General features: G+C 36.0%; 58 protein-coding genes and 1 tRNA gene (2 of these 59 cut by a window edge). 4 read left to right on the top strand and 55 right to left on the bottom strand.

Annotated features, from left to right (window positions below):
* The 9 genes from BMX83_RS00555 to rpsB all read right to left on the bottom strand — a co-directional run.
* Positions 1–1,126 carry the 5' portion of a PolC-type DNA polymerase III gene (locus BMX83_RS00555; protein WP_091631836.1) on the bottom strand. 3,206 nt of this gene lie to the left of the window's left edge, so only the first 1,126 of its 4,332 coding nucleotides appear in the window; its start codon is at positions 1,124–1,126; its stop codon lies off the left edge, out of view.
* Positions 1,127–1,217: 91 nt separating this feature from the next.
* The gene (locus BMX83_RS00550) at positions 1,218–2,936 is read right to left on the bottom strand and encodes a proline--tRNA ligase (protein ID WP_091631834.1); all 1,719 of its coding nucleotides are present in this window, start codon (positions 2,934–2,936) and stop codon (positions 1,218–1,220) included.
* A 25-nt stretch (positions 2,937–2,961) separates the two neighbouring features.
* Entirely contained in the window at positions 2,962–4,227 is a 1,266-nt protein-coding gene (gene rseP / locus BMX83_RS00545) for an RIP metalloprotease RseP (RefSeq protein WP_177170445.1), read from the bottom strand.
* A 22-nt stretch (positions 4,228–4,249) separates the two neighbouring features.
* Entirely contained in the window at positions 4,250–5,029 is a 780-nt protein-coding gene (locus BMX83_RS00540; RefSeq protein ID WP_091631828.1) for a phosphatidate cytidylyltransferase, read from the bottom strand.
* A gap of 24 nt (positions 5,030–5,053) precedes the next feature.
* Positions 5,054–5,806, bottom strand: a complete 753-nt coding sequence (locus BMX83_RS00535; RefSeq protein ID WP_245746598.1) for an undecaprenyl pyrophosphate synthase — start codon at positions 5,804–5,806, stop codon at positions 5,054–5,056.
* Between the two features lie 365 nt (positions 5,807–6,171).
* Positions 6,172–6,729: a ribosome recycling factor gene (frr, locus tag BMX83_RS00530; protein WP_091631826.1), complete on the bottom strand. Its 558-nt coding sequence runs from the start codon at positions 6,727–6,729 to the stop codon at positions 6,172–6,174.
* Entirely contained in the window at positions 6,726–7,454 is a 729-nt protein-coding gene (gene pyrH, locus BMX83_RS00525) for a UMP kinase (protein ID WP_091632085.1), read from the bottom strand. The genes frr and pyrH overlap by 4 nt, the downstream gene beginning before the upstream one ends.
* A gap of 138 nt (positions 7,455–7,592) precedes the next feature.
* The gene (gene tsf, locus BMX83_RS00520; RefSeq protein WP_091631823.1) at positions 7,593–8,474 is read right to left on the bottom strand and encodes a translation elongation factor Ts; all 882 of its coding nucleotides are present in this window, start codon (positions 8,472–8,474) and stop codon (positions 7,593–7,595) included.
* Positions 8,475–8,524: 50 nt separating this feature from the next.
* Positions 8,525–9,283: a 30S ribosomal protein S2 gene (gene rpsB / locus BMX83_RS00515; protein ID WP_091631820.1), complete on the bottom strand. Its 759-nt coding sequence runs from the start codon at positions 9,281–9,283 to the stop codon at positions 8,525–8,527.
* A gap of 412 nt (positions 9,284–9,695) precedes the next feature.
* Between rpsB and BMX83_RS00510 the strand changes: the two genes are divergently transcribed.
* On the top strand, positions 9,696–10,283 hold the full coding sequence (locus tag BMX83_RS00510) for a lysophospholipid acyltransferase family protein (RefSeq protein WP_091631818.1): 588 nt from the start codon (positions 9,696–9,698) through the stop codon (positions 10,281–10,283).
* Positions 10,284–10,655: 372 nt separating this feature from the next.
* On the opposite strand, the gene BMX83_RS00505 is transcribed toward BMX83_RS00510, so the two are convergent.
* From BMX83_RS00505 to BMX83_RS00485, 5 genes are all read right to left on the bottom strand, one after another.
* Positions 10,656–12,449, bottom strand: a complete 1,794-nt coding sequence (locus tag BMX83_RS00505) for an ABC transporter ATP-binding protein (RefSeq protein ID WP_177170437.1) — start codon at positions 12,447–12,449, stop codon at positions 10,656–10,658.
* On the bottom strand, positions 12,449–14,200 hold the full coding sequence (locus BMX83_RS00500) for an ABC transporter ATP-binding protein (protein WP_091631815.1): 1,752 nt from the start codon (positions 14,198–14,200) through the stop codon (positions 12,449–12,451). The genes BMX83_RS00505 and BMX83_RS00500 overlap by 1 nt, the downstream gene beginning before the upstream one ends.
* Positions 14,201–14,310: 110 nt before the next feature.
* Positions 14,311–14,556: a YneF family protein gene (locus BMX83_RS00495; RefSeq protein WP_091631813.1), complete on the bottom strand. Its 246-nt coding sequence runs from the start codon at positions 14,554–14,556 to the stop codon at positions 14,311–14,313.
* 228 nt (positions 14,557–14,784) lie between these two features.
* Positions 14,785–16,785, bottom strand: a complete 2,001-nt coding sequence (tkt, locus tag BMX83_RS00490; protein ID WP_091631810.1) for a transketolase — start codon at positions 16,783–16,785, stop codon at positions 14,785–14,787.
* A gap of 103 nt (positions 16,786–16,888) precedes the next feature.
* A complete protein-coding gene (locus BMX83_RS00485; protein WP_091631807.1) occupies positions 16,889–17,131 on the bottom strand; it encodes a DUF896 family protein in 243 nt (80 codons plus the stop codon).
* 266 nt (positions 17,132–17,397) lie between these two features.
* Between BMX83_RS00485 and lexA the strand changes: the two genes are divergently transcribed.
* Positions 17,398–18,033 (top strand): transcriptional repressor LexA, encoded by a 636-nt coding sequence (gene lexA / locus BMX83_RS00480; protein WP_091631804.1) that lies wholly within the window; start codon positions 17,398–17,400, stop codon positions 18,031–18,033.
* Between the two features lie 301 nt (positions 18,034–18,334).
* Here the strand turns inward: lexA and BMX83_RS00475 are convergent, their stop codons facing one another.
* From BMX83_RS00475 to yihA, 9 genes are all read right to left on the bottom strand, one after another.
* Positions 18,335–18,847 (bottom strand): adenine phosphoribosyltransferase, encoded by a 513-nt coding sequence (locus BMX83_RS00475; RefSeq protein WP_091631801.1) that lies wholly within the window; start codon positions 18,845–18,847, stop codon positions 18,335–18,337.
* Positions 18,848–18,860: 13 nt separating this feature from the next.
* Entirely contained in the window at positions 18,861–21,179 is a 2,319-nt protein-coding gene (gene recJ, locus BMX83_RS00470; protein ID WP_091631799.1) for a single-stranded-DNA-specific exonuclease RecJ, read from the bottom strand.
* A gap of 107 nt (positions 21,180–21,286) precedes the next feature.
* On the bottom strand, positions 21,287–22,150 hold the full coding sequence (locus tag BMX83_RS00465; RefSeq protein ID WP_091631796.1) for a DegV family protein: 864 nt from the start codon (positions 22,148–22,150) through the stop codon (positions 21,287–21,289).
* Positions 22,151–22,179: 29 nt separating this feature from the next.
* Positions 22,180–22,545 (bottom strand): LapA family protein, encoded by a 366-nt coding sequence (locus BMX83_RS00460; protein ID WP_091631794.1) that lies wholly within the window; start codon positions 22,543–22,545, stop codon positions 22,180–22,182.
* A 75-nt stretch (positions 22,546–22,620) separates the two neighbouring features.
* Positions 22,621–23,412, bottom strand: a complete 792-nt coding sequence (locus BMX83_RS00455) for an SDR family NAD(P)-dependent oxidoreductase (RefSeq protein WP_091631791.1) — start codon at positions 23,410–23,412, stop codon at positions 22,621–22,623.
* A gap of 4 nt (positions 23,413–23,416) precedes the next feature.
* On the bottom strand, positions 23,417–24,352 hold the full coding sequence (gene rnz / locus BMX83_RS00450) for a ribonuclease Z (protein ID WP_091631788.1): 936 nt from the start codon (positions 24,350–24,352) through the stop codon (positions 23,417–23,419).
* 21 nt (positions 24,353–24,373) lie between these two features.
* The gene (gene obgE, locus BMX83_RS00445) at positions 24,374–25,675 is read right to left on the bottom strand and encodes a GTPase ObgE (protein ID WP_281242012.1); all 1,302 of its coding nucleotides are present in this window, start codon (positions 25,673–25,675) and stop codon (positions 24,374–24,376) included.
* A gap of 171 nt (positions 25,676–25,846) precedes the next feature.
* Positions 25,847–26,917 (bottom strand): glutamyl-tRNA reductase, encoded by a 1,071-nt coding sequence (locus BMX83_RS00440; RefSeq protein ID WP_091631786.1) that lies wholly within the window; start codon positions 26,915–26,917, stop codon positions 25,847–25,849.
* Complete coding sequence (gene yihA / locus BMX83_RS00435) at positions 26,914–27,528, bottom strand: ribosome biogenesis GTP-binding protein YihA/YsxC (RefSeq protein WP_091631783.1); 615 nt, start codon at positions 27,526–27,528, stop codon at positions 26,914–26,916. The genes BMX83_RS00440 and yihA overlap by 4 nt, the downstream gene beginning before the upstream one ends.
* Before the next feature lie 284 nt (positions 27,529–27,812).
* On the opposite strand from yihA, the gene BMX83_RS00430 reads away from it, so the two are divergent.
* Positions 27,813–28,706 (top strand): fructose bisphosphate aldolase, encoded by an 894-nt coding sequence (locus tag BMX83_RS00430; RefSeq protein WP_091631781.1) that lies wholly within the window; start codon positions 27,813–27,815, stop codon positions 28,704–28,706.
* 123 nt (positions 28,707–28,829) lie between these two features.
* Positions 28,830–30,170 carry a dihydrolipoyl dehydrogenase family protein gene (locus BMX83_RS00425; protein WP_091631778.1) on the top strand — a complete coding sequence of 447 codons (1,341 nt, stop codon included), beginning with the start codon at positions 28,830–28,832 and terminating at the stop codon, positions 30,168–30,170.
* Between the two features lie 110 nt (positions 30,171–30,280).
* On the opposite strand, the gene clpX is transcribed toward BMX83_RS00425, so the two are convergent.
* The 32 genes from clpX to BMX83_RS00265 all read right to left on the bottom strand — a co-directional run.
* A complete protein-coding gene (gene clpX / locus BMX83_RS00420; protein ID WP_091631775.1) occupies positions 30,281–31,534 on the bottom strand; it encodes an ATP-dependent Clp protease ATP-binding subunit ClpX in 1,254 nt (417 codons plus the stop codon).
* Positions 31,535–31,620: 86 nt separating this feature from the next.
* A complete protein-coding gene (tig, locus tag BMX83_RS00415) occupies positions 31,621–32,931 on the bottom strand; it encodes a trigger factor (protein ID WP_091631772.1) in 1,311 nt (436 codons plus the stop codon).
* 143 nt (positions 32,932–33,074) lie between these two features.
* Positions 33,075–34,040, bottom strand: a complete 966-nt coding sequence (locus BMX83_RS00410) for a hypothetical protein (RefSeq protein WP_091631769.1) — start codon at positions 34,038–34,040, stop codon at positions 33,075–33,077.
* Between the two features lie 84 nt (positions 34,041–34,124).
* Complete coding sequence (locus tag BMX83_RS00405) at positions 34,125–34,931, bottom strand: acetyl-CoA carboxylase carboxyltransferase subunit alpha (RefSeq protein WP_091631767.1); 807 nt, start codon at positions 34,929–34,931, stop codon at positions 34,125–34,127.
* On the bottom strand, positions 34,903–35,772 hold the full coding sequence (accD, locus tag BMX83_RS00400) for an acetyl-CoA carboxylase, carboxyltransferase subunit beta (RefSeq protein WP_091631764.1): 870 nt from the start codon (positions 35,770–35,772) through the stop codon (positions 34,903–34,905). The genes BMX83_RS00405 and accD overlap by 29 nt, the downstream gene beginning before the upstream one ends.
* The gene (accC, locus tag BMX83_RS00395) at positions 35,769–37,145 is read right to left on the bottom strand and encodes an acetyl-CoA carboxylase biotin carboxylase subunit (protein WP_091631762.1); all 1,377 of its coding nucleotides are present in this window, start codon (positions 37,143–37,145) and stop codon (positions 35,769–35,771) included. Before accC ends, accD begins: the two co-directional genes overlap by 4 nt.
* Positions 37,146–37,184: 39 nt before the next feature.
* Positions 37,185–37,607, bottom strand: a complete 423-nt coding sequence (gene fabZ, locus BMX83_RS00390; RefSeq protein WP_177170444.1) for a 3-hydroxyacyl-ACP dehydratase FabZ — start codon at positions 37,605–37,607, stop codon at positions 37,185–37,187.
* A gap of 21 nt (positions 37,608–37,628) precedes the next feature.
* Positions 37,629–38,120, bottom strand: coding sequence for an acetyl-CoA carboxylase biotin carboxyl carrier protein (gene accB, locus BMX83_RS00385; protein ID WP_091631757.1), 492 nt, complete (start codon positions 38,118–38,120; stop codon positions 37,629–37,631).
* Positions 38,117–39,361, bottom strand: a complete 1,245-nt coding sequence (gene fabF, locus BMX83_RS00380) for a beta-ketoacyl-ACP synthase II (protein ID WP_091631754.1) — start codon at positions 39,359–39,361, stop codon at positions 38,117–38,119. The genes accB and fabF overlap by 4 nt, the downstream gene beginning before the upstream one ends.
* A 16-nt stretch (positions 39,362–39,377) precedes the next feature.
* The gene (gene fabG / locus BMX83_RS00375) at positions 39,378–40,112 is read right to left on the bottom strand and encodes a 3-oxoacyl-[acyl-carrier-protein] reductase (RefSeq protein ID WP_091631751.1); all 735 of its coding nucleotides are present in this window, start codon (positions 40,110–40,112) and stop codon (positions 39,378–39,380) included.
* Between the two features lie 11 nt (positions 40,113–40,123).
* Complete coding sequence (fabD, locus tag BMX83_RS00370; protein WP_218141898.1) at positions 40,124–41,056, bottom strand: ACP S-malonyltransferase; 933 nt, start codon at positions 41,054–41,056, stop codon at positions 40,124–40,126.
* 72 nt (positions 41,057–41,128) lie between these two features.
* Positions 41,129–42,082, bottom strand: coding sequence for an enoyl-[acyl-carrier-protein] reductase FabK (fabK, locus tag BMX83_RS00365; protein ID WP_091631749.1), 954 nt, complete (start codon positions 42,080–42,082; stop codon positions 41,129–41,131).
* A gap of 28 nt (positions 42,083–42,110) precedes the next feature.
* Positions 42,111–42,335: an acyl carrier protein gene (locus BMX83_RS00360; RefSeq protein WP_091631746.1), complete on the bottom strand. Its 225-nt coding sequence runs from the start codon at positions 42,333–42,335 to the stop codon at positions 42,111–42,113.
* Between the two features lie 31 nt (positions 42,336–42,366).
* Positions 42,367–43,350 carry a beta-ketoacyl-ACP synthase III gene (locus BMX83_RS00355; RefSeq protein ID WP_091631745.1) on the bottom strand — a complete coding sequence of 328 codons (984 nt, stop codon included), beginning with the start codon at positions 43,348–43,350 and terminating at the stop codon, positions 42,367–42,369.
* Positions 43,350–43,805, bottom strand: a complete 456-nt coding sequence (gene fabT, locus BMX83_RS00350) for a fatty acid biosynthesis transcriptional regulator FabT (protein WP_425425815.1) — start codon at positions 43,803–43,805, stop codon at positions 43,350–43,352. The genes BMX83_RS00355 and fabT overlap by 1 nt, the downstream gene beginning before the upstream one ends.
* A 138-nt stretch (positions 43,806–43,943) precedes the next feature.
* Entirely contained in the window at positions 43,944–44,303 is a 360-nt protein-coding gene (locus tag BMX83_RS00345; protein ID WP_177170436.1) for a DUF2187 family protein, read from the bottom strand.
* A 124-nt stretch (positions 44,304–44,427) separates the two neighbouring features.
* Complete coding sequence (locus BMX83_RS00340; RefSeq protein ID WP_177170435.1) at positions 44,428–44,862, bottom strand: MarR family winged helix-turn-helix transcriptional regulator; 435 nt, start codon at positions 44,860–44,862, stop codon at positions 44,428–44,430.
* 87 nt (positions 44,863–44,949) lie between these two features.
* Complete coding sequence (locus BMX83_RS00335) at positions 44,950–45,498, bottom strand: CDP-alcohol phosphatidyltransferase family protein (RefSeq protein ID WP_091631740.1); 549 nt, start codon at positions 45,496–45,498, stop codon at positions 44,950–44,952.
* A gap of 74 nt (positions 45,499–45,572) precedes the next feature.
* Complete coding sequence (locus BMX83_RS11085) at positions 45,573–45,701, bottom strand: hypothetical protein (RefSeq protein WP_272980500.1); 129 nt, start codon at positions 45,699–45,701, stop codon at positions 45,573–45,575.
* A 19-nt stretch (positions 45,702–45,720) separates the two neighbouring features.
* The gene (locus BMX83_RS00325; RefSeq protein WP_091631737.1) at positions 45,721–46,203 is read right to left on the bottom strand and encodes a hypothetical protein; all 483 of its coding nucleotides are present in this window, start codon (positions 46,201–46,203) and stop codon (positions 45,721–45,723) included.
* 72 nt (positions 46,204–46,275) lie between these two features.
* Positions 46,276–47,094 (bottom strand): ZIP family metal transporter, encoded by an 819-nt coding sequence (locus BMX83_RS00320; RefSeq protein ID WP_218141900.1) that lies wholly within the window; start codon positions 47,092–47,094, stop codon positions 46,276–46,278.
* Between the two features lie 239 nt (positions 47,095–47,333).
* Positions 47,334–47,407 (bottom strand) — tRNA-Arg (locus BMX83_RS00315).
* Between the two features lie 128 nt (positions 47,408–47,535).
* Positions 47,536–48,111: a cob(I)yrinic acid a,c-diamide adenosyltransferase gene (locus BMX83_RS00310; RefSeq protein ID WP_143059460.1), complete on the bottom strand. Its 576-nt coding sequence runs from the start codon at positions 48,109–48,111 to the stop codon at positions 47,536–47,538.
* A 125-nt stretch (positions 48,112–48,236) separates the two neighbouring features.
* Positions 48,237–49,577, bottom strand: a complete 1,341-nt coding sequence (gene glnA, locus BMX83_RS00305; RefSeq protein ID WP_091631729.1) for a type I glutamate--ammonia ligase — start codon at positions 49,575–49,577, stop codon at positions 48,237–48,239.
* A gap of 190 nt (positions 49,578–49,767) precedes the next feature.
* The gene (locus tag BMX83_RS00300; protein WP_091631726.1) at positions 49,768–50,046 is read right to left on the bottom strand and encodes an HU family DNA-binding protein; all 279 of its coding nucleotides are present in this window, start codon (positions 50,044–50,046) and stop codon (positions 49,768–49,770) included.
* Between the two features lie 237 nt (positions 50,047–50,283).
* Positions 50,284–51,597, bottom strand: a complete 1,314-nt coding sequence (der, locus tag BMX83_RS00295) for a ribosome biogenesis GTPase Der (RefSeq protein ID WP_091631724.1) — start codon at positions 51,595–51,597, stop codon at positions 50,284–50,286.
* Between the two features lie 111 nt (positions 51,598–51,708).
* Positions 51,709–53,106, bottom strand: coding sequence for a 30S ribosomal protein S1 (gene rpsA / locus BMX83_RS00290; RefSeq protein WP_091631721.1), 1,398 nt, complete (start codon positions 53,104–53,106; stop codon positions 51,709–51,711).
* A 101-nt stretch (positions 53,107–53,207) separates the two neighbouring features.
* Positions 53,208–53,879, bottom strand: a complete 672-nt coding sequence (cmk, locus tag BMX83_RS00285; protein ID WP_091631718.1) for a (d)CMP kinase — start codon at positions 53,877–53,879, stop codon at positions 53,208–53,210.
* A gap of 24 nt (positions 53,880–53,903) precedes the next feature.
* Positions 53,904–54,629, bottom strand: coding sequence for a LysM peptidoglycan-binding domain-containing protein (locus BMX83_RS00280; protein WP_177170434.1), 726 nt, complete (start codon positions 54,627–54,629; stop codon positions 53,904–53,906).
* A 49-nt stretch (positions 54,630–54,678) separates the two neighbouring features.
* On the bottom strand, positions 54,679–56,136 hold the full coding sequence (locus BMX83_RS00275) for a RecQ family ATP-dependent DNA helicase (protein ID WP_177170433.1): 1,458 nt from the start codon (positions 56,134–56,136) through the stop codon (positions 54,679–54,681).
* Positions 56,129–57,181: a helix-turn-helix domain-containing protein gene (locus BMX83_RS00270; protein WP_091631710.1), complete on the bottom strand. Its 1,053-nt coding sequence runs from the start codon at positions 57,179–57,181 to the stop codon at positions 56,129–56,131. The genes BMX83_RS00275 and BMX83_RS00270 overlap by 8 nt, the downstream gene beginning before the upstream one ends.
* A 161-nt stretch (positions 57,182–57,342) precedes the next feature.
* A protein-coding gene (locus tag BMX83_RS00265; RefSeq protein WP_091631707.1) for an ECF transporter S component crosses the window boundary here: on the bottom strand, positions 57,343–57,671 show its 3' portion. It continues 280 nt past the right edge of the window; only the last 329 of its 609 coding nucleotides appear in the window; its start codon lies off the right edge, out of view — the gene reads right to left on this strand; it ends in the stop codon at positions 57,343–57,345.

Below are 57,671 nucleotides of genomic sequence, written 5' to 3'. Positions count from 1 at the left end.
GATCAGTAATAGCGATTGCCTTATGGCCCCAATCCGCCGCTTGTTTCACAAGGTCTGTCGCGCTTGGTGTGGCATCCATTTGACTCATATTTGTATGCGTATGAAGCTCCACTCTTTTATTGTCTTCAGGATATGTATCCTTACGACTTGCATGGTATGTTTGCGTTATATCCTGCACATTCATCACCAAATCACGCATGAACGTATCTTCCTGAATACTTCCCCTAACTTTAACCCATGTTCCCGTTCTCATTCGATCAAACATTGCTTCATCTTGTTCATTGTTGGAAAATCTTTTACATGAAAAAGAGGAGGAATAGTCAGTGATCTTGAAAATAAGTAGTTTTCGCCCTGAGCGAAGTTCTCTTACCTCTGAATCAAAAATGTAGCCTTCAAGCGTGACACGTCTCTCTTCCTCTTCGATAGATATCATCTGTTTTATTTCTTCATTAGCAGGAATCGGACGTCCCAATTTAATTGGACCTTCTGATTTATTATCTTTTTTCTTCTCTTTTTTCTTTTCAGCTTTTTCCACTAATCGAGTGTACTCTTTTGCTAAAAGCTGGTCATCTTCTTCCTTTTGTAGTTTAAATTCTTCAACTTTCTTTTTATGAGCATTTGTATCGATTAAAGGTGAAATTTTAAAATTTGAAGGAAAACCAAGCTGATGATAGCTTTCAGATATTTTAGGTAAAAATTCTTTTTCATATTTTTCCTTAGCTAATTCCTGATCAATCAAGAAATACCATTGTTCATCTTTTATTGTTGGATAATTTTCAGCGAGTGTTTGATTGCAAATAGGAGAATCAATCCCACTAAGATCACAAGCATATTTCCAGTACTGTTTCGTCTTTTCTTCAGTAATAACTGGGTTTGCAGTAACAATAAACAATTCAATATCTGAAACTGCATCGAAAGATGTTTTCATTGCATTTTTTAAAGACAAAAAAAGTGGGAAAGGTAAGATGTTATTTAGACTTAATGTAATGCGCCATTTTTGTTCTTGCTTAAATACAGTAACTTGCTCTACTTCTCCCCCCTCAAGCCATTCAGCTTCTTCAAAAGTAGGAGAATATTCAATTTGTTTCAAGAGGGTTTGAAATAATTCTTTTTTACTTAAACTCACATTCAATCCTTCTTTCTTAAGATTTCGGTCTTACAAAAATAATAAAGTGGATATGAAAACTGAGGCAGTTTATGCCTCAGTTTTCATATCACTATTTCTGTTCAAGATTTGCGTTCAAGATTTCAACGGTCGAAAGAATATCATCCACTTTCGTTTCGACTCTTTCACCTGTCTTTCTTATCGTCACTTCTACAATATTTTCGGAAGCCTTTTTCCCAACGATGATTTGTACCGGAATCCCGATGAGTTCTGCATCAGTAAATTTAACCCCTGCACGTTCTTTTCTATCGTCGATTAAAACTGAATATCCTAATTTCTCAAATTTTTGACATAGCTCTGTAGCCAAATTCATCTGTTCTTCTTTTTTCACTTGAACAGGTATAACATGTATATCAAAAGGCGCAACGGCAGATGGCCAAACAAGGCCTTTATCGTCCGCATACTGTTCAGCAATAGCAGATAACAGTCTGCTTACACCAATCCCGTAACTTCCCATAATGACTGACGTCTGTCTGCCATTATTATCTAAAACAGTGGCATTCATTGCATCACTGTAACGTGTGCCTAATTTAAATATATGTCCGATTTCAATACCTCTAGTAAAGTGAAGTTCTCCTTTGTTGTCTGGATCAGGGTCACCTTCCTTTACGATGCGTATGTCTGCATAAGTATCTACAGTGAAATCTTTTTTTGCATTAACATTTGTGTAATGTAAGTCTTCCTGGTTTGCTCCAGTTACTCCATTCACCATATCCTGTACAAGAAGGTCAGCAACGATTTTAACACTTCCGTCTAAGCCAACTGGTCCAACATATCCAGGATGTGTTTTGAATTTCGTTTTAATTTCTTCATCTGTAGCTGGCTCAACCTCTTCTGCGGCAAGTGCCATTCTAAGTTTGACCTCATTCACATCTTGGTCGCCAGGTACTATGGCTAATACGGGCGTTTCTTTGTCAGCCATATACAGAACGCTCTTGAAAATGTTCTGTTTAGCAACTTTCAAAAAGTCCGAAAGGTCATTTATTGTCTTTATTCCAGGTGTTTTTACTTCTTTCAATTCAAGTTGGACGTCTGTTTTAGGAGAGTTCTTATAATAGCTAGACGCCATTTCTAAGTTTGCTGCATAATCTGTTGAATCTGAGTATACTACTGTATCTTCGCCTGCATCAGAAAGTGCCATGAATTCAATAGAATCTCTCCCTCCCATTGCTCCAGCATCGCCAATGATCGCACGAAAATCTAGCCCTAATCTAGTAAAGGAATTGTTATAAGCCTGTGCTATCAAATTATAATATTCAGACAAACTTTCATAAGTGTCATGAAAAGTGTAAGCGTCTTTCATTATGAATTCTCTCCCACGCATAAGACCGAAACGGGGCCGTTTTTCATCACGATACTTTGTTTGAAATTGATATAATAACAAGGGTAACTTCTTGTAAGACTTGATTTCCTCACTAATTAGTTTAGCAAAGGTTTCCTCATGAGTTGGACCAAGAATAAAGTCCCTCTCGTGTCTATCTTTCAGCTTAATTAAATCTTCACCGTATGTTTCATATCGGCCTGATTCTTTCCATAAGTCAGCTGGTAATAAAGCTGGCAGTAACATTTCAGAACCATCAATAGCATTAAGCTCTTCACGGATAATTGCTTTTATTTTCTCGAGCACCTTGTTTGCAAGAGGCAAGTAACTATATATTCCGGATGAAGATTGGCGTATATAACCTGCGCGTAACAACAATTGATGACTAATAACATCAGCATCATTGGGGACATCTCTTAAGGTTGGTGCAAATAATTTTGATTGCTTCATTATAAACTGATAACTCCTTCAATAGTTAATTTAAAAAGAATGTTTGTATATCATTCCACGTAACAAGTAGCATGAGTATAACAAGGAAAAGAGCGCCAATAAGAGTAATATACCCTTCTTTGTCTTGACTTATAGGTTTTCCTCGGATACCTTCAATTATATTTAGCAGCAATTTGCCTCCGTCTAAAGCAGGGATTGGCAAAAGATTCATGATGCCTAAATTGACACTTAAAAAACCAAGCCAGCTTATGAGTCCAATAGCTCCTGCCTGAACAACAGCCTCTGTCGTAGCATAAATAGCCACTGGTCCGCCTAACTGATCTACACTAAAGCCACCAGTGAAAAAAGAAGCTAATAGTGAAAATATTTGACTAATAATAAATACCGTATTTGTAAAGCCATAAGACAGTTTAGCACTTACACTATCTTCCATATAGGCGGCTATACCAATTCTACCGATATCCTCTCCGTCTTGCTCAAAAGTCATTGGCACAATAGATTCTTTATAAGTGTTCCCACTTTTATCTTCCATTTGGAAAGCTAGTTCTTCTCCTGGATTTTCTTGTATAACCATGACCATTTCATTCCAAGATTCTACATCTTCCCCACCAATCGAGAGCACCCGATCTCCTGTTTCCAAATTAGATTCAGCAGCTGGTGTATCTTCTGTGATTTCACCAATTAGAGAGTCATTCGAGCTTACGCCTCCTTGAACGAAGGCTAGTAGTGTAAAAGCTAGTATTGCCAAGATAAAGTTATTTAACGGTCCAGCAAAATTCGTTAGCATACGTTGCAACAGCGAAGCACTTTGAAACTGCCTGTCTTTGGGAGCAACTTGTAATATTGTCCCATCCTTTTCGACTAATAGTGCGTCACGGTTTACTTGAAAGGTCTTTTCTTCAGTATCCGTACCGACACGGCCAGTTAAATACATTTCTTCTTCTAAATCAAACGAAGAGACTTCGATTGGAACTGTGTCGACCGACTCATTTGTTCCTTGTATATCAATTTTTTCAACTTTGTCTGCCTTGTCTAAGGTCACCTTAACAGCCATTCCGGGTCTTAAATCAGCTTCTTCTTCATAGCCAGCCATTCTGACATATCCGCCCACAGGCAACATGCGAATTGTATAAGTCGTTTCTCCTTTTCGGTGGTGAAAAAGTTTCGGACCAAAACCGATTGCAAATTCACGCACGAGAATGCCTGCGCGTTTCGCAAAATAAAAGTGCCCAAACTCATGAACGACAACAATTATTCCAAAAACGAGTAAAAATGCTAAAATATTTTCAATCATATAAAATCTCCTTTACAAATTACACTACTCCAAGTATAAACAGGACATTTAAAACAAGGAGCATGCTATCAAATCGATCAAGTATTCCTCCGTGTCCTGGTAAAATATTTCCTGAATCTTTAGTACCATACTCTCTCTTTAATTTAGATTCAAGAAGATCTCCCACTTGTCCAGTAACAGATATAATTACCATTAGGAAAAACGTAGCAAATAAACTGTCTGACAGCGGAAAAAAGAAGAGATAGATAAATACAAGTGTTGAAGCTAGGAGTGTCCCTCCCAAAGCACCCTCAACGGTTTTATTCGGAGATATTTTTGGTGCCAGTTTTGTCTTGCCTATTTTTCTACCAATTAAATAAGCACCAGAGTCCGTAGCCCATATTACTACCAAAACAAGTGCCAATAATAGGAGATTCGTTGCTCTAAGGGCCACAAATGCATAGAACCCTATCCCTACATAGCTTAACATTAAAATGATTTCTGCAATATCTTTTGTTGTTGTTTTTTGGAAAACAAGCGAATATAAAAAAAGCAGCACCATAGTTAGTACAATAATTCGCGAGAACACTTCTACTGCAGATAAAATTGGTAAACTAACTGACAAAACAATTATGAAAACACTAGCCAGAGATAAAAGTGAAGGAAAAGATAATAATCTCATTTTTTTCATTCGTAGGAACTCTGAAAGTCCAATCGTAGCAATTATTGCCATACCAATAACTAATGGCCAGGATCCTATCCAAACAAGGGGTATAAAAAGCGCTACAGCTATAAGGGCTGTAATTACTCTAGTAAACATATTCTATCCTCTGCTTTCTGTATTTTAAATTGCTCCATATCGTCTTTGTCTTTTTTGATATTCCAATAAAGCTTGATCAAAGACAGTTGCATCAAAATCAGGCCAGAGCAATTCAGTGAAATAAAACTCGCTATAAGCATTCTGCCAGAGTAAAAAATTACTCAATCGTTGTTCTCCGCTACTTCTAATTAATAAATCGACATCCTGATAAGGTGTTATAGACTGGGTAAATAGATGCTCTTCTATTCTATCTTCAGTAATGTCATTGGAGGACAATTCATTATTTATTACTTTTTCACACAGTATTTGAGTTGCTTTAACGATTTCAGCTCTACCTCCGTAATTGAAAGCAAAATTTAATACCATACCTGTATTATTTTTAGTTTCGTCCATTGCTTTATTAATTGCTTTTTTAGTTGATTTAGGCACCTTCTCTTCAAACCCAATCATATTAACTTTGATGTTGTTTTTTTGCAGTTCAGGTACAAAGCGATCAAAAAAACGTATCGGCAAGCCCATAAGGAAATGGACTTCCTGTGGTGGTCTTTTCCAATTTTCTGTAGAAAACGCATAGAGTGTAAGAACCTTGACTCCTCTTTCACTTGCTCTCATGGTCACCCTTCTTATGGCTTCCATACCTTCTTCATGGCCAAATTTTCGTGGCTTATCTTGTTTTTGTGCCCATCGACCATTACCATCCATAATAACCGCTACATGATTTGGAATGTTTTTTTTTTGCTTGTCCATAATAATCGGTGCGTAGACTAACTGCACCATACCCTCCTAAAGTCTTAAACGTCTCTTTTATTGTAGTAAAAAAACACATGGATTACCATTAAATTTTTTATAAATTAAATCTAGAGCAATCCTTTTGGTTTATCAAAATTAGTCTATTTGATACAATATGAATAGCTTTATTTTCATTTTAATAACATTTTCCAAAGGAGGAGAACTTATATGAAGCGTTTAAGTAAGTATGTTCTAAGTCTAGTTATCACTGCAGTTGTGACTAAACTTGTTAATAAATATATTATAGATAAATTATAACTATTCAAAAAAGGAGAGTAAACTCATAAACTTAAAGAATGATACCTTTAGAAGAGGACATTCTTTTAAGTTTCCTTGAGCTACTCTCCTTGCTTTTAACCCTCGATGATTTCTTTTTCCTTTTCATTTGAAAGTTTATCGATCTCTTTAACACTTGCGTCCGTCAGTTTCTGTACATCCTCTTCATACTGACGCAACTCATCTTCTGTTATGTCACTAGCTTTTTCAGCTTTTTTAAGTGAATCCATCGCATCACGACGAATATTTCTTATTACTATTTTTGCGCTTTCAGCTTCTTTGCCAACCTGCTTAGCGATGTCTTTGCGACGCTCTTCAGTTAAAGCTGGAACAACTAATCTAATCACATTACCATCATTGGACGGTGGAATTCCAATATCAGATTGATTTAATGATTTTTCAATATTTCCTAATGAGCTCTTGTCATAAGGTGTAATCAAAAGTACACGTGCTTCCGGAACTGAAATTTGTGCTAGTTGATTCAGTGGTGTTGGCGCACCGTAATATTCAACGTTAACCCGATTCAACAGACTAGGATTAGCACGACCTGCTCGGATGGTTCCTAACTCTCTTAAATAAGACTGTTCAGATTGTTTCATACGTAATTTAGCATCTTTTAAAATTTCTTGTGTCATTGTTTTTTCCTCCTAACAGTTGTTCCTATCGTTTCTCCTTGAACAACACGTTTAATGTTTCCTTTTTTATTTAAATTAAATACTACCAGAGGGATATCGTTATCCATACTTAATGATGAAGCTGTTGTATCCATAACCTGTAATGAGTTATTTATGATATCTAGATAAGTTAATTCCTCATACTTAACTGCATCGCTATTTACATTTGGATCAGAAGAATAGATTCCATCAACATTATTTTTTGCCATCATAATAACATCTGCCTGCATTTCAGCAGCTCTAAGCGCAGCTGTTGTATCTGTTGAAAAATATGGACTACCTGTCCCACCTGCAAAAATAACAACTCTTCCTTTTTCTAAATGCCGCATTGCTTTTCTTCTGATGTAAGGTTCTGCGACTTGACGCATCTCTATTGAAGTCTGTACACGAGTGGGAACTCCGATGTTTTCAAGAGAATCCTGCAGAGCTAGTCCATTCATAATCGTAGCGATCATCCCCATATAATCAGCCTGAGAGCGTTCCATACCCATCTCTGCACCTATATGCCCACGCCAGATATTACCTCCACCCACGATTATAGCTATCTCAACACCTAATTCATGGACATCTTTTATTTCTTGACAAATCTCGTGAATGGTTGGTGGCTGTATGCCGAATCCTGTATCACCAGCAAGTGCTTCTCCACTTAGTTTCAATATAATTCGCTTATACTTCGGTTCATTCATAAAATCTTTCCCTTCATCATTCATACAATCCAATTTTACCATAATTAGCGAGTAGCGTCATCAACAAATGCGATACGATTTTTATGCTCTTTAAAAAAAAGCAGGAGATAGTTAAACGCTATCCCTGCTTTAATTAAATTATTTATTTTCTAATTGACTTTGTACTTCTGCTGCAAAGTCTTCAGAACGTTTTTCAATTCCTTCGCCAACTTCGTAACGAATGAATGACTTGATTGAAGCATTATTTTCTTTCAAATATTCTCCAACAGTTAAATCTGGATTTTTAACGTAAGGCTGGTCTACTAGACTTACTTCAGCTAACCATTTATTCAAACGGCCTTGTACCATTTTTTCAACGATATTGGCTGGTTTACCTTCGTTTATAGCTTGTTCTGTCAATACACTTAACTCGTGATCTCTTTCTTCTTGAGCAACATCTTCACGTGTAATGTATTTAGGGTTGATTGCTGCAACGTGCATAGCAACATTTCGAGCAACTTCTTCATCAGATCCTTCTAAAACAGTTAGGACAGTAATACGTCCACCCATGTGTTCGTAATCACCAAACACATCTTTATCTGTTTTATCAACAACTGCGAAACGACGGAAAGTAATTTTTTCTCCAATAGTCGTTGTTGCTTCAGTAATTGTATCTTCGATTGTTTCACCGTTCATATCCAGTTTTTGAGCTTCTTCAACAGATGATGGCTTATTTTGTGCCACTGTTTTAGTGATACCTTTTACAAGGTTCTGGAATTTGTCGTTTTTAGAAACAAAGTCAGTTTCAGAGTTGATTTCAGCGATTGCTGCAACATTATCTTCAATATAAATGTTTGCTAAGCCTTCAGCTGCAATACGGTCTGCTTTTTTTGCTGCTTTAGAAACACCTTTTTCTCTAAGATAATCTACAGCTGCTTCCATATCGCCATCAGTTTCTACTAATGCTTTTTTAGCATCCATCATACCTACGCCAGTTTTATCGCGTAATTCTTTAACTTGAGCTGCTTTAATATTTGCCACTAGTTTTTTCCTCCTTCAGTAGATCGTGATTCTAGTTCGTTAATTTTAAATTATTCGTTGTCGCCTTCAACAACTTCAACAATTTCATCTAAAGAATCAGATTTTGCTTCTTCTTCGAAGCTTTCTTCTCCTTGGTTACCTTCTATAATAGCGTCTGCCATTGTTTTAGTTAATAGTTTAACTGCACGAATAGCGTCATCATTTGAAGGGATGATTACATCAACATCATCTGGATCACAGTTTGTGTCTACCATAGCAACGATAGGAATATTAAGTTTTTGAGCTTCTTTAACTGCAATGTGTTCTTTACGAGGATCTACAATGAACAAGGCATCTGGTTTACCAGGCATGTCTTTGATTCCGCCCAAGAATTTATCTAAGCGGTCACGTTCTTTTATCAAGATACCTACTTCTTTTTTAGGTAAGACTTCAAATGTTCCGTCTTCTTCCATTTTTTCTAAATCTTTTAAGCGTTTGATACGTTTTTGAATCGTATCCCAGTTAGTTAATGTTCCACCAAGCCAACGGTGATTAATGTAGTAAGCACCGGCTCTTTTAGCTTCTTCTTGAATAGCGTCTTGTGCTTGTTTTTTAGTCCCTACAAAAAGAACGTTTCCGCCATCTTCTGTAACTTCTCTTACATAGTTGTAAGCTTTATCAATCAACTTAACTGTTTTTTGCAAGTCAATGATGTAAATACCGTTTCTTTCTGTAAAGATGAAAGGTTTCATTTTTGGATTCCAACGTCTTGTCTGGTGTCCAAAGTGAACGCCTGATTCTAATAATTGTTTCATTGATACTACTGCCATTTGTCATTCCTCCATTTGGTTTTTTATTTTCCTCCCTTGATGTCAACTGTCTGAACACTCTGTGGCTGCAGAGCACCATTCAAAACATCGATCAAGGTGTGAAATTAGTGCTTTAAGCACCGTCAATAAGTATACAATAATAAATGACGAATTGCAATACATAAATAACTATATAAAGCTAGATTTATTAACATAGGTAAGAAATGGTGCTCGAAATCCCCTTCTGGTACTGATTTTTTGTTCTATCCATGTCTTACCCAAAGACAGTAACAGTAAATTTGTCTTTAGCTTTTTAATTATCATTTATTCGTATTATTTTATTTTTATTGCATTAGCTTCGGAAAAAATTCTTGCTAAATATTCTACTCTAACGCATACTATTTATAGAAGATAAAAAAAGGAAGTGCTTTATATGTTTTTTTCAATTGTTAGAAGTATTATTCGTCTATTAGCATGGATACTTAATGGGAAACCTACTTTTATCGGTAAAGAGAATCTACCGCAGGATGACAACTATATTCTAATTGCCCCACATCGTTCTTGGATTGATATAGTATATCTTGTTCTAGCAACAACTCCAAAGCAGTTTAGCGTTATGGCTAAAAAGGAGCTCTTTAAAAACCCAGTTTTTCGATGGATTATTACACACTTGAATGCTTTTCCAGTCGATAGGGATAAGCCCGGACCAAGCGCCATAAAAAAACCTGTTAAATCTTTGAAGGAAACAAATCTTGGTTTGATTATATTCCCATCAGGCACACGTCATTCCAGTGAATTAAAAGGCGGAGCAATTACAATTGCTAAATTAAGTAAAAAACCGATTATTCCGGCTGTTTATAGTGGTCCACTTACATTCAGCGAATTAGTCAAAAGAAAGAAACCGGTTGTTCGTTTCGGCAAACCTTTCTACGTTGAACGTAAGATTGAAGGTGTCAAGGATACAACCGCTTATTACTCAGATAAAATCCAAACAGTTTTTGACGAATTAGATCACAATTAAAACAAACATTTCATGTTCTATTTTTTATAAAAACCGGTTGGCGTATGAGCGCCAGCCGGTTTTTTTGATTAAATGCATTCCTGTGAATTAAAGAGATATAAAACGTTTAACTCAAAGCTTAACTGTGCGTGAGTGGACATTTTTCTTCTCGTAATGTCATACTCACTGGTTAACTGCTAGCGAGTGTGCACTTTCATTCTCGTAATGTCATACCCAAACATTAACTATTAGTGAGTGTGCACTTTGATCCTCTTGACCCGGCATACAGCATCCAAAACATGCTAGTTGAATAAATATATAGAATTAATACAAAAAAAACAAGCAGTAAAGACTCATCGGTAGAAGAGCCTAAATGCTTGTTTAAAAACTTAACTATTTTGTTTGCAAACCAAGATTTTGTAGCTCATACATATCTTTATATTGGCCGCCACGATCTATAAGTTCATCATGCGTTCCACGTTCTATGATATGCCCGTTATCCAGCACTAAAATCTTATCTGCATCTCTAATTGTAGATAATCTATGGGCAATAGCAACCGTTGTACGCCCTTTACGCATACGCTGAAGTCCTTCTTGTATCAAGGCCTCTGTTTCTGTATCGATATTGGCAGTTGCCTCATCCAATATAAGGATTTTAGGATCTCTTACGATTGTACTTGCAAATGAAATAAGTTGTTTCTGACCACTTGAGAAACTAGCGCCACGTTCTACAACTTTTGCATCATACTGACCTGGAAGTTCCTCAATGAACTTGTTTGCTTGTACAAAACGTGCTGATTCAACAATTTCTCTATCTGTAATTGATTTATTTAGTAATCGAATATTATCCTTAATTGTACCATAAAAAAGGAATGAATCTTGAAGAACTAAACCAATTCGTTGTCTAAGCTCTCGCATAGGAAACTCCTTAATTGATTTTCCATCAATAAGTACCTCTCCCTCGTCAAAATCATAAAAACGCATGAGCACATTGATTATAGAAGACTTCCCGCTGCCTGTATGACCCACCAAGGCAATTGTTTCACCCGGATTAACTGTGAACGAGATATTCTTTAATACTTTATTCGTGCCATCGTAGGAAAACGATACATCTTTAAATTCAATTTTACCTTCTTCAATGTGGGCGTCTTTATTATCTAATTGAGCCGGTGCATATTCCTCGTTATCCATAACAGTCAAGATTCGGCTACTTGAAACAATGCCGTCTTGGAATAAACTCATACTGTCCATTAGCCGGGTAAGTGGTCTGAAAAAGTTATTCGCATATGTTGTAAAGGCGTATATAACCCCAACCTCCACAGGGCCATTCAAAGCATCAAAACCAAATATCGTCAAAATAACAACAATGGATAGAGTATATAAGAGATTGATAACAGGACTTAAAAGTAACGCATTGATTTTTGTCATTGAAAACCTGGAATCAAAATAAGATTTATTCGTCTCTTCAAATTCTTTTTGCAATCGTTTCTCTTGACGAAATTGCTGGATTATCGAAATCCCATTGATTGTCTCAGCTAATTTAGTGTTCAGTAAACTAAGTTTGGATTTCATTTCGCTGTATGTTTTTGAACTATACACTTGATAAATTCTGATTATAATCAGCAATATCGGAGCAAAGAGTAAAATCCAAAGCGTTACAGATACATCCAACAGAAACATTGCTCCTAAGGATATAACAACACTAAAGATACCTTGCATGATATTTAAAAAGACATTCCAGAAATCTTTCATTGCTTCAGTATCATTCGTTACACGAGTAATTAGCCAACCTGTTGAGGTTTGGTCAAAGAAACGCATCCCTAATGTGTGGAGCTTTTCAAAAAGTTGATTACGTATATTTTTAATAGTCTTTTCTGAAGCCATATTAAAAAGATAAAGCTCCAAATACCAAACCGTCATTCTTATAAGCGTTACGCCAAAATGTAAACCGGCAAACATTAAAATGATTTGAATCGTTAAGTTTCCTGTTGTTAAGTGATTATCTATAAATTGTTGAATAATTCTCGGCAATGCAGCTGTTGATATTGCCAACGCTACACTGAAAAATATGGCCAACGCAAATTGATTTTTATATGGCTTTCCGAAGGCCATTATTCGTTTCAAAACATGCATTTGTTCTTTGAAAGGTATGGATCTTCTAACTGATAATTCTTTTTGCTCCATCATTAACGATCCTCCCCTTCCAATTTTCGTTCAAGCTGTTGCTGCGCATACATGTCATTATACCAACCATCTTTTTCAAGCAATTCACTATGCGTACCTCTTTCGATGATTGTTCCTTCTTCAACTACAATAATTTCTTCAGCATGCATCACAGAACTAATTCTATGGGCTGCAATAATAGTTGTCTGTTCTTGACGAACATTTTTCAAACCGGTTAATATGATTTCTTCTGTTTTAGCGTCTACTGCCGATAAGGAGTCATCTAAAATCATTAGCTCAGGATTAATTAGAATGGCTCGAGCAATTGAAATACGTTGCTTCTGCCCGCCTGAAAGTGACACCCCTCGTTCTCCCACTTCCGTATCATAGCCCTCTGGGAGTTCGATGATATCGTTATGGATATTGGCTAATTTTGCAGCTGATTCAACAGCCTCATCGGAGAAAGTTGGGTCTGCAAAACGTATATTCTCTCTTATTGTTGTCGAGAAAAGATAATTATCTTGTGGAACGTAACCGATCTGTTTTAAAAGAGCGTCTAATGTATAATCTTTTATATCATAGCCTCCGTAACGAATCGTCCCTTTATAATTATCATATTCACGGAGTAAAAGCTTCATAATAGACGTTTTTCCCGCACCTGTTTTCCCTACGATACCCAATGTTTTTCCTTGTTCCATCGTAAAGTTTATATGATGTAAAGCGACCGTTTCATCATCTGGATAACTAAATGACTCAATTTCAAAGTTTAAAGTACCAGTTATTGGCTTCTCAAAAGCCCCTTGTCTTTCTTCAATGGCACTTTCTTCATGTAATAATTCCTCAATACGATCATAACTTGCTGATCCTCGTTCAATAATGTTGAATAAGCGTCCAATAGCAAACATAGGCCAAACGAGCATGCCTATATAATTAATGAATGTGACAAAGTCTCCTATGGTGATTTCGTTTCCCATAATAAGATATCCACCTACTACTATAGTAAGAACATAAGATACTCCCATAATTAAAGTAATCGCTGGATCGAAAAGCGAGTCAATCTTGTAGACAGATTTATTTTTAGAAACAACATTGTCCGTCTGTTTCTCAAATGCATCAACATCTTCTTTCTCTTGACCAAACGTTTTCATTACTTTAATGCCCTGAATGCTTTCTTGCACTTTATTATTTAAATGTGAAAAAGCTGCTTGTGCATCTCTAAAGCGCACATGTAACTTTTGTCCTAATATTCTTGAAGTTAAAGCTAAAAAAGGCAATGGAATAACTGCAATCAAAGTTAAGCGCCAATCAACAACAAATAGCATAGCCAAAAGTGTCGTGACCCCCACACTTATTGCATCAGCCATAGTTAAAACACCACCACCCGCAACCATTCTAAGGCCACGCAAGTCATTAGTAGCGTGAGCCATCAAATCACCGGCTCTATATTTTTGAAAAAAAGTATTATCCATACTTGTAAAGTGTTCATATAACTGCTTTCTGACAATCTGTTCTAATTTGGCAGCGTTTCCCCATATGTTCACTCGCCAAATATACCGTAAAACATATTGTAGAATAGCAGTCGACGTTAGAATTATCAACCATTGTAACAGAGAGCTTTGAGTTAAAGCATCCGTTTCTATCTCATCCACTACAATACCAATAATTCGAGGCGGAATAAGTTGCAATACAGCTACAATTAACAAGCCTGCAACACCTATTAAATAGGATTTTTTTTCTTGCTTGAAAAACCATCCTAATCGTTTAAATATATCCATTTTCTAATCTCCCACAATTATCGTATAGTAAAATGTTGTTATTCAATTATGACAATATGTCATAATTGAATCAAATTAAACGGACAGAAATCTGTCCGTTTAATTTTACTTTATTTCTTTTTCTTTTTTGTATTTTTACTCTTTTGCTGAGTTTTCATTTGACTCATCATTTGGTTAATTTTTCTTTCAGAAGGTTTTTGCCCCATTTGCATCATCATCATACGCAACATGTTTTCATCGATGGGTGGATTTTTTTCAAAGTAATCCATCATGTATTTTCTTGCGAGGAAAAACCCTCCAACGAGCCCTCCAATTAAGGCCAATATAATTAATAATATCGCTAACCATGTATCCATTCTATTCACTCCTCTCAATTTTTTCAACTTATAAAATTCTGTCGCTCGTTTTATACAAATAAAACTGCTCACTGGACTATTTTACACAATTAATAATGAAAAATAAACCTATAAAATTATTTTAATCAATAATACTAAGTTTAACAGAAAATTAAAGTATAAAAAACTTCCTTTCAATACTATGATCGAAAGGAAGTTTAATTAATTCTTAATCAAGCATTATATGTTTTATTTATCCAAAGACAAATAGGTGTTTACTACATTTTCTGGTGTAAAGCCATAAGCTTCAACAACAGCTTCGCCATTACCACTAGCACCGAATTTATCGATTGCCATTACTTTGCCCGCATCTTTAACGTATTTGTGCCATCCGAATGATGATCCCATTTCGATTGCTACACGCTTTTTAACAGCACTTGGTAAAACTGATTCTTTGTACTCGTCAGTTTGGTCTTCAAACAAGTCAAAACTTGGCATTGAAACAACTGAAACATCTTTACCTTGAGATTTTAATTCCTTTTGAGCGTCCATTGCTAATGAAACTTCCGACCCTGTTGCAATTAAGATACCGTCCGGTGTCTCTTTATCCGCAGGTGAAAGTACATAAGCACCTTTTTTTACATTCTCTCTTGCTAATTCTTTAGAGCCAGATAATACAGGTAAATTCTGACGTGTTAGAACAAGCATCGTTGGTCGTTTTTCAGAAGTTAATGCAACTTCCCAAGCTGCGGCTACTTCATTACCATCTGCTGGTCTCATAACAGTCAAATTATGCATGCCACGGAAACTTGAAAGTTGTTCAACAGGCTCATGTGTAGGTCCATCTTCACCTACAGCAATAGAGTCATGTGTCATAACATAAACTGCTGGTATCTCTGATAGAGCTGCTAATCGTACAGCTGGTCTCAAGTAGTCAGTAAAGACAAAGAACGTTGAAACATAAGATTTCGTTCCTCCATGCAGTAAGATACCATTTAATGCGGCTGTCATAGCAAATTCACGTACACCATACCAAATGTTTCGGCCGTCATACTGTCCAGCTTGGAAATCTTCTACGCCTTCAATCATTGTTTTGTTAGATCCAGATAAGTCAGCAGAACCGCCCCATAAATTAGGAACATTCTTCGCAATTGCATTCAATACTTCGCCACTTGTTGAACGTGTCGCAGCTGCTCCACCTTCTTCTGAATAGCTAGGTAAATCCTTATCCCAATCTTCTGGTAATTCGCCTGATAATGCACTTTCAAACTGTGAAGCTAATTCAGAATGAGTTTTGCGATAATCTTCAAGCATTTCATTCCACTCTGACTCCGCTTTTTCACCATTATCAGTCATGTGTTCTTTAAAGCGATTTGCTACTTCTTCAGGAACGAAGAAATCTTCGCCTTTCCATCCGTAAGCTTCTTTAGCTGCTTCAACGCCTTCTGGTCCAAGCGGTGCACCGTGGACGCCATGTGTGCCTTGGTTAGGTGCTCCAAAACCAATAACTGTTTTAATTTCAATCAATGTTGGTTTGTCAGTTGATTTTTTCGCTTTAATGATAGCTTTGTCGATAGCATCTAAATCGTTGCCGTCTTCAACTAAGATATGTTCCCAACCATAAGCTTCAAAACGCTTACCGACATCTTCAGTAAATGCTTTAGACGTTGGTCCATCCAATTGAATATCATTGGAATCGTATAACATTATCAATTTACCTAACTTAAGATGTCCAGCAAGCGACGCAGCTTCTTGTGAAACGCCTTCTTGTAAATCACCATCTCCACACAATGTATAAGTATAATGATCAACAATTTCATGGCTATCTTTATTGTAAGTAGCTGATAAATGTGCCTCTGCCATTGCCATACCTACAGCATTAGCAATCCCTTGTCCTAGAGGTCCAGTAGTTGCTTCTACACCATCCGTTTCATGCACTTCCGGATGACCTGGCGTGTTTCCTCCTAGTTGACGGAAATTTTTAAGATCATCGATACTAACATCGTAGCCTGATAAGTGAAGCAGACTATAGAGCATCATTGATCCATGACCAGCACTTAATACAAAACGGTCACGATCGAACCATCTTGGATTTTTAGGATTTACTTTCAAGTGACGTGTCCACAATGTGTACGCCATTGGTGCGGCTCCCATAGGTAAACCTGGGTGGCCTGAATTAGCCTTTTGAACGCCGTCAATACTTAATGTACGTATTGTATCGACTGCCATTTGATCAGTTTTATCGAACAAAGAATATCATTCCTTCCATTTTCTGTAATTAAACTTTCTTTATCATTGTACTATCATTACTCTCTTATTTCAATGTGAACGTTATCTTTTACTAACTATAGGCTTACTTTCTATCGTGAAGCCCTTTTTCCTTTTGAATTTGTTTCACTTTATCTGGTGTCACATCATTACCATCTGGGTCAACTATCTTCATTCCTTCTATCTGATTTTTCATTCCAGAACGGAAGGCAGCCATATACTCTTCTCTTAATTCTTTTTGTTCAATCTTTTCTTGTTCAGTCAAATTGTTTTCACGCTTTTTTTGCGCCAATTCATTTATTCTTTCAAGCTTTTCTTTTTCGAGCATGTTATCCCCCTTTGCTAGTGTTTGGATACGTCTACAAACATATACAGTACATAATACCATTTGTGACAAACATAAGAAAGTTATAAAATAATATTCTTATGTTTTGTTAATAAATAGATTTATCTATCGAAGCTTCTGAAATTAGCATTCTATACTCGTTAATTATTCGAACATTCGTTTGATTAGCTATTTGTATTATGCTATACTTTAGTCAAATATAGAACAGTTGTTCCATCTATTTATTATATAAGAGAGAGGATTTTATCATGACTACAAGAGGACGTAAAGGTGAAAAACAGTTGGAAATCCTGAATTTCATTTATAAACAAGCTAAAAAGAAAGGCTATCCACCCACTGTTAGAGAAATCGGTGAGGCTACAGGTTTATCTTCTACATCCACAGTTCACGGACATTTAGCAAGATTAGAAAAAAATGGCTTCATTTTAAGAGATCCATCCAAGCCTCGCGCCATCGAATTCACACCTTTAGGACTTGAAAAGTTAGGAATCAATTTAGATGAAGACAAGATCCCTCTTTTAGGTGTTGTTACAGCTGGCGAGCCTATTCTAGCTGTTGAAGAAGCAACAGACTACTTTCCAATACCCAATGATTTGGAGCTTGAAAAAGGTAACCTATTCATGTTGACTATTCGTGGAAATAGTATGATGGACGTAGGTATTCTAGATGGTGACCAGGTTATAGTAAGAAAACAAGAATCAGCTAATAACGGTGATATTGTTATTGCTATGACAGATGAATACGAGGCCACCTGTAAACGATTCTTTAAAGAAGCCGATCACATTAGGTTACAACCAGAAAACGAAACAATGGAACCCATCTTGCTTAATGATGTATCCATACTCGGTAAAGTTATTTCTTTATATAGAAGTCATATCCTTTAATTAATATTAGCAGGTTTACTTTAATAGCCCGTATAGAATCTTTATCTATTGTTTGTTTTAGTATGTACTTTATAACTTCATTGTCAAAAGTAAATCAAACACTAAAAAAGAACAAGGCGATTTTGGAAAAATTCCATAATCGCCTTGTTCTTTTATGTGCATTTTCAGTTGCTGCGCATGCTCCATTTAGGTTTATTCTTTCATTATTTCAGCTTCTTTAAGTTACTTTTTATGTTCACATACCTCAACCTGGTATGTCCTTCAAAAGCGCCTTTTTTGTTAAAGAAAAATAACCAATCGTTTAATATTTCATTAATGTGAAAATGTCATAACCTTTAATTTTATCTCGGCCTTTAAGTTCTTCTAGTTCAATAAAGAAAGCACATCCGACAATAACGCCACCAAGCTTTTCAACAAGTTCAATAGTAGCTGCGATTGTTCCTCCTGTAGCAAGTAAATCATCAGTAATAAGTACTTTTTGCCCAGGTTTTATAGAATCTTTATGCAACTGTAGGACATCTGTCCCATATTCAAGGCCATAGTTAACTTCAATCGTTTCACGAGGTAGCTTCCCTTTTTTTCTGCAAGGTGAGAAACCTATTTCCATTTCGTAAGCAACAGGACAGCCAACAATAAACCCTCTAGCTTCAGGACCAACAATCATCTCAACGCCTTTATCTTTAGCGTATTCTACTATTTTATCGGTGGCAGCTTTGTAAGCTTCGCCATCTGCCATCAATGGTGAAATGTCTCTAAATATGATACCTTTTTCTGGGAAATCAGGAACATCAGCTATATACTTCTTAAAATCCATTTGTCTTCCTCCATTATTTATATCGTTCAACATTTTCTTTCAGGTAAGCTAGCAACTCTTTAAAAGAACTGTAGACAAGAATTTCTTCAGTTTCAATTTGTTTCAGTCTTTTTTTATAAGTTAGCGTATTTTCTAACTCTTTCTTTTCTGGGGTTGAAACTAAACTTAGCTTTCCACCCTCCATTGTAACAAATTTATTCTCTAAAAACACCATTAACATAAATTTAATCGTTTGTTTATCCTTCTTCATAATTCTGACCATTTCTTTGCTATCTTCAGACAATACAACTTCTTGTTTTTTTATTAACCACTTGTATAATTTCTGGAAGTCCTGTTTCTTGGGCATTCCATTTAGGTAATAATCGAAGGGTGAATGAAAATATAGATACATAGGATGGGATTGATACTTTTTGTATACATTAAAAAACTCACTCAAATCTTCTGGTACATCGACGACAGTCACAATATAATCGTCAGGAATGTCTGAGAGTTTTTCTCTTTTATCTACAATCTGATATGACGAATTTTCATCTATTAGCGGTGAAAATTTTTCGGCAATTTTTTTCTGGAAGAATACAAAATGAGTATTTGAAGTTTTAAACATTTTTTTATCTATCGTATTCTTTCTCTGATCAATTATTTCAGAACTTTTAGATTTATAATCTATTGCCTGTAACTGAACTTTCTTGAAACCATTCCATTCATTAATAGATACGTATCCTATTAGGTCTATTTCTGGGGAAGATTTCAAAAAGCTAAACCACTCAGAACGATTAAAAGCAATCATGTCTAATTGCTTCTCATTTCTATGGAGAGTAGTTTTTAGGTGCGTTTGTTCAGATCCAATTTTTTTAGTATTTTCAGGATGAATAGATTTAATTTCAATAAGTGGTTTTTTGTTATCCACTCCAAAAGGCCGCAATAAGTCTATTTCTTCAACCATTTGAGTGTCTATTTTTTCCATTTCTATAGACAAATCAATAGTGAATGTCTTTTCTCTTTCCAATGTTTGAAAAATTCTTTGCGCTTCTTTATTGACTTCTTCTGTGAACACTTCTAAATTGATTGGATCTAAACTCAGACCACATGCCATCTCGTGACCGCCAAAGCTAAGTAATTTTTCTCTTTGTGAATTTACACAATCATAAAGGTTAAACCCGTCAATGCTTCTACCAGACCCTTTTATTATATCGCCTGTTTCATTCTTTGTTAGCACCAGAACGGGCTTGTAATACTTTTCGGTTAATTTGCTAGCTACAATACCTAAAACGCCTTCATGCCAATTATCTTTAGACAAAACCATCAATGATTGTTCCTGCTTATCTTCGGCCATCCTCATGGCTTCTTCCGTAATTTCTTCGACGATAGCTTTTCTTTCTTTGTTTTTTTCTAAGATATTTTCACTTAATTTGAAAGCTTTCTCCTCATCAAACGTTGTTAGAAGATCAACGACCATCGATGCATCATCTAAACGTCCAACAGCGTTGATTGGCGGCGCTAATTGGAAGGCCACTGTTTCTTCATCAATTGAATCTGGCTTGATATTACTGGATTGCATCAAGGCTATTAATCCTAAACGTTGCGTATTTTTAAGAGAATTTAATCCGTAGTAAGCAATCGCTCTGTTTTCTCCAGTGAGCGACACAAGATCCGCAATAGTGCCAATAGCAGCTAATTCTATAAATTCAGCTGTATTTTCTCCAAGTAAAGCATGAGCCACTTTCAAACTAACACCTGCACCCGATAAATCTGGTGTTGTATACATTTTTTCTGGATGTCTTGGATGTATAATACCGTAAGCATCAGGAAGTTTTGCTGGGCACTCATGATGATCCGTCACAATAACATCTATTCCTTTTGACTTTGCATGCTCTATCGCCTCATGTCCAGAAATACCATTATCCACTGTTACAATTAGCTGTGTTCCATTGTCAATCAATCGATTGAATGCCTCGGTATTTGGTCCATATCCTTCTTTAAATCGGTTAGGAATGAAATAATCAACTATACCGCCCAACAACTCTATCGCTTCATACAATATCGCTGTACTCGTCACACCGTCAGCATCATAATCACCATAAATAGTAATTTTTTCACTATTTATAATGGCCTTCTTGATACGTTCCACCACTTTTTCCATATCAAAAAAGGAGAAAGGATCTCCAATCATATTCATGTCTGGAGTAATGAACTCCTCTACATCTTTTTTTGTTTTTAGTCCTTTACTCAAACATAATCGAGCGAAAACCTCTGATTTGTCAAGTTCAGTTGCTAGCTGCTTACTTAATGTTTCATCTATTTGATTGTTATGATTCCATATAGTCGTTCTCATTTATATTCTGACACTCCTTATCTTACTCACAGATCCTTATTATAACAAAAAACAAGACACAATAAAGATTAGTCTCTATTGAGTCCTGTCACATTACATATTGTTATTTAGTCTAGAATCTGAACACCAATACCTATCAGTCCAGGCCCCGTATGCACGCCTAATGCTGGACTGACTTGATCAAAGTAAAAACGTTCAAAATGAGGTAGCTTTTTCTTCATAATTTCTCTAATTTTTTCAGATTCTTCACGAGCAGTCTCTCCGCCATAAGCAATAGCCAAGTTATATTTTTTTGAATTATTTGCAAATTCCTGCACTAGTTCGATTGTCTTTTTCACCGATCTAGATTTCCCTCTTACTTTAGCTACTGTATGGTAAATCCCTTCATCATTACACGTGATAATGGGTTTTAAATTCATTAAGCTACCCAGAACCGACTGAACTAGCCCGATTCTACCACCTTTTTGTAAATACTCGAGTGTTGGGACATGAAAAAATATTTTTGCCTTCTCAACGCCCTCTTTGAGTTTTTCTTTAATTGCTTCCCATTCTAAGTCACTATTTGCCTGTATGGCTGCTTCAGCTACAGAAAAGCCAGATCCAATACCTATATTCTTTGTATCCAGAACAAAGATATCTAGATCCTTGTATTGTTCAGCAACAACTCTTACCATATTATTTGTGCCACTTAAGCCACTAGAAATAGTAACTGCAATAACTTTTTCATACCCTTCAGATTTAATTTCATCAAACATTTCTTTGATTAATTCTCCATCTGGTAATGACGTTTTTGGAATTTCTTTATCCATACGATCATACACTTCTTGAGCAGTAATCGTCTCTTTATCGATAAATTCACCATCACTGAAGATGATTTTTAAAGGTATTACTTTAACATCATATTTTTCTTTGATTTCCTGTGGTACATCTGAACCAGAATCAGTTAAAACTGCAATTTTATTCTCATTCATACCCTTACCCCCTACCATAATTTACAGCTTTATAATTTATTATCACTGTTTATATCATTATTTGATTCGGTATTGATTTCATTATCATTATCCAATGGACTTTTCGTGTCATTGGCTGTTTTGATAGTGCTGTCAGTTGGTTTTTGGTCTGAACTAAACTGTTTTGCTGATGTTTTATGTTTATTTTTTCGTTGATCTTTGAAGGCTCTATACGTAGACAGTAATGTCGCAATTAGAGCACCTAGCAAAACAGATGCAAAAATGATAATAATTAATGGCCATTCTACTTCAACAAATCCAAAGTTAACAGGTACAGGCTCGACATTAAGTACAGATAAAATTGCAATCACTAAAAACAATAAAATTGCACCAACCATACTCCATTGTTTCTTCATTCTATTCTCCTCCAATATATCGCATTCATATATTTAAGAATAACACATCTTCAAAGTGCATCAAATTAATATATATTATTTCTTATCAAATACATGCTCGACGAGAAAGTCTCCAACTGAAGGAAATAGAGCATAAAATCTTGATGATACTTCCATTGTTTTTGGTATATTCACTTCTCGCTTATTCTTACCTATAGCATCTATCGTTCTTGCAGCCACTTCTTTAGGTGTTAATACGAATGGCTTAACTTTTTTCAAATAACTCCCGTCTGGATCAAATGCATCAAAAAAAACCGTGTCAACTGGTCCAGGATTTACTGTGGTAACTCTGATGTTTTGCTTCTTAAACTCGAAGCGTATAGCATTACTAAAACCAATAACTGCAGACTTAGTTGCCGAGTAAACCGCTGATTTAGGTGTTGCAATTTTACCCGCTATAGATGCGATATTAATAATATGAGCTGGGTCATTAGCCATCAATTTAGTCGCTACTTTTTGAGTTATATGCATCAAGCCTAATACATTTACGTCAAACATATTTTCTGAATCTGCGAATTCAAAATCAATGAATTTCCCTGTATGACCATAACCAGCACTATTGATTAAGACATCAATTTTACCTAATCTTTTATTTAGAATCGATACAATCCTATCTACCTCAGTTTTATTGGCAACATCCAATGGGCAAACAATCACTTGAGCATTATATCTTCTAATACAATTTTCTTTAACACGATTCAATTCTTCTTTGCGTCTGGCACTGAGGATGAGCACAGCACCTTTTTCAGCTAGCCCATAAGCAATTTCTTCTCCTATACCTGAGGACGCTCCCGTAATCCAAACAATTTTATCTTTAACAGAATACATTTCATCACTCTTCCTTTTTTAATGGAATAGAAACTTCAGTAAAGTCACTCATAATATAAGTATGTTCAAATACTTGACGTGCAGATTTTTCCATATGCTTACTATCTGCATATAAATAGCGCGCGCTAACATGTGTCAATAACAGTTTTTTCGCACCTGCTTCTTTGGCTATAGTAGCGGCTTCGATATTTGTGGAATGATTATAACGATGAGCAAGCTCTTTGTCTGTATGCATAAAAGTACTTTCATGAACTAATACATCTGCATCCTTTGCTAACGTTATACCATTTTCATTATACTTTGTATCCCCTAAAATAGTTACGATTCGTCCTTTTTGCATTGGACCAATAAAGTCTTTCCCGTCTATTTCTCGACCATCTTCAAGTGTGATGGTTTCACCCTTTTTAAGTTTTCCATATAAGGGACCGAAAGGAACACCGATTGATTGAAGCTCGTCGGCCATCAACTCCCCTTTAGTATCCTTCTCCGTAATTCTAAATCCATAGGAAGGGACACCGTGCTGTAAGCGTTTTGTCGAAACAAGAAACTGTTCATCCTCAAATATTGTTCCTTCTTTTTCGATTTCAACAAAACGAATGCCATATCGAAGGTGTGATTGCGAAAGTTTAAGCGACATTGTTACATATTGCTTTATTCCTTTAGGGCCATAAATGGTCAAAGGTGTGTCTCCACCTTGAAAGGCACGGCTACTTAATAATCCAGGCAACCCAAAAATGTGATCACCATGCATGTGCGTAATAAAAATTTTCTCGATTTTCCGAGGTTTAACCGTCGTATTTAATATTTGATGCTGCGTTGATTCTCCACAATCGAACAGCCACATACTATTCCTCTCGTCGAGCAGTTTCAATACGATACTCGATAAATTTCTGTGTTTAGCCGGAACGCCTGAACCTGTACCTAAAAATAATAATTCCATACAACATTCCTTTACTTTCTTTTATTCTACAAAATCAAATTCAAAGTCATCAATTCTTACTGTATCTCCATCTTGGGCACCACGGTCTCTAAGAGCCTTGTCAATCCCCATCCCTCTAAGCTGTCGTGAGAAACGCATGACAGATTCGTCAAATTGGAAGTTAGTCATCTTGTAAAGTTTTTGAACCTTATCTCCTGTTATTTCCCATGTACCGTCCGGATCACGCGTAATTGTAAATTCTTTATTTTCCGGCTGGAATTTATAAAGCACTCTTTCTTCTTTTTCTGTCTCTTCTTCATAAAGAGGAAATTCAGGTGCTGTTTGAAGAAGTTCAGCCGTACGAGACATTACCGCATTTAGGCCGGTTTGAGTCAGTGCGGATACTTCAAAAATTTCAACATCTTCGTTATTCTTTTTAAGCTCCGCTTTGAAAGCAGAAAGATTATCCTGCGAATCAGGCATGTCCATCTTATTGGCTATAATTAACTGCGGTCTTTCGCGAAGTTTCAAATCATATTCTTTTAATTCCTGATTTATCGTATAATAATCTTCGATTGGATCTCTACCTTCAACACCGCTCATATCGATAACATGTAATAGTACTCTTGTTCTTTCGATATGACGTAAAAATTCAATACCCAATCCAACACCTTGAGAAGCTCCCTCAATTAGTCCAGGCATATCCGCTAGTACAAAACTCTGATTCTCCTCAGTGTTTACCATACCAAGGTTAGGCACAAGCGTTGTAAAGTGATACGCACCTATTTTAGGTCGTGCTGCAGAAACCACGGATAATAAAGTCGATTTCCCAACAGATGGAAAACCTATGAGCCCTACATCTGCTAATACTTTTAATTCTAATTCAATTTCTTTATCTTCACCTGGTTCTCCGTTTTCTGCTATTTCTGGAGCAGGATTTTTAGGCGAAGCAAAGCGGATGTTACCTCTACCACCGCGTCCACCTTTTGCAATGATAGCTTTTTGATTGTGATCTGTTAAATCAGCATAAAGAGTCCCTGTCTCTGCGTCTTTTACAACAGTACCTGGAGGAACTTTTACAAATAAGTCTTTTGCTCCTCTACCATGCATGCCTTTAGACATACCATTCTCTCCATGGCTGGCTTTGAAATGACGATTATATCGAAAATCCATCAACGTTCTTAATCCTTCGTCAACGATGAAAACGATATCTCCGCCTTCTCCACCATCGCCTCCAGCTGGTCCTCCATCTGGGACATATTTTTCACGTCGGAAAGCAACCATACCGTCGCCACCGTTCCCAGCTTTTACATTAACCTTTACTTGATCCAAAAACATGGACATTTGTACCCCTTCTTTCTATAAAACACTACACTATCATTAACTTATTTTACACTAAATGACTATGGATATCTAATTAGATTGCCAATAAAAAAGAAGAGCCCGTATCAGACTCTTCCTATACTTTGAATCCATTTAGATTTTCGTACCTATAGTTGCGCTTGAATGTCTTTTTTAAAGGAGCGCTATCCCTTTTTCTTTACTTTTTTGATTAAATGTATCCATAAATGCATTGGATTCATTGGTTACGTAATCTTCATAGAAAGTACTTGCTACTTTTACCTTTTCTGAAGAATAATCATTTCCTTTTGATTCAGGAATTTGTATATAATTCATCTCAGGATAGTCAAAAAAAAGCGTTTCATCTTGAGAGCCACATAAGTCTAAAATGAGTTGATTCTTTGTCGAGGGTCTCATTTCATGCATGTCTTCTAACAGCTCATTGGAAAGCCAAGCATTTTTTACTGATGGGCCAATAATTATGACATCTGATTTAGATAGCCGATAAACAAGTTGATTTAAATCAGCCGTTTGAATTGTATTTATTTTTTGAAGTTTATTTGTCAATACTAAACTTCTTCTTAAACTAGCTATCATTTTCTTTGATTTCTCATTTTTCTCAAGAAAAGTTAAATAGGCATTAGTCTTTCCAACAAGATACGTAGATAAGTGTTTGAGAATCTGATGGCTTCCTATAATTAAAAAATCTAAATCTTCTTTTACAGGAAGGTTTAAATCCATAGACTGAATCATTTTTGCTTCATAACTATTTAAAAGAGGATATAAAGCTTTTTTGTCATAAAGAGAGAGCGAGAATGAAATAGAACGATTAAATAAATTTTCTAGAATCTCTCCAGTTGTTTTAAGCAACTTCCCTTCATATAATGACTGTTCGAGTACACTTAATGGCTCTGAATACTCATTTACAACACTCGTTAAACGAAATAAATGTGTGACAACATCACTGTTGAATTTACTGTAAGTTTCAAGAATAATATTTTCTAAACTTCTACCTGTATGAACAGACAAATACCTTAATAAATCACCATGATTAAATATCGTTTCATCGATATACAAATAATATTCGTTTCTTTTCTCAGTTGCGACCAACATGACTTCAGAAACACCTTTAAAATTTGAAATGTCTTTTAAGTGTTGTTCTCGCATTGAATAGTCAAGACGATATTTATGGAGTACATCTTTAGAAACAGTAGTCTGATTCATACCATACATAATCAGCTTCATGCTTTTTCATCCTTTAATAAATGTGCTGATAGAGCATCCCAAACATTCCCTCTTCCCTCTCTAGTAAAAGATGAAAAAGTAAAGAACTTATCCTCAGGATCAATATCTAATGCTTTTTTTATAATGCTTTCATGTTTGTTGTGTTTTGATTTTTTTATTTTATCAGATTTAGTAGCAATGACATACACAGGTACATTGAAATGTTTATAGAAATCATACATCAATATGTCATGCTCTGACGGCTCATGTCTAAAGTCTACAAGTAGGATGCCTAGAATAAGTTCTTCTCTAGACGAAAAATAATCCTCCATCATACGGCCCCATTTTTCTTGCTCTGCGTTGGAAGCCTTAGCATAACCGTAGCCTGGTACATCTACAAAAAAGAGTTCATTTTCAATATTAAAAAAATTCAATGTTCTTGTTTTTCCAGGTTGCCCTGAGGTACGTGCTAAATTTTTTCTATTAACCATAGTATTAATAAAAGAAGATTTCCCTACATTAGAACGACCTGCTAACACGATTTCCGGAAGGCCTTCTTTTGGATATTGAGAAGGAGAAACTGCACTTATTGTTATATCAGCGTAATTAATTTTATTGCTATTCATTTTCATCTCTCCTGGGATCATTTAGTGAAACACTTGTTAGTATAACACATTTTTTTGAAACATAAAGACGAATATTAAATATTTATTACAAATATGAACTGTATTACAACACAATTTCAATTTTTCCAACATATGCTATTACTTTTCAATAATTTCATCTTTTTTAAAAAAATAAACAGGTTTACGAATGTGCTTTACTATGCGTTATTAATCACTAGTGATACACTAATTATAGGATAGTTTTCTTTCGGCATTTAAAATATCCAATACTTTCTAAGGAGTGTTAAACAATGAAAGAGAAACAATTTAACAACGTTTCAAACAACAAGGGGTTCATAGCAGCATTAGACCAGAGCGGTGGTAGTACGCCTAAAGCACTCGCAGCTTATGGTGTAAAAGAAGATACGTATTCTTCTGAAGAGGAAATGTTCGATCGTGTCCACCAAATGAGAACGCGAATCATTACAGCACCTGCTTTTGACTCCAAACAGATACTTGGGGCCATTCTCTTTGAACAAACAATGGATAGCAAAATTGATGGTAAATATACCGCTGATTATTTGTCAGAAGAAAAAGGAATTGCGCCCTTCCTTAAGATCGACAAGGGGCTTGCTGAAAAATCTAACGGTGTCCAATTGATGAAACCAAATCCAAACTTAAATAAAATGCTTGATCGTGCAAACGAAAGAAATATATTTGGGACAAAAATGCGCTCAGTCATACATGAAGCTAATGAAAAAGGAATTAAAGATATTGTTCAGCAACAATTTGATATAGCTAAACAAATTACTGATGCCGGTTTAGTTCCTATTGTGGAACCTGAGGTTAATATAAACAGTAAAGAAAAAGCTGAGGCTGAAAATATTTTGAAAAAAGAAATAATGAAATACCTTGATAAGTTAGCCGAAAATGAAAAAGTCATGCTGAAATTGACCTTGCCAGAACAACCAAATTTATATAAAGAAGCTACAAAGCATCCAAAAGTTGTGAGAGTCGTTGCCTTATCAGGTGGTTATTCTCGTAAAGAAGCTAATGATAAACTTAAAAACAACGATAATGTTATTGCCAGTTTTTCTAGAGCTTTAGCACAGGATCTTCGTTATAATCAAACGGATGAAGAATTTAATAACTCTCTTAAAAAAGCAATCGACTCCATTTATGATGCTTCAGTCAATAAAAATTAATGTCTTTTAATCAAATAGATACTTTTCAATAAAAGCTGTTTAATCATTGTTTGACTTTGAATGCATTATAAATAGATGTATGTAAACCGATTATTTAAGTTAATAATATAAGGAGATGATATAATGACACACTCGTATGACGTGGTAGTTATTGGTAGTGGCCCCGCTGGCAAGTCAGCCGCTTCCAGTCTTGCCTCAAAAAACAATAAAGTAGCTGTTATTGAAAATGATCTTTGGGGAGGAACATGCCCTAATAGAGGTTGTGACCCGAAAAAAGTTCTCGTTTCCGCTGTTGAATCTCAGACCATAGCAAACCAATTAAGCGGAAAAGGTATTAAGGATACCCCAACAGTCAATTGGACAGACTTAATGACTTTTAAAAAGACGTTCACCGATCCGGTCTCAGAGCAAAGTAAGAAGAGTCTTGATTCTTCAGGTGCAGATACCTATTATGGTACTGCAGAATTTATAGATGAAAAATCACTAAAGGTTAATAATAATGTGTTAGAAGCTGATCGTTTTATTATCGCAACGGGAGCTCACCCAAACATATTAAATATTAAAGGGAAAGAACATTTCCTGACGAGTAATGACTTTTTATCTCTGCCGGATATGCCTGACACCATTACCTTTATTGGAGGTGGCTATATTTCCTTTGAATTTGCAGCTATAGCAAGTGCTGCTGGAGCAAAAGTAAATGTTATTCAATATGACTATTCTCCACTCAAACAATTTGATCAAGAGTTTGTAAAGGAAGTAATGAAAGAACTAGAGGCTAAAGGAGTGACTTTTCACTTAAACACGAATGTAACTGAAATAAAAAAAGAGTCAGGTAAATATACGTTAACTGGCGATAACAATTTCTCACTCCAAACAGATTTAGTCTTTAGCTCAACCGGTCGAGCACCTAGTATTGATAAATTAAATCTAGATAAAGCTAATGTCCCGTATGATAAGAAAGGAGTAAAAGTTAACGATTATCTACAAACAAGTAACCCTTCTATCTATGCAATAGGCGATGCTTTATCAAAAAATCAACCTAAGCTCACACCGGTATCCAGTCTTGAAGCTAGTTATATTGTCGAACATTTTTCAAGTAAAGAAAATAAAAAAATTGTTTACCCAAGTGTTCCTAGTATCGTCTTTACCAGTCCAAAGCTAGCTCATGTTGGTGTGACAATTAAAGAAGCTACGGAAGATGACAAAAATTATGACATTAACGAAGTGAATGCAAGTAAATTTTTTAGTTATAAAAGAACGAATGAACCTGTATCTAAAGTGAAAGTAGTTACTGATAAGCATTCAGGCCAACTTGTTGGTGCCACCTGCATTAATAACGAAGCAGATGAACTGATCAACTATTTTAGTATACTCATCAATAAAAAAATAAAAGCGGATGAATTATCTGAACTCTTATTTGCTTATCCAACAATTGCCAGTGATTTACCATATTTTTATAAATAAAATTAACAAAGACCGTTTAACCCTTATTGGTAAAAGGGTTAAACGGTCTTTTCTTTTGTTCTGATATTATTTTGTTCGTTTGATCTGTTCTCGCTTTTTTTAAATACTACTTAACTGACCATTTCGCCATTTTCATCGTAAAATAGTGGATGTTCATTGGTTTCAACGGTTTCTTCAGTAATTCGAACTTTCTTAATTTCTGAACGACTTGGTATCTCGAACATGATATCCATCATAAGCGTCTCAATAATTGAACGCAAACCACGTGCGCCTGTATCACGATCAATCGCTTTTCTACCTATGCTACGCAGGGCGTCTTCTTCAAATTCTAGATCAACATCATCAATCTTGAGTAGTTTTTTATACTGCTTAACGAGTGAATTTTTCGGTCTTGTTAGAATTTCAACAAGGTCTTCTTCATCCAGTTTATCTAACACAGCAGTAATAGGTAAGCGACCAATGAACTCAGGGATCAATCCATATTTAAGTAGATCTTCAGGAATGATTTGCTGCATGATGCTCCCTTTATCTTCTGTGTCTTTGCGCTGAGTAGATGCTCCAAAGCCAATGACCTTATCTCCTAAACGATTTTTAACAATATTTTCAATCCCATCAAAGGCCCCACCGACAATAAACAAGATATTGGTAGTATCAATTTGAACCAATTCTTGATGTGGGTGTTTTCTTCCTCCTTGGGGTGGAACACTAGCTGTCGTTCCTTCAAGTATTTTTAGCAAGGCCTGTTGAACACCTTCGCCACTTACGTCTCGTGTGATAGAGACGTTTTCTGATTTACGAGCAATCTTATCAATTTCATCAACATAAATAATACCATGCTGAGCTCTTTCTACATCGTAATCAGCAGATTGTAATAACTTCAAGAGAATATTTTCAACATCTTCTCCAACATACCCTGCTTCAGTTAAATTAGTAGCATCTGCAATAGCAAATGGAACATTTAAAAGACGAGCAAGTGTTTGGGCAAGATATGTCTTACCTGATCCAGTCGGACCAATCAAACATATATTACTTTTTTGCAGTTCTACATCATCTTCTTGCATGTCTGCCATGCTATTGACACGTTTATAATGATTATACACTGCTACAGATAATGTTCTTTTAGCAGATTCCTGACCAATAATATAGTCATTTAAAATTTCTCTAATTTCAAATGGTTTAGGTACAGTCATATCACCATCAAATGACTGCTTACTAAATTCTTCTTCCATGATATCTTGGCAAAGATCTACACACTCATTACAAATATAAACACCAGGTCCAGCAACGATTTTCTTTACTTGATCTTGTGATTTTCCGCAAAAAGAACATGAGATATTTCCATTTTGTCCTTCATCATCAAACATATACTTGGTCACCCCTTTTCAAGCTTTTCAATTTCATCTATGAAAAACGGGAATGCTAATTAGCATCCCCCATTTTCTATTTAAATTTATTCAGAGTCAGAATCGTTTTTTGATTCCAAAGTTTCATTTGCAGTTGAAGTAATCAAATCAATTGCTTTTTTCAATGAAATATCTCTATTTAAAAGTTGTGGAGAAAGAACATTTTTAACTTGTTCAACGTCCATATTATATTGTCCTGCTAAATCAGATATTTCTTTTTCTCTATCTTCTTCAGTGGCTTCAAGTTTTTCTTCTTCTACAATTGTTTCCAACACTAGGTTTGTGCGAACATTAAATTCTGCTTCGCCTTCAAATTGCTTGTGTAAGTCTGCTTCAGTAGATCCTGTCATTTGGTAATACATGTCAGCTGATATACCTTGCTGTTTCAGATTATTTAAGAACATTTCCATCTGACGGTGTACTTCTTCATGCGCCATTTCAGCTGGAATTTCTTCGATTTTAGCATTTTCTACAGCTTTTTTTATTGCTTCATCATCTTTTGCATCGTTAGCTGCAGAGTTTTTGTTTTCTTCTAGTTCTTTACGAACTTTTTCTTTCAATTCATCAACAGTTTCAACATCTTCATCTAAGTCTTTAACGAATTCATCGTCTAATTCAGGTAATTCTTTAGATTTCACTTCATGAACTGTCACTTTGAAAGTAACTTCTTCTCCAGCTAAGTCTTCTGCTTGATAGTCTTCTGGGAAAGTTAAGTTAACTTCTTTTTCTTCACCAGCCTTAGAACCAATTAGTTGCTCTTCAAATCCTGGAATGAAAGAATTAGAGCCTAATTCTAGAGAATGATTCTCGTCTTTTCCACCTTCAAATGGCTCGTCACCTTTGAAACCTTCATAGTCGATAACAACAGTATCGCCTTCTTCAGCAGCATCTTCTTTAAGTACAAGCTCTGCCATATCTTGACGACGTTTTTCAATATTTTCAGTTACTTCTTCTTCTGTAACCGTACGATCTTGTTTTGTAACGTCAAGTTCTTTGTATTGACCAAGTTCTACATCAGGTTTCAATGTTAATTCTGCAATCAATTCCCAATCTTGGTTTTTTTCAACTGATTTAATATCGATGTTCGGTTGAGCAACAGGTTCTACATCAACTTCACTAATTGCTTTAGAATAAGCATCCGGTAGTAAATCATTTAAGGTATCTTCATACAAAGCTGCTTCCCCATACATTTGGTTAAATATACGACGTGGTACGCGACCTTTTCTGAAACCAGGTACATTTAAAGTTTTTTGTACTTTTTTAAATGTTTTATCTAATCCTTTTTTAACTGTTTCTTGATCAATTGTAAAATCTAAGCGACCTGTAGTTGGCCCAGTCTTTTCAAATTTTGTTTCCATTACTATTTACCTCCAACATGAATTTTGTTTTAAACGTTATAAATAGAAGCAGCCAAATATGTTTCTTCTAGCTACAAATAATTTATTATGCATATTAATCGAGCATACTTACATATCATACAATATCTAAGTTGAAATGTAAACTATTGAGCTTCAAAACGCAGCAATTCATCATGGATTTTATTGACCCAGTTATTTATGCTGATTTGCTTCGTGTTATCCTCATTTAGTTGGGTTGTATCCGATGGGTTAATCACTTTAATGACAGCTTCAATCCACTCATTTTCACTTCCGGAATAAACAATCTCTTCTTCAAAAGGATAGAGCATCAGAAGAAGAGTATTTAATTCATTTTCGGCTAACTCATAAAGTGAAGGATTTTTAGATAGGACTTCCTCTAACTCTTTAAATAAGATAATCGTTGTAGGTTTCTTATCTATAGATAACATGTTTAAAGGGTTAATAGTTTTCATTTCCCCAAACCAAAGATATTTTAAGGGTTTGTCTATTTCCCTTTCTGTAAGAAGAGAAAACAGCGTTGCGCGAACGAGCGGATGAAGATATGGGTTCACCAAAAGTTGTTCTGATAGTTTTATTAAGTGACTATTAGAAAGTTGGTACACATCTTTCATTTTGGAAAACTGTTCTAGTGTATTTAGGGACGGCAACGAATAAAGCTGTCTGAAAATCTTTTCTTGTTCTTTTTGTGTAGCCTTTTTTTGCATTTCCTTCCGGAGATTTAACTTATTCTCTAAACGCAACCAAGAGTCTAGGTATTGAGTGTTTTGGTCTGCTAATTGATCGTTCAAATATTTCTCAGCTTTAAGCATCTGGTTATTTTCTATCAATATTTCAATATAAATGAGCAACCTTTTTTCATCTGCTTCATAAAATTTATGTTTTGACTCTGCTAAAAGCAGTGCTTCTTCATATTCCTCCACTTGTAAAAGCGAAGAAACCATTAGTATGTTTAAACTATCGTCCTCTTTAATTGCATAAGCTTTTTTCATACAATCTATAGCATGTACGATATTTCCTTCTTGTAAATTAGTCATAACTTGGGACATGTACATACTAAAGTTTTTTGGAAAATCTATTTGTTCTCCCATTATACATTCACCTCTTCCCTAGTGTAGCATAAGTTAATCACTTAATAATGCAAAAAAAGCAATGGGATGATATAAACCCATTGCTCAAAACTTCCTGAATCTTTGATAACGCTCTTCAAGTAATGTCTCTTTAGACATCTTTCTCAAGTTAATTAACTTATCATAAATTTCCTTTTTCATTTGTTTCATTAATAACTGTTTTTCTATCCATTCATCATGATGGTTTTTTTCAGCTATAACTTTTTCCACAATGCCTAATTCTTTTAAGTCAAATGAAGTTAAGCGCATCAAATCAGCTGCTTCAGAAGCACGCTTTGCATCCTTCCAAAGTATTGAGGCAAAGCCTTCAGGAGATAATATAGAGTAAATGGAATACTCCATCATCCAAACTTCATCGGCCAAAGCAAGGGCTAAAGCCCCACCGCTTCCACCTTCTCCCATAATAATTGAAAGGACAGGTACATTAAGATTGCTCATTTCAAAAAGGTTTTTTGCAATAGCTTCTCCTTGTCCACGTTCTTCCGCTTCTACACCACAGTATGCACCAGAAGTGTTGATAAAGTTTACAATAGGGCGATTGAATTTTTCTGCCTGTTTCATTAATCTTAATGATTTACGGTACCCTTCTGGATGTGGAGAACCAAAATTCCGTCTCATACTTTCTTTAACATCTTTGCCCTTTTCGTTTCCAATAACTGTGACGGGTAGTCCATTTATCTTTCCTATCCCACCAATAATAGCTTGATCATCTTTATACAACCTATCACCATGCAATTCAATGAAATCTTCAATCATATCTGTTGCAATTTCTGACATGCTCAACCGATCTGTTTTACGTGCTTCTTTAACCATCTCCATGGCTTCACTCATAGCGTTCACCTTCTTTTTCATCTGAATACGAGTGCATGTCAATAAGAGAAGCAATCACTTGTTTAAGCTTTTCTCTTTCAATGATCTGATCGATAAACCCATTCTTCATAACTGTTTCTGCAAGTTGAAAATCATCAGGTAAGGATGCTTTTATCGTCTGTTCAATAACCCTTTTACCAGCGAAACCAACTAATGAACCAGGTTCAGCTAAGATAATATCGCCTTCCATAGCAAAACTTGCTGTTACCCCACCTGTGGTTGGATCAGTAAGTACAGTTAAGTAAAATAGACCTTTATCAGAAAAGCGTTTAATGGCTGCACTTGTTTTCGCCATCTGCATCAATGAGAAAATCCCTTCTTGCATGCGAGCACCACCGGACGCAGTAAAAAGTACGACCGGCAATTCTTTCTCAAGGGCTTTCTCAAATAAACGAGTAATTTTCTCTCCAACGGCTTGCCCCATACTTCCCATGATAAAATGCGAGTCCATGATACCTATAGCCGTTTTATGTCCGTTGATTTGAGCTTCCCCAGTAAGAACCGCTTCTGTTAAACCCGTTTTAGCTTGTGTTTTCGTTATTTTATTTTCATAATCAGGAAAATCAAGTGGGTTTACAGTCTTCACTTTTGAATTCCACTCGTTGAATGTACCAGCATCAATTGTGATGGCTAGTCTCTCTTGGGCACTGATTCTAAATGTATAGTGACAGTTCGGGCATCGCCTCGATTTACCTAGGGATTTAACATAAATAGGCCGTTGACAGTTTGGACATTTTTCAAACATGCCGTCTGGTACTTGAGGGCCATTTTGTGCTTCAGTCTTCTGTAAAGAGATATAGGGTCGTTTCTTAAATAACCTCATCCATTTGCCTCCTTGGTTTTAAGCCAAGATGGGATAATCTTCTGAGTGAGCGTATCAGTAGTATATTTTCCATCTTGGAAAGATTCATTTTCAAGCAGGTCAATATGAAAATCCAAATTCGTCTGAATACCTTCAATAACCATTTCATTTAAAGCACGATTCATTTTATTTATTGCTTCGTCTCTTGTATTGCCGTGTGTAATAACTTTAGCAACCATTGCGTCATAAAAAGGTGGAATCACTGCCCCTGCAAACATGGCCGTATCCACACGCAATCCTAAACCACCGGAAGGAATATTCAGGAATTCTATATTTCCTGGAGAAGGTGCAAAATTAAATAACGGATTTTCCGCATTAATACGACACTCAATAGCGTGTCCTGTCAGATTTACATCATCCTGGGATACAGAAAGTCTTTCACCTGAAGCTATCTTGATTTGTTCTTTCACGATATCGATACCAGTAATCATTTCAGTTATGGGATGTTCCACTTGAATACGTGTATTCATTTCCATAAAATAAAAATTTTCATCTGTATCTACAAGAAATTCGATTGTTCCTGCATTTTCATATCCTACTGTTTCCGCAGCCGCTACTGCACTTTGACATATACGCTGTCTAGTTTTCACAGTTAAAGATGGACTTGGCGCTTCTTCAAGTATTTTCTGATGATTCCTTTGAAGTGAACAGTCACGTTCTCCCAAATGAATCACATTGCCGTAGTGGTCAGCTAGTATTTGTACTTCAATATGCTTAGCTGGTGTGATGATACGTTCGACATACATACGATCATCATTAAATGCGGCTTTGGATTCAGATTGTGCCTGCAGAAATTTAGCTTCAAGCTCTTTTTCCTCAAATACCATTCGCATTCCTTTTCCGCCGCCACCGGCCACAGCTTTAATAATAACTGGGAGTCCGATATCATCAACCATTTTTTTTACATCTTCAAATAATGTAATGGATCGATCACTACCCGGAACAACAGGTACATTCGCTTTTTTCATCATGTCTCGCGCGTTTGATTTGTTCCCCATCTGATCAATGACTTCTTTTTTTGGGCCAATGAATGCCACATTAACTTCTTCACACATTGCAGCAAACGTACTATTCTCAGAAAGGAATCCAAACCCTGGATGAATCGCTTCGGCACCAGTTAAAACAGCTGCACTTAGAATATTATGTATATTCAAGTAGGACTCATTTGCTTTAGAAGGACCTATGCACACCGCTTCGTCTGCCAGTTGCATATGAAGCGCATCCTTATCCGCCGTTGAGTAGACAGCTACTGTTTTTATATTAAGTTCTTGACACGCCCGAATAATTCGAACGGCAATTTCTCCTCGATTGGCTATAAGTATTTTCTGAAACATGCACATACCTTCCTTATACATTTTTAAGTGTCACATTCATTATCTACCAATAATAAATGTTAATTCCGCTTCACATACTTTTTTTCCGTCAACGTATGCAACACCCTTGCCGATACCTGCGTAATCTTTTAGTTTCACGATATCAACCTTTAGCTCAAGGACGTCTCCAGGCTGAACTTTTTTTCTAAACTTCACTTTATTGAGTCCACCTAAGTAGGCTGTTTGTGATTTGAAACGGTCCAATTTAAGTAAAGGAATTGAACCTGCTTGCGCAAGGCTTTCTACAATTAACACCCCCGGCATCACCGGATCTCCAGGGAAATGACCTTGGAAAAACTCTTCATTAATTGTAACATTTTTTATTGCTGTTACGTGTTCTCCTGGAATTAGTTCGGTTACCTTATCAATATAATAGATGGGATAACGATTCGGGATTAGCTCCTGAATCTCCGCAATATTCATTGTAGTCATTATATTCTCCTTTTAATCTGTTTTGATTTTAATTAAAGTTTGATCAAATTCAATGGCTTGACCATCTTCGACGCTTATTTCTTCTACCGTTCCCTGAACATCGCTTTTAATTTCATTCATCACTTTCATTGCTTCAATAATCATTACCGTTTGGCCTTCTTCGACCGTATCGCCCACCTTCACAAAAGCATCTGAATCCGGTGAACTAGAGCGGTAACTTGTACCAACTATTGGTGACTTAACGAGATGTAATGTTTCTTGTTCTGAATTTGAAGCCTCTAATGAATCAATAGCCAGCTTTGGTTTTTCATATTCCTGAACGTTACTTTCTTGTTTTAAACTGCTGTTCTGATCGCTCGCTTGATCCGATTCTACTTTCTGGCTCGTACTGTCAGATTCACGCTTACTAAGCTTCAGCGATGCGGAATCATTTTCAAATTCAAAATGAGTCAAGCTCGACTGATCGATGAGGTGAATAAGCTCTTTTATTTCATTGTTATTCATTCTGCTTCACTCCATTTTTTAAAACATGTAACGGCATTATGTCCACCAAAACCAAGTGAGTTATTCAAGGCATATTTATTTTCCTTCTCACGCGCTTCTCCAAGAATATAGTCTAAATCACATTTCTCATCCAATTCTTTAGTATTGATCGTTGGTGGCATGACGTTCTCTTGTAATGACATCACGGTTGCAATTGCTTCTATTGCTCCTGCTCCACCCAATAAGTGACCCGTCATACTCTTCGTACTTGATACAGCTACTGTTTTAGATGCTGCCTCTCCAAGAGCCAATTTTATAGCACTCGTTTCTGCAGAATCATTGGCAGGTGTAGAAGTCCCGTGAACATTAATATACCCTACTTCATCAGGTTCAATTCCCGCTTCATTCATCGCCATTTTCATTGCTTTTGCTGCGCCTTCGCCATCTGGTGTCGGTGCTGTCATGTGGAAGCTGTCAGCTGTTGCGCCATATCCAACAATTTCAGCATAAATATGTGCACCACGTTCCTTAGCTGAAGTAAGACTTTCAAGAATAATAATACCTGCACCTTCACCCATCACGAAACCGTGGCGCTTTTTATCAAAAGGTATTGAAGCTTCATCAGGATTATTGCTTGTTGACAATGCATTCAAAGCAGCAAAGCCGGACATCCCAATTTCATTTAAGCTTGCTTCTGACCCGCCGGCTAGCATGTAATCTGCATAACCATGCTTAATTTGTCTAAAGGCTTCGCCGATTGAATTATTACCTGAAGCACATGCCGTAACGATTGATAAGTTAGGCCCCTTTGCTCCAGTAGCAATCGAAATATTTCCAGCCACCATGTTACCTATCGCTTTTGGTACAAAAAGAGGTTCGACCCTGTCTAAGCCCTTTTCATGCATTTTTATAATTTGTTTTTGCATCGTGTTTAGCCCGCCGATACCTGATCCTACAATAACTCCCAAACGATCAGCATCAAAAGCGTAGTCAGCTAATCCACTATCTCTCATGGCTTCGAGTGATGCCGCAACCCCATATTGTGAAAAAGGATCCATGCGCTTAGCTAGCTTTCTATCCATTAACTCTTTGGCATTAAAATCCTTTACTTCTCCGGCAACACTAACATCTATAGCTTCACCATCAAATTTTGTTAAAGGAACGATACCGTTCTTTCCAGTTTTTAGTCCTGTCCAAAATTCTTGTGCTGAGTTTCCTAAAGGAGTGATAGCTCCCAAACCTGTAACGACAACTCTTTCCATTTATATCCTCCTAGATTTAACCATTCATGACCATTCCACCATCTACATGAAGGACTTGGCCTGTAATATATTTTTGGTCACTCAAAAAGTTTACTAATTCTGCAATTTCTTCTGCTGTTCCCAATCTCTTTAGAGGTATGGATTGTAACGCCTGCTCTTTAATCTCATCAGTCAAGCCATCCGTCATGTCAGACTCAATAAAACCTGGTGCAATCGCATTGGCTACAACACCACGTGGAGCAAGTTCTTTTGCAATCGTTTTTGTAAAGCCAATGACTCCAGCCTTACTTGCCGCATAGTTTGCCTGACCAACATTTCCTGTAGTGCCAACGACACTTGATATATTGATGATATGACCAGAACGTTGCTTCAACATAACTTTTGCTGCTTCTTTTGCAGTGAAGAATGTGCCTTTTAGGTTTACTGATAAGGTTGCATCAAAATCTTCTTCAGACATACGAATCAGTAAATTATCTTTTGTAAGTCCTGCATTATTAACAAGGACATCAATTTTTTTAAAAGTTTTTTTTGTTTCTTTAATCATTTTTTTTACAAAGGTTTCATCGCTTATATCACCAATAATAGGATGTGCTTTTCCTCCTAATCCATTGAAATATTCCAACAACTCTGGTTTGAATTCAGATCGACCGTTGACGACGACCGTATGCCCGTCCTTTAAAAAGGAGGATGCAATGGCTTTACCTATCCCTCTTGAACTTCCAGTGACAATTACAACTTTTTTATTGTCCATACTCGACTCCTTTAAGACTGTACTAGCTTCGCTATTGTGTCTATTTGTTTGACTTTTTCAATGTTTTTAACTGTGACACTTTTATCAATTCGTTTTACAAAAGAACGCAGAGACTTTCCAGGTCCTACTTGTATAAATGTTGTAACCCCATCAGAAATCATTTGTCTGATCATTTGTTCGAATTTCACTGATGAAGCTATTTGTTTTGTTAAAAGCGGTTTGATTGACTCAATATTAGAATATGCATCCGCTGTTACATTGGTATAGACAGTTTTATTGAATGGCTGAAAATTCACTTTATCTAATGTTTCAGCAAATTCGCGGCTTGCAGATTCTAGCATTTTAGTATGGAAAGGACCACTTACTTTTAACAATACAGCTTTCTTAGCCCCTTTATCCATTGTTTTATCCATCACTTTATTTACCCCTGAAGTTTCACCGGAAATAACTAGTTGTCCCGGTGCATTGAAATTTGCTATTGAAACAAAAGACTCTTCAGAAACTTCTTTACAAAGTTGAGCCAAAACAGATGCTTCTAGTCCTAAAATAGCAGCCATAGCTCCCTTGCCGTCTGGAACAGCCTTTTCCATCAAGGATCCACGTCGATGCACTAATGGTATGGCCTCTTCAAATGACAATGCCCCTGAAGATACCAAGGCTGTGTATTCACCCAAACTTAACCCAGCAACAACATCAGCAGAAATCCCCATGCTTTTTTTTAAAACATGCTGGATTGCATAGCTGACTGTCAGTATAGCTGGTTGAGTGTATGACGTTTCATTCAATCTAGCATCATCGTTAAAACATATTTCTGCCATATCCGTTTCAAGTAGTCTGCTCACTGTATCAAAAATGTCTCTGACTTCACTGAACTCAGCATAAAAGTCTTTACCCATTTCATTATACTGGGCACCTTGTCCACTGAATAAAAAAGCTGTCTTCAAATAATCGCTCCTTTTCTTTTAACTAATTGAGTCATTGAAAACTCTCAGTTAAAGCTTTGATTATCAAAGTAATCATCTAAAAAAACGCGGATGCCTAACGACCTCATCGTATTCATCCATTAATTCTTGAATGATTTCTCGACAACTTTGCTCTTTTTTAACCAAACCAGCGATCTGACCTGACATAAATGAGCCTCCGTCTTTGTCACCTTCTACAACAGCTTTTCTCAAAGCACCTTTAGCAAGTTCTTCCAAAGGAGTAAAGTCTGGATTTTTATCACTCGACATTTCTTTTTCAACTTTTAAATATTCCCTAGTTAATTTGTTTCTTAATACTCTCACCGGATGTCCAGTAATTTGACCAGTAACGACAGTGTCGATATCACGTGCTTTAATAATGCGCTGTTTAAACGTATCATGAGCGATGCTTTCATGGGCGACTACAAATCGTGTTCCCAACTGGACCGCAGAAGCGCCAAGTGAAAAAGCAGCTGCCATCCCGCGTCCATCAGCGATTCCACCAGCAGCAATTACAGGAATATTTACAGTGTCAACCACTTGAGGAACCAGAGTCATTGTTGTTAACTTACCAATGTGACCGCCCGCTTCCATTCCTTCACATATAATCGCATCGGCGCCTTCTTTTTCCATACGACGAGCTAGCGCTACGGAAGCTACAACCGGAATAACAGTAACTCCCGCTTCTTTAAATCTCTTCATGTACTTCCCAGGACTGCCTGCCCCTGTAGTAATGACTTTAATGTTCTCTTCACAGATCACATCAACAACTTCATCTACATACGGGGATAATAGCAATAAGTTGACTCCAAATGGTTTATCCGTTAATTTTTTAGTTTCTATAATCAATCCTCTGATAAACTCACCGGGTTCATGTCCTGAACCTAACATACCTAATCCACCAGCATTAGAAACTGCTGCTGCAAGACTTGGGGTTGCTACCCAAGACATGGCTCCTTGTATAATAGGATAACTAATCCCTATCTTTTCTATTAATGATTGATTCATCTAGGAGCTCCTTCCAGAATTATTTCAATTATTTTTGATTTTCTACATAAGTGACTAAATCAGAAACAGTGTTCAAACCTTCTTCTGACTCTATTTTAATATCAAATTCATCTTCTATATCATTAATAATTTGGAATAAATCTAAACTATCAGCTTCAAGTTCATCTCTAAAGTTTGTATCCATTTGTACTTCACTTTCTTCTTTGTCTAACTGGTCCACGATTATTTCCTGAATTTGTTCGAATGTTGTCATTATTAATTCCTCCATGTATTTGTTTTTTGTTTTATACTTTTATTAATAACGTTCCCCAGGTTAATCCCCCACCGAACGCACTTAAAACGATATGTTGTCCACTATTCAGTTTAATTGTCCCATTTTCGATCGATTCATCCAGTAATAGAGGTAAACTAGCTGCAGATGTATTACCATAGTGAGCGATGTTCATCGGAAACTTATTGAGCGGTATAGTTAATTTTTTTGATACGATTTCAATAATTCTAGCATTCGCTTGGTGCAGTAAAAAATAATCTACCTTTTCACTATCCATCGTTTCTGCTCTTAGAACATGTTTTATACTTTTGGGTATTGATTTAGTAACAAAATTGAAAATTGCCCGACCATCCATTGTTAAAAAGCCATCCTTTGAATCCACTTTACACATTGGATTTTTTACTTCCTGTTCACCTGAAACTAAGGCCTGGCCTTTCTTACCGTCTGTATGCAAGTCTTCAGCTATGAAGCTTTCTTTCCCTGCTTCTCTCTTCAAGATAACTGCTCCAGCTCCGTCACCAAAGAGTACAGATGTCTTACGGTCTGTCCAGTCCAATGTTTTTGACATAACCTCGCCACCAATCACAAGTGCATATGGATAATCCATATGCCGAAGCATTTTTTCAGCGATAGATAAACCATAAACAAAACCAGAACAGGCGGCACTTATATCGAAAGCAACTGCATTATCTGCATTTATTGCTGCTTGGACTTTACTTGAAACAGAAGGCGACTGACTGTCTGGCGTCATTGTAGCAACGATAATTAAACCAATTTGATTAGGATCAATCTTTTTTTTATTGATGGCCTTTTGACTTGCCTCTATACACAAATCACTTGTATCTTCGCCTTTAGAAAGATGTCTTTTCTCGATACCAGTTCTTTTTTTAATCCATTCGTCAGACGTATCCATCCATTGAGTCAATTCATCATTATAGACGATATTCTTAGGAACATAACTTCCTGTCGAATGAATAGTTACTCCATATGTTTTCATTAGTCTGGTAACTGCCCCTTCGTTCGTTCCAAAAACCTATGTAGATTTTTCAAACCCAACATAAGTACTTCAGATTCTTTTTCACCCATTTCATTGATGGTTTCCTTCACCATGTCACGATGAAATTTGTCATGTACTCGATATAACAATCGCCCTCTGTTAGTTAGAGCCAGTTTGACGACTCGTCGATCAATTTCGCTTCTTACACGTTTGACGTAGTCTTTTCTTACTAGGTTATTGACAGAAACAGTCAAAGTCCCGACTGTGATACCAAGTTTTTTAGCAACCTCACTCGTTGTGTGCTCTTGATACATCCCAATAGCATCGATTGTATGCATTTCCTTGATTGAAACATCCTTAAACTGACTCATTTGTAAGGTTCGCTCCTCAATCATAAGAACATCATTGAATATAGAAACTAAATACTCATTGACTTCATTTACTCGTTGATCCACACCAACCCCTCCAATTTCGAACCCATTTATGCTTTGAGCGTCAAACTATTTGACAATCAAAATAATAACTCAGATTTTTACATCTGTCAAGAAAAAAACTAAAAAAATAAGCCATCGTTAAAATGGCTTATCATCTATTTACTCTTGTTCTGTTTCATTGACTTGACTTTTAAATCCTTCTATATCTTTAAAATTTACTACTGTTTTTTCTTCAACTAAATCATGCATACGTTCAGCTGAATGTGTCCAGTTTATTTTAACTATTGCACTATTGGTCAGTAGTTTTTCGATTTTCCCTTCCATTGGTTCATCACGAAAAGTAAAGATGATTTCATCCCCAACATCTGGTCTTAAATTTTCTTTAATCGTGTCTATAATCTCTACTGCTTCTTTATAAGGCAAATCTAGCAGATTAGCAATACGGGAATTGCTGGCGCCTTTACGAAGTTCTGTTTCCACAAGATCTTGAACTTCAGCAGTTATTTCAACTTTTGCCACTTTCATCCCTCAATTCTTTAGATAAATTTTAATCCTTTAATCAGTATACCATAAAAAACCATCTTTATCGACTAAACGCTTCCAGTAGAATAATCGTTTACACTTATTACAATGCTGCTGACTATTATTCCAATAGTTCAGCAGCTTTGTATCCCACTTTTTTTAATGTTTTTTGAAGTTCAATCACTTCATCTTTTGAACATGGTTCAAAGATTTCTGAAATTTTTTCAGCATGTTTTGGAAAAATATCTTCCATCAAACTTCTACCCTTGTCAGATAATTCACAGAATGTAACGCGACGATCATTTTCATCTGTCTTACGTAAAATAAGAGTTTTTTCTTCAAGTCGCGTGACCACATAAGTAATGCTGCTTGATGCAAGCAATACCTGCTGACCAATTTTTTGGATGGGTTGCTTCCCTTTGCTATATAAAAGCTCCAATACTGTAAACTCTGTCGCATTTAGTCCGTAGGAAGACATATCTTTTTTTACAACATTTTCTACACTCGTTGAGGCTTTTAATAATATTCTCAACGCTCTTAATTCTTCTTCGTTCATTGTTATTTTCATCACCTTTAATTAGTCGTGTTATCTAATTTATTTAATACTTTATTTTAAAACTTGTAAGAGTACATCCACTTTCCTTTATTCATTCTCCATAACATAAAATAATCTTGCATACTTATAGAAGGCAAGTAGTTGAAAAAGACTGGCAAGTATCACAAGAACGGTAATCGTAGCGTCTGTTAGATTTGGGAAAAAGACGGCAATAAACATTGTTAGATAAAAGATGATTGTTGCTATTTTCCCATACCATTTAGCTCCATCCAGCGTTATGTTTTTTCGATACAATCTTAAATTCTGAATGAACATAAACGTTTCCTTAATTAGAAATAAGACAAACAGAAAAATGAATAATCGCCATCTAATCATTAATACGCCAACCACAGCGATTTGCGTGAGCTTATCAGCTACTGGGTCTAAGAGCTGTCCAATCTTTGTACCCTGATTATACTTTCTGGCAATAAAACCATCCAATGCATCAGTAATACCAGATAGTAGTAGAATCACGGTTGCATAAACATAATCCATCTGCGTTTCTGCGCCAAGATAATAATAAACAAAAAAAGGAATGAGAATCAGCCTAGAATAAGATAGAAGATTTGGTACCTTGAACCAGTCTCTCACAGCCATATCATCATTCCTTTCTAAATATTTCACTCGTACCGAGAGTGAGCGATTTGAACCCTCGCACGACAAGAAGCCGCCTAACGGATTTCGAGTCCATCGCCTTCAGTCGAGCTTGAGTAACTCCCGTATTTATAAATCACAGTATATCTAATATCCAATATGTTTTCAATAAAAAAAGGAATATCGGCATTATATTGCTTTGCCATAATATTCCTTTCTTTTTAATTATTTTCTGACATTATCTGGATCTGGATCATCAGGATTGAAAACATCCTCGTGCGTGTCTGCATCTGATTTCGGTTTGTTGAGATTTACTCCGAAACCAGGTGCTTTAATCCCTTCAGAAGATAGTGAGTTCGGATTTTTTGATGTGTTTTCAACATTTTTTGTATGTTTTTCGCCTGATTTATTTGACTGATTGGCTTCTTTTACTAAAAGAACATAACCATTATTTATCATAGCTTCATTGAATTTTTTTTGATCATATTCTTCTAGATTATATTTTTTTAGTGCGTCGGTTTTGCCTGACTTTAAATCCTTAATATTCATTGTTTCACTGGAAATATCCGATATTTTCTCATACTCTTTTTTATTTTCTTCTATACAGACAAGTAACAACTTGTCAACCGAATACTGCGCTTGCTGTACTGCTTTTTCAATAGTCATAACTAAATTGCTCGTTTGCTTGTTAGCTTCCAGAACTTTCATATCAGCACTCTCCTCTTATTCACAATATTAACAAAAGAGAGTGTTTGTACCAAATCTAACGTTTATTAGTTATTAACCTAACGCAACGTCTAAAAACATCATGACTGTAAATCCAATCATCGCACCGATTGTTCCTATATCATTATGTCTTTCAACTTTAGCTTCTGGAATCAATTCTTCAACAACCACATAAATCATTGCTCCCGCTGCGAAAGCAAGCGCATAGGGTAATATTGGACGCATAGACAGAACTAGAGCAGCACCCAAAACGCCGGCGATTGGCTCCACGATTCCTGATGCTTGACCATACATAAATGCCTTTGTTCTACTGAACCCTTCTTTTCGTAAAGGCAGAGATACTGATGCTCCTTCTGGAAAGTTCTGGAGGCCAATCCCTATTGCCAAAGCAACAGCGCTTGCGACAGTGGATGCCGGAAAACCAGCTGCTGCAGCACCGAACGCCACACCCACTGCAAGTCCTTCAGGAATGTTATGTAGTGTGATAGCCAACACCAAAAGCACACTTCTTCTTAAATCTGTTTTTATCCCCTCTTCTTTCCCACCACCACCATTTAGACTTGGATGCAAGTGAGGTAATAGTTTATCAGTAACCCATAAAAAGATTCCTCCTGATAAAAAGCCAACGACAGCGGGAATCCAGCCCGGTACGTTTGTTTGCTCTGCAAGTTCGATTGCTGGTGCAAGAAGCGACCAGAAGCTAGCTGCAATCATGACTCCAGCAGCAAAGCCTAACATTGCAGTTAAGACATTCTTATTCATATCTTTCATTAAGAAAACTAACGATGCACCCAGTGCAGTAACAGCCCAAGTAAACAGCGTAGCTAAAAATGCCTGCATTACGGGATGCAAAGTAATAAACCAATCCATTATACATTCTCCTCAAAATTATATTCACTTTGTATTATAGCGAAAACACAAGTCATTTAACACAATTATGCACGATTAAATCAATACCTAATAGTCATAATCATTTTAAAAGTTATTAACATCCATTATCTATTTTTTATAATTTGAATGGATAAGACTTAAACTATCAATCGAGTTAAAATAAGATAAAAAAAGAAGTGACCTAAGCCACTTCTTCTTCGGTGTGAATCTGAAAATAAATACGTTCTGGGAGGGATTCGAACCCCCGACCGTTCGCTTAGAAGGCGAATGCTCTATCCAACTGAGCTACCAGAACAATTTTACCAACAGAATTTATTATATAGCGATTTTTCTACAATGTCAATGATAAATTAGGTTTATTCAAATAAAGATACAAATATTTCTATTTTTCTCGATTCTATGATTTTTTTCTGCTTTTAGCCCTTAATCTTTATGGAAAACTTTGCCTGTTTTTGTATAAACATTTTCTTCCCTATCAGATTGTTTATTTAAATACCTTGCTACAGTAAAAAAGTAGTCAGATAAACGATTAAGATATATCAATATATTTTTATCCACTGATTCTTTTTCAGAAAATCTCAAGAGATTTCTTTCAACACGACGCATCACCGTTCGAACAATATGCGCTTGTGCCGCTTGTTTTGTTCCACCAGGCAGGATGAAATATTCGATTTTACTTAACTTTTTCGTGAGTGCATCAATTTCACATTCAATACTTTTTATTTTAGATATATCAAATTTGAGATTCAATTTATTATCTTTATCGGCCAATATACTCCCAATGTCAAACAAATCATGTTGTATGCTTAACATGTCTGCTTTGACGTCCTCTAAAAGACTTTCATGTTCTTCATCAATGAAACTAATTAGCAAGCCTATATGAGCGTTTAATTCATCCATACTTCCGTAAGCTTCAACCCTTGGATCTGTTTTTTTTACTGTTTGGCCACCTATAAGGTTAGTATTCCCAAAATCGCCCCTGCCCGTGTAAATTTTCATCCCTGCACCCCATATAATATATTTTAGTTTACTTATCACAATAAGCAAAAAGCAATAAAACTCTTGAAAGAAGTTTTATTTGCCTCTTTCAAGAGCTTTGTACATTTTTTTAGTCATTCAGATTATTAGTAAAGTTTAAAGTAGCGATCCATTTCATATTTCGATACAGCTGTTGAATATTTTCTCCAGTCTGCTTCCCTGGCCACAACGAATCGATCAAATATATGTTGTCCTAAAGCATCAATGATCGTTTTATCTTTTTTGAGGGCTTCAATCGCTTCTATAAGTGTCATAGGTAACGATTTAATCTGATTTTCCTCACGTTCAAATTGATCCATATTATAAATGTTTTTATTAATAGGGTTCGGAGCACTTTTAGCTTCTGATATTCCCTTCATGCCGGCTTTTAACAGTACTGCCAAGGCAAGATAAGGGTTCGCAGTGGGATCTACACTTCTTAATTCAACACGTGTAGATTGTCCTCTAGAAGAAGGCACTCGTATAAGTGGGCTTCTATTTGTGCCAGACCAAGCGATATAAACAGGCGCTTCAAATCCAGGCGTCAAGCGTTTGTAAGAGTTAATGATCGGATTGCAAATGGCTGTATAAGCTTGCGCATGATCCAATAAACCAGCAATAAATTGATAGGCTGTTTTACTTAAGCCTTCTTCAGAATTTTCGTCGTAGAATGCATTTTTTCCATCTTTAAACAATGACATATTGAAATGCATACCTGATCCACTAATGTTTTCTATTGGTTTAGGCATAAAGGTTGCATGAAGGCCGTACTTTCTAGCAACTGTTTTAACAATCAACTTAAAAGTCTGAATATTATCACATGCTTCAACTGCGTTCGCGTATTTCCAGTCGATTTCATGTTGCCCAGGAGCAGCTTCATGGTGACTTGCTTCAATTTCAAATCCTAGTGCTTCAAGTTCCAAGACGATGTCTCTTCGACAGTTTTCAGCTAAGTCAGTTGGAGCTAAGTCAAAATATCCCCCATGATCATTTAAATTTTCACTTGGATTACCATGTTCATCTAATTTAAACAAGAAGAATTCTGGTTCTGGACCTAAGTTGAATTCTGTAAAGCCTAAATGTTCCATTTCTTTTAAAATACGCTTTAAATTACTTCTAGGGTCACCATTAAATGGCTCTCCCGAAGGCATGTAAACATCACAAATGAAACGTGCAATACGGGTATCACTAGAGCTAAGTTCCCATGGAAAAATTAACCATGTATCTAAGTCAGGATGTAGTTTCATATCACTTTGATCGATTTCCACAAAACCATCTATAGAAGAACCATCAAAAGCCATCTCATTATCCATTACTTTGTCTAGCTGACTGATAGGCACTTCAACATTTTTGATTACCCCATCGATATCCGTAAACATTAGTCTTAAAAATCTAACATTTCTCTCTTTTGCTTCCTTCTTTATTTCCTCTTTACGCTTGGAGGACATTTTTCATTCATCATCCTTTCAATAATATGTACCTACTTTAAGGTTACGTACTCCCTGATAAATTGTCAATTATTTTCCTTTTTTAATAGCTACTTTTTTAATTAAGTATAGGACATTCTTTTTTTATGCTTAGAATACAATAAAAACGCCGAGATCAAATAATCTCGACGTTTAAAAAAGCATTAAGTTTTTATGCTTTAACTGCATCTTTTAAAGCTTTACCAGCTTTGAATGCTGGAACTTTAGTTGCAGGAATCTGGATTTCTTCCCCTGTTTGAGGATTACGTCCTTTACGTGCTGCGCGGTCGCGTACTTCAAAATTACCAAAACCAATAATTTGTACTTTCTCGCCATCAGCTAATGTATCTTTGATAGAGTCGAATACAGCTTCAACTGCAGCTGTTGCATCTTTTTTTGTAAGATCAGCTGAAGATGCTACTTTTTCGATCAATTCTGCTTTATTTGCCATTGTATCTTTCACCTCCTCAAAAGAAGCTCATGCATAAAATTCATTAAATGAATTTGCTATCTGATTGCATTCTTTTTTTCTTGAAATGCACTTGGGTGAAATAGTCTGTTATGACATTTCAATTAAAAAGATACCATAGAATCCTTGATACTGCAATGCTTTTATACTATTCTCTTAGAATTATAGCTGTTTTTCGATAGAATCTATGGTTACTTTTTAAAGTTTAATTCATTTTACTTACTTTCGTTTACGTGGGATGATTCGAATAGGCGTTCCCGAAAAATTAAATGTATCTCTGAATCGATTCTCTAGAAAGCGGGCATAAGAAAAATGAAGCAAATCCGGATCGTTCACAAAAATAACAAAAGTAGGCGGTGATACAGAAACTTGTGTTGTATAGTAAATTTTTAGACGACGCCCTTTATCAGTCGGTGTTGGATTTGTTGCCACTGCATCCATAACGACATCATTTAAAATGGAAGACTGTATACGTAAGTTACGATTCATAAAGACCTCTTCAATGCGTTCTGGTAATAAATGCAGCCGTTTTTTTGTTAAAGCAGAAACAAATACAATTGGAGCATAGCTTAAATATTGGAAATTATCTCTAACATCTAATTCAAACTCTTTAAGGGTGTTGGTCTCTTTTTCTATGGTGTCCCATTTATTGACAACCAAAATTATACCTTTTCCTGCCTCATGAGCATAGCCAAATACTCGCTTATCTTGCTCTCTAATGCCTTCTTCAGCGTTTATAACACACAAGACAACATCAGAACGATCAACCGCTCTCAAGGCTCTTAAAACGCTGTATTTTTCAGTTGATTCATAAACTTTACCTTTTTTTCGCATGCCTGCAGTATCTATTACTACAAAATCTCTACCTTCTTGCGTCTGAAAATGTGTATCTACTGCTTCACGTGTTGTACCTGCAATATTAGATACAATGACTCGCTCTTCACCGATAATAGCATTTACAAGGCTCGATTTTCCTACGTTAGGTCGTCCAATGACACTGAACTTAATAGTGGATTCATCATAATCACTTTCAGAATCCTCTGGAAAATGTTTAATGACTTCATCCAATACATCCCCTAGGCCTAGACCATGTGAACCAGAAATTGGATAAGGATCTCCAAGTCCCAACGAGTAGAACTCATAAACATCACTTCTAAGCTCAGGATTGTCTGCTTTGTTTACAGCAAGAATAACAGGTTTTCCTGATTTAAAAAGAATTGGAGCAACTTGCTGGTCTTCGTATGTGACGCCTTCTCTAACACTAGTCATCATTATGATAACATCTGCTTCTTCAATAGCAATTTGAGCTTGCTGTCTAATTTCTACATTCAAAGGTTCATCCTCTAAAGTGATTCCCCCAGTATCAATTAAAGCGAACTCTTTTCCTAGCCATTCAGCATCAGCATAAATTCTATCTCTAGTTACACCTGATGTATCTTCGACGATTGAAATGCGTTCTCCCACGACTCTATTAAAAATCGTAGACTTGCCTACGTTAGGTCTTCCTACAATGGCTACTGTTGGTTTTACCATCAATAACACCTTCTTTCATATTTATAATTATGCGTTAAAACAGGACACCCAACTGTAATAGGCATTATACCTAAATACAGTTGGGTGCGGTAAAAGATACCTTTTTATTGATTACTCTTCGTCATCTTCATCCATAAATCCTGAAAGTTGGTCACCAATTTGATCACCCAATGTAAATGCACCTTCGTCATCTTCATCGCGTAATGCTGGTTGTTTAATTTCAGGTTTATCTTCAGCTTTTTTCTTAGGCGCTGCTTTTGGTTTTTCAGTGTCTGCTGATTCGTTCGGATTTTCTTTTAAAGCTTTAATACTTAAAGAAATACGCTCTTCATCAGGTTTAACACTCAATACCTTAACGTCTAATTCTTCATCTTTAGCTACAACTTCGTGTGGTGTTTCCACATGCTTGTGAGCCATTTCAGAAATATGAACGAGTCCTTCAACACCTGGTTTAACCTCAACAAAAGCACCAAAGTCTGTAACACGTTTAACCGTTCCTTTAGTTACAGAACCAGCTGGAAGCTCTTCTTCAATATTATCCCAAGGTCCAGGTAATGTTTCTTTAATAGATAGAGAAACACGTTCTTGTTCTTTATCCACTTTAAGAACTTTGACTTCCACTTTGTCACCTTTAGATAATTTATCCTTAGGTGATGCGATACGTTCATGAGCAATCTCTGAAATATGAACGAGACCATCTACGCCACCAACATTGACAAAAGCACCAAAGTTAGTCAGACGAACAACTTCGCCTTCAACAACTGATCCTTCTTCAAGTTTTTCGAGTGCTTCTTCACGTTCTGCTGCTCTCTCTTTTTCTAGTAACACTTTACGTGATAAGATTAGCTGGCGCTCTTTAGGATCAATTTCAATGATTTTAAAGTTGTAGGTATTTCCTTCAAACTGATTTAAATCACTGACAAAATGAGTGTCGATTTGTGAAGCTGGGACAAATCCTCTTACGCCTAAATCGATGGTTAATCCCCCTTTAACGACGCGAGAAACTGTTGCTTCGATCACTTCATTATTATCATATTTTTGCTGTAATTCTTCCCAAACTTTACGTTGATCTACACGTTTTTTAGATAAAATGAAGCTCCCTTGTTCTTTATCTTTAACGTCTCTTAACACAACGACATCGATAGTTTCACCAATAGATACAACATCAGATGGTTTATCAAATCGTTCAGTTGATAACTCACGTGGCGGAATGACACCTTCTTGTCCGCCTTCTAAACCAACAATGACTTGTTTATCATTATCGATGGTCAACACTTCACCTTTGACTAAATCTCCAGGGGTGATATCGTCGACGTCTCTCATTACGTCAGACATTGATTCACCAGATGCTGCGTCGTCTATTTCAACTGCAGGTTGTACCTGCTGTTTCTCATTTTCCGCAAAAACATCTTGTGCAGTAGTATCGTCAGGTGTATCCACCTGTACTTGCTCTTTTGCAGCTTCTACTGCTTCCTCTTCAGTTACTTCGTTTCTGTTTTCTTCTGTCATTATATTTGCCTCCCAAAACCAATAATTCCTACATCTTTAATTGTACCGAATATATAAAATAATTTCCACTAAAACATACTATATTGTGCGAGAACTGTTAATTAAATCTTTTGAATCAACTTTTTTATTTCATTTACGACGTCATCTATAGACAGTTTTGTTGTATCGATTCTGAAGGCATCTTCTGCTTGTTTTAAAGGTGATGAGTCCCGTGTCGAATCTTTGTAGTCTCTTTCAGCAATATCTTTTTTAAGTTGATCGATATCAGAAAAAATACCCTTTTCTTTATTTTCTTTATGCCGTCGCTCAGCTCTTTCTTTCACACTGGCAACTAAAAATATCTTGAGATCCGCATCTGGCAAGACCACCGTACCAATATCACGACCGTCCATGACAACGCCATTATTCGAGGCCATATCCTGTTGGCGTTTCACCATTAAGACACGTACTTCTGGATGTGCTGCAACTACTGAAACAGTATTAGTTACATTATTATCCCTTATATCGTAAGTAATGTCTCGTCCATTTAAAAATACAGACTGCCCTTTTTCATTTGGCTCAAATGTTACATCTGTCTTTTCCAACAAGTCAACAAGAGCTTTTTGATCCTTTATGTTTACATTGCTTTCCAGCGCCTGAAATGTCAATGCTCGATACATTGCCCCAGTATCGACATAAATCAAGTCCAATTCGGATGCAATCCTTTTTGCTACAGTGCTCTTTCCTGATGACGCTGGCCCATCTATGGCGATAGTTAATGTTTCGTTTTTCATTCTCTCCACACTTTCATTATCAGATTAATTTACTTGTAACTGTTGACCGATATACACTGTTTCAGTTTGAAGACCGTTAAGTTGCATCAGCTCTTCAGTACTCATGCCGTGATTTAGTGCAATACGGTACATATTATCTCCAGCTTTAACAGTATAATAAGCTGCATCTTCAGCTACTGAGTTATTTTCTTCTGTTTCAACAACTGGCTCTTCAGTCACACTTGTGTCCGAAGGTTCAGTGTTCGTTTCAGTCTGCTCTGCATTCTCTGTCGCTTCTTGATTTTCTGTTACTTCTGATTCTGATTGAGTTTCATCTGTATCTACTTCTGATTCAGTTATAGATTCCGAAGTTTTATCTGGCTCCGTATCTTCACTGGTAGACTCTTCATTTGAACCATCATCAGGTGCATTGCTGGTCTCATTATTATTTTCAGTTTCAGTTTCTTCTTCTTTGCTATCATCAGATGTTTCAGTTTCTTCTTCTTGATTATTTTGAGCTACCTGCTCTACTGAAGGACTGGATGGTTCTTCAGATAAATCATCTCTATTAACCCACCAGAAGTAGGCGGAGGTAGGAAGGATAGCAATTAACAGCAAGAAAACTACAGTGACAGTTAGTATAGGAGATATACTTTTTTCTCTTTCGCGTTTTGCTTTTCTGGATAAGGGCTCTTCTCCATTCGTTTCACTTTCTTCGTCAAAACGTTTTGACCAGAGCTCTTCCATAGATTTACGGTCTTTTTTACTCATAAGGCGACTCCTTTCAATTGATACGATACTCATTATAGCATATTTGAGATCACTTTTCTGGATGACTGCTAAAATTAAACAATTTGTTAAAAATGATCTCCCAACCTTCTTTTTTATCTATAACAGACACGTTCGGTTCAACCCTATCATAAGGTAATGACAAATTATTTCCACAATTTGAGCAGCACATTCCCTCTCTATCTTCAATTTTCTCATTGAAATATTCTAAAAGTAGCAGCCGCTTACACTTATTTGATAAAGCATAATGAACCATAACCTCTAATTGTCTTTTTTTATATCGTTTTCTTTTCTCAATAAGTTCTATCACTTGATTAACAGGTATTCTTTGCGAAATAAAATAGTTTGCCAGGCGCATTTTACTGTCGTCCTTCAGTTCTTTTAATTTTTCAGGATACTTGTACGCATATCTTAATTCAGGCTCTTCCGGGAGGGATTCTTTTTGTAACTTTTCCTGGAGATACTCATCTCCAGGTTCATATAAAAGTAGAGCAACACCGCCTTTTTTATCTCTACTCGCCCGCCCAACCTCCTGTAAATACATTTCAGGATTTGAGGGCATGTGATAATGGATAACATATCTAATGTCTGGCTTATCAATTCCCATTCCAAAAGCACTTGTCGCACATATAATATCCAATTTATTGTCTAAAAACTGTGCCTGTATTTTTTTCTTATCTTTTGTCTCTATTTCACTGTGATAGCTTTCAGCAGAAAAGTCAGTTGTTTCACGAATTATTTTTGCCATTTTTTCAGCTAGTTTTTTGCTCGAAAAATAAACAATGCCTGATGACCCAAATGTTTTAAGCGCTTCTATCAGTCTGATATTTTTATTTCCCGAGCACATTTCAACTCTAAATTGTATGGTAGGTCGATCAACTGAATAAATCACTTTTTTTATATATGATCCAATATTTAAGTTTTCAATTATTTCTTTTCTAACACTTTTCACAGCAGTTGCTGTTAGAGCCATTGTCAAAGGTTCTGATAGCTCCTGTCTTAGATCACCGATTTTCAAATAATCCGGTCTGAAATCCATTCCCCATTGAGAAATACAATGTGCTTCGTCGACAACGAGTAAAGAAATGTCTATTTTTTTTAAACGTCCCATTATTCTCTCTTGTTGCAGCATTTCTGGGGATATATATATAAATTTATATGTATCCAATAACTTTAATGCTCGTTTTTTATCATTAGCAGACATGTGACTATTTAAGGCTACTACAGATTTCTCTCCGTTTTTTTTCATGTTTTCAACTTGATCTTCCATTAAAGAAAGTAAGGGAGAAATAACAAGCGTTGTTCCTTTCATAAGGTATGATGGTAGTTGATAGCATAATGACTTTCCAGTTCCCGTAGGTAACATAACAAGGCTATGATAGCCGGTCAGGGCAGCTTCTATAGCTTCTTTCTGTCCTGGTCTTAAAGCATTAAAACCGAATTTTAGAGCGAGCATATCATAAATCTTTTTTTCCATTATTTCATTCATCATGTCTAATCCTTTCAATCTCAACTAAACGAAAAGTAAAAAAATCTAACTCTTTAATCATATCTTTTGCTTCAGAATATTTAACAGCCGAATGCTTCTCAAACAGTTCATGGCAGGCAGAATATTTTTCATAAGGGACATATCTTTTAAAGTGTGGCCAATTTAAGATCAACACGCACTCAAGGATATGTTCTTTTATTGTATTGGGCTTCAATTTTCGTATTTTTGCGACTTCATTAATCTCTTTACCTCTTTCAAGCCATTGTTTAGTAAGGTTTGCACTATAACTCAATCCTTCGTTACAGTCTTTATGCGTGCTTCTTAATAAAGAAGAAAGTAAAGGATTTATTTTTGAATCCAACGTAATGATTCGATTATTAAACTGAGTTAACCTTATGCTATACTCTTCCTGTGTATAGTTGTACTTTTCTTGGATTTGACGACTCGTTTCGCCGTGAACCATATATCCAGTAAAATGTTCAGCAATGAAATCTGCTTCATTTGCAGGTAAGTGTCTAAATAACGTGCTTAATTCTGCAGACCAGTTATAAATTAGTGTGTCCATTGGAAGAGCTTGCTTTACTAGCCATTTCTTGATTTTTATCTGGTCATTTACAGAAGAAAGGTATGGGGAGTAATTTTTATTAGAATAGCTATATTCAGATAAAATTTGTGTAATAAAAACCAGTCGATTAAAGAAAATGGGAATAGTCCCCGAATAGCTTAATTGATTTAAATTATTAAAATTTGGGAATTTTTCAAGGAATGACGATTTAACAATAAATCCTTTTTTAGTTAACCTCATATGTCCATCCGTTCGACTTAATAAGTCCTTATCAATTAAAACGCTTGTCGTCTCTTCCCATTTTTTCAACGCTATATCAGGAAAAAGACCAAACAATGCATATAGTTTGTTTTTTTCAACATTAAATAAAACAGAAGGTGTTCGCTTTGCTTTTGCAATTAAATTTAATTGTTTAGCTGATACATAGGTTTTTTCACTAAATAAGCTTAATAGATACTTAGAAAAAAAATCAATCTCCACTATATGGTTCACCTCTTTAATTTAGAATTTATTTTCATTTTCATTATAACATTACTCAATAATTATCTCAGAAAAAAACCTATTTAAATACAAGAAAAAAGGATATATTATACCTGTATAAGCGTATAGTATATCCTCTTTTAAAATTCAGTTATTATTTATTATGTTTCATTAGTCATAACAGTATGGATTGGCTTTTTTTTGAACTTCCTTTGCATTTTATCTAGCCAAGGTTTTAACTTAGTGAAAGCAACATAAAATACTAGTCCGACTAATACACCTTTTATCAAGTTGAAAGGCATGACAGCTAGCAGTAAATAAGAGCGCATAGGACCAACATCAAAGCCCATAACTGTCATGTAGGCTGGCGCAATAAAGAACCAGTTTAGAATAGACATCATCACCGTTAATGATAATGTTGATGAAACCATACTGATGACTTTATTTTTCACCGTCAAACCATATTTAGCAATAACGAGGTAAATCGGTA

The organism is Alkalibacterium gilvum, from assembly GCF_900109085.1.
Classification (GTDB): Bacteria; Bacillota; Bacilli; order Lactobacillales; family Carnobacteriaceae_A; genus Alkalibacterium; species Alkalibacterium gilvum.
This window is presented reverse-complemented; position numbering and strand designations above follow the sequence as displayed.

Bases quoted from the DNA above. Each gene is read 5' to 3' on its own strand.
- BMX83_RS00550 (WP_091631834.1), bottom strand. From the start codon at position 2,936: ATGAAGCAATCAAAATTATTTGCACCAACCTTAAGAGATGTCCCCAAT.
- BMX83_RS00540 (WP_091631828.1), bottom strand. From the start codon at position 5,029: ATGTTTACTAGAGTAATTACAGCCCTTATAGCTGTAGCGCTTTTTATA.
- BMX83_RS00535 (WP_245746598.1), bottom strand. From the start codon at position 5,806: ATGGTGCAGTTAGTCTACGCACCGATTATTATGGACAAGCAAAAAAAA.
- frr (WP_091631826.1), bottom strand. From the start codon at position 6,729: ATGACACAAGAAATTTTAAAAGATGCTAAATTACGTATGAAACAATCT.
- pyrH (WP_091632085.1), bottom strand. From the start codon at position 7,454: ATGAATGAACCGAAGTATAAGCGAATTATATTGAAACTAAGTGGAGAA.
- rpsB (WP_091631820.1), bottom strand. From the start codon at position 9,283: ATGGCAGTAGTATCAATGAAACAATTATTAGAATCAGGCGTTCACTTT.
- BMX83_RS00510 (WP_091631818.1), top strand. From the start codon at position 9,696: ATGTTTTTTTCAATTGTTAGAAGTATTATTCGTCTATTAGCATGGATA.
- BMX83_RS00505 (WP_177170437.1), bottom strand. From the start codon at position 12,449: ATGATGGAGCAAAAAGAATTATCAGTTAGAAGATCCATACCTTTCAAA.
- BMX83_RS00500 (WP_091631815.1), bottom strand. From the start codon at position 14,200: ATGGATATATTTAAACGATTAGGATGGTTTTTCAAGCAAGAAAAAAAA.
- BMX83_RS00495 (WP_091631813.1), bottom strand. From the start codon at position 14,556: ATGGATACATGGTTAGCGATATTATTAATTATATTGGCCTTAATTGGA.
- BMX83_RS00485 (WP_091631807.1), bottom strand. From the start codon at position 17,131: ATGCTCGAAAAAGAAAAGCTTGAAAGAATAAATGAATTGGCGCAAAAA.
- lexA (WP_091631804.1), top strand. From the start codon at position 17,398: ATGACTACAAGAGGACGTAAAGGTGAAAAACAGTTGGAAATCCTGAAT.
- BMX83_RS00475 (WP_091631801.1), bottom strand. From the start codon at position 18,847: ATGGATTTTAAGAAGTATATAGCTGATGTTCCTGATTTCCCAGAAAAA.
- recJ (WP_091631799.1), bottom strand. From the start codon at position 21,179: ATGAGAACGACTATATGGAATCATAACAATCAAATAGATGAAACATTA.
- BMX83_RS00465 (WP_091631796.1), bottom strand. From the start codon at position 22,150: ATGAATGAGAATAAAATTGCAGTTTTAACTGATTCTGGTTCAGATGTA.
- BMX83_RS00460 (WP_091631794.1), bottom strand. From the start codon at position 22,545: ATGAAGAAACAATGGAGTATGGTTGGTGCAATTTTATTGTTTTTAGTG.
- BMX83_RS00455 (WP_091631791.1), bottom strand. From the start codon at position 23,412: ATGTATTCTGTTAAAGATAAAATTGTTTGGATTACGGGAGCGTCCTCA.
- rnz (WP_091631788.1), bottom strand. From the start codon at position 24,352: ATGGAATTATTATTTTTAGGTACAGGTTCAGGCGTTCCGGCTAAACAC.
- obgE (WP_281242012.1), bottom strand. From the start codon at position 25,675: ATGTCCATGTTTTTGGATCAAGTAAAGGTTAATGTAAAAGCTGGGAAC.
- BMX83_RS00440 (WP_091631786.1), bottom strand. From the start codon at position 26,917: ATGAAGCTGATTATGTATGGTATGAATCAGACTACTGTTTCTAAAGAT.
- yihA (WP_091631783.1), bottom strand. From the start codon at position 27,528: ATGAAAATGAATAGCAATAAAATTAATTACGCTGATATAACAATAAGT.
- BMX83_RS00430 (WP_091631781.1), top strand. From the start codon at position 27,813: ATGAAAGAGAAACAATTTAACAACGTTTCAAACAACAAGGGGTTCATA.
- BMX83_RS00425 (WP_091631778.1), top strand. From the start codon at position 28,830: ATGACACACTCGTATGACGTGGTAGTTATTGGTAGTGGCCCCGCTGGC.
- clpX (WP_091631775.1), bottom strand. From the start codon at position 31,534: ATGTTTGATGATGAAGGACAAAATGGAAATATCTCATGTTCTTTTTGC.
- tig (WP_091631772.1), bottom strand. From the start codon at position 32,931: ATGGAAACAAAATTTGAAAAGACTGGGCCAACTACAGGTCGCTTAGAT.
- BMX83_RS00410 (WP_091631769.1), bottom strand. From the start codon at position 34,040: ATGGGAGAACAAATAGATTTTCCAAAAAACTTTAGTATGTACATGTCC.
- BMX83_RS00405 (WP_091631767.1), bottom strand. From the start codon at position 34,931: ATGAAAAAGAAGGTGAACGCTATGAGTGAAGCCATGGAGATGGTTAAA.
- accD (WP_091631764.1), bottom strand. From the start codon at position 35,772: ATGAGGTTATTTAAGAAACGACCCTATATCTCTTTACAGAAGACTGAA.
- accC (WP_091631762.1), bottom strand. From the start codon at position 37,145: ATGTTTCAGAAAATACTTATAGCCAATCGAGGAGAAATTGCCGTTCGA.
- fabZ (WP_177170444.1), bottom strand. From the start codon at position 37,607: ATGAATATTGCGGAGATTCAGGAGCTAATCCCGAATCGTTATCCCATC.
- accB (WP_091631757.1), bottom strand. From the start codon at position 38,120: ATGAATAACAATGAAATAAAAGAGCTTATTCACCTCATCGATCAGTCG.
- fabF (WP_091631754.1), bottom strand. From the start codon at position 39,361: ATGGAAAGAGTTGTCGTTACAGGTTTGGGAGCTATCACTCCTTTAGGA.
- fabG (WP_091631751.1), bottom strand. From the start codon at position 40,112: ATGGACAATAAAAAAGTTGTAATTGTCACTGGAAGTTCAAGAGGGATA.
- fabK (WP_091631749.1), bottom strand. From the start codon at position 42,082: ATGAATCAATCATTAATAGAAAAGATAGGGATTAGTTATCCTATTATA.
- BMX83_RS00360 (WP_091631746.1), bottom strand. From the start codon at position 42,335: ATGACAACATTCGAACAAATTCAGGAAATAATCGTGGACCAGTTAGAC.
- BMX83_RS00355 (WP_091631745.1), bottom strand. From the start codon at position 43,350: ATGAAAACATATGGAGTAACTATTCATTCGACAGGAAGTTATGTTCCT.
- BMX83_RS00340 (WP_177170435.1), bottom strand. From the start codon at position 44,862: ATGAACGAAGAAGAATTAAGAGCGTTGAGAATATTATTAAAAGCCTCA.
- BMX83_RS00335 (WP_091631740.1), bottom strand. From the start codon at position 45,498: ATGGCTGTGAGAGACTGGTTCAAGGTACCAAATCTTCTATCTTATTCT.
- BMX83_RS11085 (WP_272980500.1), bottom strand. From the start codon at position 45,701: ATGGCAAAGCAATATAATGCCGATATTCCTTTTTTTATTGAAAACATA.
- BMX83_RS00325 (WP_091631737.1), bottom strand. From the start codon at position 46,203: ATGAAAGTTCTGGAAGCTAACAAGCAAACGAGCAATTTAGTTATGACT.
- BMX83_RS00310 (WP_143059460.1), bottom strand. From the start codon at position 48,111: ATGAAAATTTACACGGGCAGGGGCGATTTTGGGAATACTAACCTTATA.
- glnA (WP_091631729.1), bottom strand. From the start codon at position 49,577: ATGTCCTCCAAGCGTAAAGAGGAAATAAAGAAGGAAGCAAAAGAGAGA.
- BMX83_RS00300 (WP_091631726.1), bottom strand. From the start codon at position 50,046: ATGGCAAATAAAGCAGAATTGATCGAAAAAGTAGCATCTTCAGCTGAT.
- der (WP_091631724.1), bottom strand. From the start codon at position 51,597: ATGGTAAAACCAACAGTAGCCATTGTAGGAAGACCTAACGTAGGCAAG.
- rpsA (WP_091631721.1), bottom strand. From the start codon at position 53,106: ATGACAGAAGAAAACAGAAACGAAGTAACTGAAGAGGAAGCAGTAGAA.
- cmk (WP_091631718.1), bottom strand. From the start codon at position 53,879: ATGAAAAACGAAACATTAACTATCGCCATAGATGGGCCAGCGTCATCA.
- BMX83_RS00280 (WP_177170434.1), bottom strand. From the start codon at position 54,629: ATGAGTAAAAAAGACCGTAAATCTATGGAAGAGCTCTGGTCAAAACGT.
- BMX83_RS00275 (WP_177170433.1), bottom strand. From the start codon at position 56,136: ATGAATGAAATAATGGAAAAAAAGATTTATGATATGCTCGCTCTAAAA.